This is a genomic window from Arsenicicoccus sp. UBA7492, assembly GCF_002479615.1.
Lineage (GTDB): Bacteria > Actinomycetota > Actinomycetes > Actinomycetales > Dermatophilaceae > Arsenicicoccus > Arsenicicoccus bolidensis.
In genome coordinates this window covers 1-57,168 of the sequence record NZ_DLOE01000003.1, presented here as the reverse complement: position 1 = coordinate 57,168, position 57,168 = coordinate 1, and the positions used below count along the sequence as shown (strand labels likewise).

Annotated in this window: 54 protein-coding genes and 1 pseudogene (1 of these 55 only partly in view); 35 read left to right on the top strand and 20 right to left on the bottom strand. The window is 71.0% G+C overall.

Annotated elements, in window-relative coordinates; all coding sequences use genetic code 11:
- The 11 genes from map to B4E97_RS00295 form a co-directional block, all read left to right on the top strand.
- On the top strand, positions 1-12 hold the end of the coding sequence (map, locus tag B4E97_RS00345) for a type I methionyl aminopeptidase (RefSeq protein ID WP_019286333.1). The gene continues 849 nt to the left of window position 1, outside the view; the window shows 12 of its 861 coding nt (coding positions 850-861); its start codon lies beyond the left edge, outside the window; its stop codon occupies positions 10-12.
- 260 nt (positions 13-272) lie between these two features.
- On the top strand, positions 273-494 hold the full coding sequence (gene infA / locus B4E97_RS00340) for a translation initiation factor IF-1 (RefSeq protein ID WP_006946284.1): 222 nt from the start codon (positions 273-275) through the stop codon (positions 492-494).
- A gap of 96 nt (positions 495-590) precedes the next feature.
- Entirely contained in the window at positions 591-704 is a 114-nt protein-coding gene (gene rpmJ / locus B4E97_RS00335) for a 50S ribosomal protein L36 (protein ID WP_019286332.1), read from the top strand.
- Positions 705-960: 256 nt separating this feature from the next.
- A complete protein-coding gene (gene rpsM, locus B4E97_RS00330) occupies positions 961-1,341 on the top strand; it encodes a 30S ribosomal protein S13 (RefSeq protein ID WP_037214654.1) in 381 nt (126 codons plus the stop codon).
- A gap of 117 nt (positions 1,342-1,458) precedes the next feature.
- A complete protein-coding gene (gene rpsK / locus B4E97_RS00325; RefSeq protein WP_019286330.1) occupies positions 1,459-1,863 on the top strand; it encodes a 30S ribosomal protein S11 in 405 nt (134 codons plus the stop codon).
- A 24-nt stretch (positions 1,864-1,887) separates the two neighbouring features.
- A complete protein-coding gene (gene rpsD / locus B4E97_RS00320; RefSeq protein WP_019286329.1) occupies positions 1,888-2,493 on the top strand; it encodes a 30S ribosomal protein S4 in 606 nt (201 codons plus the stop codon).
- 181 nt (positions 2,494-2,674) lie between these two features.
- Complete coding sequence (locus tag B4E97_RS00315; RefSeq protein ID WP_029211842.1) at positions 2,675-3,691, top strand: DNA-directed RNA polymerase subunit alpha; 1,017 nt, start codon at positions 2,675-2,677, stop codon at positions 3,689-3,691.
- 81 nt (positions 3,692-3,772) lie between these two features.
- On the top strand, positions 3,773-4,363 hold the full coding sequence (gene rplQ, locus B4E97_RS00310) for a 50S ribosomal protein L17 (protein ID WP_286958244.1): 591 nt from the start codon (positions 3,773-3,775) through the stop codon (positions 4,361-4,363).
- 172 nt (positions 4,364-4,535) lie between these two features.
- On the top strand, positions 4,536-5,405 hold the full coding sequence (locus B4E97_RS00305) for a tRNA pseudouridine synthase A (RefSeq protein ID WP_029211844.1): 870 nt from the start codon (positions 4,536-4,538) through the stop codon (positions 5,403-5,405).
- A gap of 168 nt (positions 5,406-5,573) precedes the next feature.
- Positions 5,574-11,372 carry a pullulanase-type alpha-1,6-glucosidase gene (gene pulA, locus B4E97_RS00300; protein WP_286958242.1) on the top strand — a complete coding sequence of 1,933 codons (5,799 nt, stop codon included), beginning with the start codon at positions 5,574-5,576 and terminating at the stop codon, positions 11,370-11,372.
- A gap of 148 nt (positions 11,373-11,520) precedes the next feature.
- Positions 11,521-12,462, top strand: coding sequence for an aldo/keto reductase (locus B4E97_RS00295; protein WP_019286322.1), 942 nt, complete (start codon positions 11,521-11,523; stop codon positions 12,460-12,462).
- On the opposite strand, the gene B4E97_RS00290 is transcribed toward B4E97_RS00295, so the two are convergent.
- Both B4E97_RS00290 and B4E97_RS00285 read right to left on the bottom strand, forming a co-directional pair.
- The gene (locus tag B4E97_RS00290) at positions 12,431-13,744 is read right to left on the bottom strand and encodes an MFS transporter (protein WP_286958241.1); all 1,314 of its coding nucleotides are present in this window, start codon (positions 13,742-13,744) and stop codon (positions 12,431-12,433) included. The two genes, B4E97_RS00295 and B4E97_RS00290, sit on opposite strands and share 32 nt — an antisense overlap.
- Before the next feature lie 136 nt (positions 13,745-13,880).
- Positions 13,881-14,480: a winged helix-turn-helix domain-containing protein gene (locus B4E97_RS00285; protein ID WP_019286319.1), complete on the bottom strand. Its 600-nt coding sequence runs from the start codon at positions 14,478-14,480 to the stop codon at positions 13,881-13,883.
- Positions 14,481-14,727: 247 nt separating this feature from the next.
- On the opposite strand from B4E97_RS00285, the gene rplM reads away from it, so the two are divergent.
- The 3 genes from rplM to glmM all read left to right on the top strand — a co-directional run bounded on the left by rplM (position 14,728) and on the right by glmM (position 17,260).
- Positions 14,728-15,171: a 50S ribosomal protein L13 gene (rplM, locus tag B4E97_RS00280; protein WP_019286318.1), complete on the top strand. Its 444-nt coding sequence runs from the start codon at positions 14,728-14,730 to the stop codon at positions 15,169-15,171.
- Positions 15,172-15,213: 42 nt separating this feature from the next.
- Positions 15,214-15,717 (top strand): 30S ribosomal protein S9, encoded by a 504-nt coding sequence (rpsI, locus tag B4E97_RS00275; RefSeq protein WP_019286317.1) that lies wholly within the window; start codon positions 15,214-15,216, stop codon positions 15,715-15,717.
- A gap of 184 nt (positions 15,718-15,901) precedes the next feature.
- Positions 15,902-17,260, top strand: a complete 1,359-nt coding sequence (glmM, locus tag B4E97_RS00270; protein WP_019286316.1) for a phosphoglucosamine mutase — start codon at positions 15,902-15,904, stop codon at positions 17,258-17,260.
- A 122-nt stretch (positions 17,261-17,382) separates the two neighbouring features.
- Here glmM and B4E97_RS00265 read toward each other — a convergent pair whose 3' ends face one another.
- Positions 17,383-17,856 (bottom strand): Lrp/AsnC family transcriptional regulator, encoded by a 474-nt coding sequence (locus B4E97_RS00265; protein WP_286958239.1) that lies wholly within the window; start codon positions 17,854-17,856, stop codon positions 17,383-17,385.
- 121 nt (positions 17,857-17,977) lie between these two features.
- Between B4E97_RS00265 and pdhA the strand changes: the two genes are divergently transcribed.
- The 5 genes from pdhA to B4E97_RS00240 all read left to right on the top strand — a co-directional run bounded on the left by pdhA (position 17,978) and on the right by B4E97_RS00240 (position 22,408).
- The gene (pdhA, locus tag B4E97_RS00260) at positions 17,978-19,213 is read left to right on the top strand and encodes a pyruvate dehydrogenase (acetyl-transferring) E1 component subunit alpha (protein ID WP_286958238.1); all 1,236 of its coding nucleotides are present in this window, start codon (positions 17,978-17,980) and stop codon (positions 19,211-19,213) included.
- Positions 19,210-20,292 carry an alpha-ketoacid dehydrogenase subunit beta gene (locus B4E97_RS00255; RefSeq protein WP_286958237.1) on the top strand — a complete coding sequence of 361 codons (1,083 nt, stop codon included), beginning with the start codon at positions 19,210-19,212 and terminating at the stop codon, positions 20,290-20,292. Before pdhA ends, B4E97_RS00255 begins: the two co-directional genes overlap by 4 nt.
- Complete coding sequence (locus B4E97_RS00250) at positions 20,289-21,707, top strand: dihydrolipoamide acetyltransferase family protein (RefSeq protein ID WP_286958236.1); 1,419 nt, start codon at positions 20,289-20,291, stop codon at positions 21,705-21,707. Before B4E97_RS00255 ends, B4E97_RS00250 begins: the two co-directional genes overlap by 4 nt.
- 163 nt (positions 21,708-21,870) lie before the next feature.
- On the top strand, positions 21,871-22,101 hold the full coding sequence (locus B4E97_RS00245) for a hypothetical protein (protein ID WP_029211850.1): 231 nt from the start codon (positions 21,871-21,873) through the stop codon (positions 22,099-22,101).
- A complete protein-coding gene (locus B4E97_RS00240; RefSeq protein WP_239263897.1) occupies positions 22,091-22,408 on the top strand; it encodes a type II toxin-antitoxin system PemK/MazF family toxin in 318 nt (105 codons plus the stop codon). Before B4E97_RS00245 ends, B4E97_RS00240 begins: the two co-directional genes overlap by 11 nt.
- Positions 22,409-22,498: 90 nt before the next feature.
- Here the strand turns inward: B4E97_RS00240 and B4E97_RS00235 are convergent, their stop codons facing one another.
- The 10 genes and pseudogenes from B4E97_RS00235 to B4E97_RS00195 all read right to left on the bottom strand — a co-directional run bounded on the left by B4E97_RS00235 (position 22,499) and on the right by B4E97_RS00195 (position 31,986).
- Positions 22,499-23,560: a hypothetical protein gene (locus B4E97_RS00235; protein ID WP_029211852.1), complete on the bottom strand. Its 1,062-nt coding sequence runs from the start codon at positions 23,558-23,560 to the stop codon at positions 22,499-22,501.
- Positions 23,557-24,564, bottom strand: coding sequence for a protein phosphatase 2C domain-containing protein (locus tag B4E97_RS00230; protein ID WP_286958234.1), 1,008 nt, complete (start codon positions 24,562-24,564; stop codon positions 23,557-23,559). Before B4E97_RS00230 ends, B4E97_RS00235 begins: the two co-directional genes overlap by 4 nt.
- Positions 24,565-24,709: 145 nt before the next feature.
- The gene (locus tag B4E97_RS00225) at positions 24,710-25,855 is read right to left on the bottom strand and encodes a vWA domain-containing protein (protein ID WP_029211854.1); all 1,146 of its coding nucleotides are present in this window, start codon (positions 25,853-25,855) and stop codon (positions 24,710-24,712) included.
- A 73-nt stretch (positions 25,856-25,928) separates the two neighbouring features.
- Positions 25,929-26,747: a hypothetical protein gene (locus B4E97_RS00220; RefSeq protein WP_286958233.1), complete on the bottom strand. Its 819-nt coding sequence runs from the start codon at positions 26,745-26,747 to the stop codon at positions 25,929-25,931.
- 150 nt (positions 26,748-26,897) lie between these two features.
- A pseudogene (locus B4E97_RS19065) lies at positions 26,898-26,960 on the bottom strand (zinc-ribbon domain-containing protein); the annotation flags it as partial.
- 13 nt (positions 26,961-26,973) lie between these two features.
- Positions 26,974-27,453, bottom strand: a complete 480-nt coding sequence (locus B4E97_RS00215; protein WP_019286304.1) for an antitoxin — start codon at positions 27,451-27,453, stop codon at positions 26,974-26,976.
- A gap of 136 nt (positions 27,454-27,589) precedes the next feature.
- Positions 27,590-28,432 carry an MOSC domain-containing protein gene (locus tag B4E97_RS00210; RefSeq protein WP_286958232.1) on the bottom strand — a complete coding sequence of 281 codons (843 nt, stop codon included), beginning with the start codon at positions 28,430-28,432 and terminating at the stop codon, positions 27,590-27,592.
- On the bottom strand, positions 28,429-29,160 hold the full coding sequence (locus tag B4E97_RS00205; protein WP_029211856.1) for a carbonic anhydrase: 732 nt from the start codon (positions 29,158-29,160) through the stop codon (positions 28,429-28,431). Before B4E97_RS00205 ends, B4E97_RS00210 begins: the two co-directional genes overlap by 4 nt.
- A complete protein-coding gene (locus B4E97_RS00200; RefSeq protein ID WP_286958231.1) occupies positions 29,157-30,887 on the bottom strand; it encodes a fumarate hydratase in 1,731 nt (576 codons plus the stop codon). Before B4E97_RS00200 ends, B4E97_RS00205 begins: the two co-directional genes overlap by 4 nt.
- 82 nt (positions 30,888-30,969) lie before the next feature.
- Positions 30,970-31,986, bottom strand: coding sequence for a LacI family DNA-binding transcriptional regulator (locus B4E97_RS00195; protein ID WP_286958230.1), 1,017 nt, complete (start codon positions 31,984-31,986; stop codon positions 30,970-30,972).
- A gap of 266 nt (positions 31,987-32,252) precedes the next feature.
- Between B4E97_RS00195 and B4E97_RS00190 the strand changes: the two genes are divergently transcribed.
- The 4 genes from B4E97_RS00190 (at position 32,253) to B4E97_RS00175 (ending at position 37,201) form a co-directional block, all read left to right on the top strand.
- Positions 32,253-33,602, top strand: a complete 1,350-nt coding sequence (locus B4E97_RS00190) for an ABC transporter substrate-binding protein (RefSeq protein WP_286958228.1) — start codon at positions 32,253-32,255, stop codon at positions 33,600-33,602.
- The gene (locus tag B4E97_RS00185) at positions 33,599-34,762 is read left to right on the top strand and encodes a carbohydrate ABC transporter permease (protein ID WP_286958227.1); all 1,164 of its coding nucleotides are present in this window, start codon (positions 33,599-33,601) and stop codon (positions 34,760-34,762) included. Before B4E97_RS00190 ends, B4E97_RS00185 begins: the two co-directional genes overlap by 4 nt.
- A 62-nt stretch (positions 34,763-34,824) precedes the next feature.
- Entirely contained in the window at positions 34,825-35,673 is an 849-nt protein-coding gene (locus B4E97_RS00180; protein WP_037214645.1) for a carbohydrate ABC transporter permease, read from the top strand.
- Between the two features lie 229 nt (positions 35,674-35,902).
- Complete coding sequence (locus B4E97_RS00175; protein WP_286958225.1) at positions 35,903-37,201, top strand: ABC transporter substrate-binding protein; 1,299 nt, start codon at positions 35,903-35,905, stop codon at positions 37,199-37,201.
- A 673-nt stretch (positions 37,202-37,874) separates the two neighbouring features.
- Here the strand turns inward: B4E97_RS00175 and B4E97_RS00170 are convergent.
- Positions 37,875-38,795 (bottom strand): carbohydrate kinase family protein, encoded by a 921-nt coding sequence (locus B4E97_RS00170; protein ID WP_019286293.1) that lies wholly within the window; start codon positions 38,793-38,795, stop codon positions 37,875-37,877.
- Between the two features lie 112 nt (positions 38,796-38,907).
- Between B4E97_RS00170 and B4E97_RS00165 the strand changes: the two genes are divergently transcribed.
- A complete protein-coding gene (locus B4E97_RS00165) occupies positions 38,908-39,489 on the top strand; it encodes a DUF4245 domain-containing protein (RefSeq protein WP_286958224.1) in 582 nt (193 codons plus the stop codon).
- A gap of 144 nt (positions 39,490-39,633) precedes the next feature.
- Positions 39,634-39,903 (top strand): exodeoxyribonuclease VII small subunit, encoded by a 270-nt coding sequence (locus B4E97_RS00160; RefSeq protein ID WP_286958223.1) that lies wholly within the window; start codon positions 39,634-39,636, stop codon positions 39,901-39,903.
- Between the two features lie 167 nt (positions 39,904-40,070).
- On the opposite strand, the gene xseA is transcribed toward B4E97_RS00160, so the two are convergent.
- From xseA to B4E97_RS00145, 3 genes are all read right to left on the bottom strand, one after another.
- Entirely contained in the window at positions 40,071-41,303 is a 1,233-nt protein-coding gene (gene xseA / locus B4E97_RS00155) for an exodeoxyribonuclease VII large subunit (protein WP_019286290.1), read from the bottom strand.
- Between the two features lie 82 nt (positions 41,304-41,385).
- Positions 41,386-41,724, bottom strand: a complete 339-nt coding sequence (locus B4E97_RS00150; protein ID WP_037214641.1) for a hypothetical protein — start codon at positions 41,722-41,724, stop codon at positions 41,386-41,388.
- On the bottom strand, positions 41,724-42,188 hold the full coding sequence (locus B4E97_RS00145) for a type II toxin-antitoxin system Phd/YefM family antitoxin (protein WP_029210258.1): 465 nt from the start codon (positions 42,186-42,188) through the stop codon (positions 41,724-41,726). The genes B4E97_RS00150 and B4E97_RS00145 overlap by 1 nt, the downstream gene beginning before the upstream one ends.
- Before the next feature lie 94 nt (positions 42,189-42,282).
- On the opposite strand from B4E97_RS00145, the gene B4E97_RS00140 reads away from it, so the two are divergent.
- From B4E97_RS00140 to alr, 10 genes are all read left to right on the top strand, one after another.
- A complete protein-coding gene (locus tag B4E97_RS00140) occupies positions 42,283-43,290 on the top strand; it encodes a 4-hydroxy-3-methylbut-2-enyl diphosphate reductase (RefSeq protein WP_239263946.1) in 1,008 nt (335 codons plus the stop codon).
- A gap of 64 nt (positions 43,291-43,354) precedes the next feature.
- Positions 43,355-43,624: a hypothetical protein gene (locus B4E97_RS00135; protein ID WP_239263948.1), complete on the top strand. Its 270-nt coding sequence runs from the start codon at positions 43,355-43,357 to the stop codon at positions 43,622-43,624.
- 571 nt (positions 43,625-44,195) lie between these two features.
- Positions 44,196-45,233: a 2,4-diaminopentanoate dehydrogenase gene (gene ord, locus B4E97_RS00130; RefSeq protein WP_286958222.1), complete on the top strand. Its 1,038-nt coding sequence runs from the start codon at positions 44,196-44,198 to the stop codon at positions 45,231-45,233.
- Between the two features lie 27 nt (positions 45,234-45,260).
- On the top strand, positions 45,261-45,551 hold the full coding sequence (gene ortA, locus B4E97_RS00125; protein ID WP_029210262.1) for a 2-amino-4-oxopentanoate thiolase subunit OrtA: 291 nt from the start codon (positions 45,261-45,263) through the stop codon (positions 45,549-45,551).
- Positions 45,548-46,993 carry a 2-amino-4-oxopentanoate thiolase subunit OrtB gene (gene ortB / locus B4E97_RS00120; protein ID WP_286958220.1) on the top strand — a complete coding sequence of 482 codons (1,446 nt, stop codon included), beginning with the start codon at positions 45,548-45,550 and terminating at the stop codon, positions 46,991-46,993. The genes ortA and ortB overlap by 4 nt, the downstream gene beginning before the upstream one ends.
- A gap of 2 nt (positions 46,994-46,995) precedes the next feature.
- Entirely contained in the window at positions 46,996-47,493 is a 498-nt protein-coding gene (gene oraS / locus B4E97_RS00115) for a D-ornithine 4,5-aminomutase subunit OraS (RefSeq protein WP_286958219.1), read from the top strand.
- A complete protein-coding gene (gene oraE, locus B4E97_RS00110) occupies positions 47,490-49,736 on the top strand; it encodes a D-ornithine 4,5-aminomutase subunit OraE (RefSeq protein WP_286958218.1) in 2,247 nt (748 codons plus the stop codon). The genes oraS and oraE overlap by 4 nt, the downstream gene beginning before the upstream one ends.
- An 84-nt stretch (positions 49,737-49,820) precedes the next feature.
- A complete protein-coding gene (locus tag B4E97_RS00105; protein WP_286958216.1) occupies positions 49,821-51,227 on the top strand; it encodes a glutamate mutase L in 1,407 nt (468 codons plus the stop codon).
- Complete coding sequence (locus tag B4E97_RS00100; RefSeq protein ID WP_286958215.1) at positions 51,224-52,345, top strand: alanine/ornithine racemase family PLP-dependent enzyme; 1,122 nt, start codon at positions 51,224-51,226, stop codon at positions 52,343-52,345. Before B4E97_RS00105 ends, B4E97_RS00100 begins: the two co-directional genes overlap by 4 nt.
- A gap of 7 nt (positions 52,346-52,352) precedes the next feature.
- Positions 52,353-53,489, top strand: coding sequence for an alanine racemase (alr, locus tag B4E97_RS00095; RefSeq protein WP_286958214.1), 1,137 nt, complete (start codon positions 52,353-52,355; stop codon positions 53,487-53,489).
- A 25-nt stretch (positions 53,490-53,514) separates the two neighbouring features.
- Here the strand turns inward: alr and B4E97_RS00090 are convergent, their stop codons facing one another.
- The 3 genes from B4E97_RS00090 to B4E97_RS00080 form a co-directional block, all read right to left on the bottom strand.
- Positions 53,515-55,488, bottom strand: coding sequence for an acyltransferase family protein (locus tag B4E97_RS00090; RefSeq protein ID WP_286958213.1), 1,974 nt, complete (start codon positions 55,486-55,488; stop codon positions 53,515-53,517).
- A gap of 46 nt (positions 55,489-55,534) precedes the next feature.
- Entirely contained in the window at positions 55,535-56,248 is a 714-nt protein-coding gene (locus B4E97_RS00085; protein ID WP_286958212.1) for an SGNH/GDSL hydrolase family protein, read from the bottom strand.
- Positions 56,249-56,464: 216 nt separating this feature from the next.
- On the bottom strand, positions 56,465-57,168 hold a 704-nt coding region (locus B4E97_RS00080), incomplete at its 5' end, for a UDP-N-acetylglucosamine 2-epimerase (RefSeq protein WP_286958211.1).

The window sequence follows — 57,168 nt, the reverse complement described above, 5'->3', positions numbered from 1 at the left end:
GACCAGCCCTGATGGCCCGCAGGCACCCCCATCCAGTGCCCCCATCCAGCGCCCCCATTCAGCGCGCCTGCACCGATTTCCCTGCGTGCGGGGGTATGGCGTAGGCTGGTGCGTCGGCTCACGAGCACTCAGACCCACCTGTCCCGGCGGCTGGTCATGGCAGGTCCAGGTCTCGTCACCACGTGCGCCGGTAGTACCCGATCAGACAGTGCCACGGCGTTCTCCGTCCTGCTCCCGGCAGGCGGCGCACGCCCCGACGGAATGTGGAGGACATGGCCAAGAAGGACGGTGTCATCGAGATCGAGGGCACGATCGTGGAGGCTCTCCCGAACGCGATGTTCCGGGTGGAGCTCACCAACGGTCACAAGGTGCTCGCTCACATCTCCGGCAAGATGCGTCAGCACTACATCCGCATCCTCCCCGAGGACCGGGTCGTCGTTGAGCTCAGCCCGTATGACCTGACCCGAGGGCGCATCGTCTTCCGCTACCGCTGACCGGCTCGTCCGGTCCGGTGGTCGGTAGGCACCACCCGATCCACCCCTGCCCGGTGCACGTCCGTGCCCCGGGCCCGATCTGAAGACAGTAGGCAGATGAAGGTTCAGCCGAGCGTCAAGAAGATCTGCGACAAGTGCAAGGTGATCCGCCGCAACGGCCGGGTCATGGTGATCTGCGAGAACGCTCGCCACAAGCAGCGTCAGGGCTGATCCACCGGTCAGCGCGGCATCCGCCGGGCCGACCCGCACGCGCAGGCTTCCGCCGAACGCGCACGAAGCATTGCCAGCAGCACCCGGCCTCAGGCCTCGACCCGTCGAGTCCTGGACGTCACCCCCGGCACGGAGGCCGGGGACCGAGACCTCGTCCGAGCGAGGCGCCCGACCTAGAGGGTGCCGAGCGACGACGGCGAGGTATGTCGGAACGGTGCTGCGCCAGACCTCCGTTCGTACCAGGAGAATGAACCACATGGCTCGTCTCGTTGGAGTCGACCTGCCGCGCGACAAGCGCGTCGAGGTCGCACTGACGTACATCTTCGGCGTGGGTCGCACCCGCGCCGAGCAGACCATCGCGGCCACGGGCGTCAACCCGGACACGCGTGTCAAGGACCTCACCGAGGAGGAGCTGGTCAAGCTCCGCGACCACCTCGAGGAGAGCTACCAGATCGAGGGTGACCTCCGTCGCGAGATCGCGTCCGACATCCGCCGCAAGGTGGAGATCGGGTCCTACGAGGGCCTGCGCCACCGTCGTGGCCTGCCCGTCCGCGGTCAGCGCACCAAGACCAACGCTCGCACCCGCAAGGGCCCGAAGCGCACGGTCGCCGGCAAGAAGAAGGCCGGAAAGAAGTAACCAACCGATGTGAACCGGACGCCCAGCCGGGGGATTGGAACCCTTGCGGCGCGGCACATCAGTCGGTCCACTTCACGCACAGTCTTCACTTACCGAGTTACAGGAGAAACCAGCCACATGCCTCCCAAGGGCCGTCAGGCTGCGGCGAAGAAGGTCCGCCGCAAGGAGAAGAAGAACGTCGCCCACGGGCACGCTCACATCAAGAGCACGTTCAACAACACGATCGTCTCGATCACCGACCCGACCGGAGCGGTGATCTCGTGGGCGTCCGCCGGCCAGGTCGGCTTCAAGGGCTCCCGCAAGTCCACCCCGTTCGCCGCGCAGATGGCCGCCGAGGCCGCTGCCCGTCGGGCGATGGACCACGGCATGCGCAAGGTCGACGTCTTCGTCAAGGGCCCGGGCTCGGGCCGCGAGACGGCGATCCGCTCGCTGACCGCCACCGGCCTCGAGGTCGGCGCCATCAGCGACGTCACGCCCACCCCCCACAACGGCGTGCGCCCGCCCAAGCGCCGTCGCGTCTGAGACACGGAAGGAGATAGCTGACTTATGGCTCGTTACACCGGACCCATGAGCAAGAAGTCCCGTCGTCTCAAGACCGACCTGGTCGGTGGCGACAAGAACTTCGAGAACCGCCCCTACCCGCCCGGCATGCACGGCCGCGGTCGCGTGCAGGAGAAGGAGTACCTCCTCCAGCTGCGCGAGAAGCAGAAGGCCCGTTACATGTACGGCGTCCTGGAGAAGCAGTTCCGCAACTACTACGAGACGGCCTCGCGTCGTCCCGGCAAGACCGGCGAGAACCTCCTCCAGATCCTCGAGTCCCGCCTGGACAACGTGGTCTACCGCGCCGGCCTGGCCCGCACCCGTCGTGCGGCTCGTCAGCTCGTCGCCCACGGCCACTTCACGGTCAACGGCGTCCGCGTGGACATCCCGTCCTACCAGGTGACGCAGTACGACATCATCGACATCCGCCCCAAGTCGGTCAACACGTTCCCGTTCGACCTGGCTCGCCAGACGTTCGGCGACCGGCCGATCCCGGCGTGGATGCAGGTCGTCCCGGGCTCCCTGCGGATCCTGATCCACCAGCTGCCCGTGCGCGAGCAGATCGACGTCCCCGTCGAGGAGCAGCTGATCGTGGAGCTCTACTCGAAGTAATCGGCATCACGACGCATGGCGGTGGGCCGGGTTGCGGCCCGGCTCGCCGCCATACGTCTGAGACCACGGTCCGTCCCGCGGACGGACCGGCCGGCCGGCTCACGGACAGAGGTGAGCGGCCGCCCCGCCAGGGGATTCATGAGACGTCATATAGCGGGCGTCCATGGGAAGGAAGAAAACCGTGCTGATCGCACAGCGTCCGGTGCTCTCGGAGGAGATGCTCTCCGAGGCCCGTTCCCGCTTCACCATCGAGCCCCTCGAGCCGGGCTTCGGCTACACCCTCGGCAACTCGCTGCGGCGCACGCTGCTGTCGAGCATCCCGGGTGCCGCCGTCACCAGCCTGCGCATCGACGGCGTCCTCCACGAGTTCTCCACCGTCCCCGGTGTCAAGGAGGACGTGACGGAGTTCATCCTCAACATCAAGGGTCTGGTCGTCTCCTCGGAGCACGACGAGCCGGTCGTGATGTACCTCCGCAAGCAGGGTCCCGGCGCCGTCACCGCCGCCGACATCACCCCGCCCGCGGGCGTCGAGGTGCACAACCCCGACCTGCACATCGCGACGCTCAACGAGAACGGCAAGCTCGAGATGGAGCTGACCGTCGAGCGTGGGCGTGGCTACGTCTCGTCGCAGCAGAACAAGTCCGGCGAGCAGGAGATCGGTCGCATCCCGGTCGACTCCATCTACTCCCCGGTGCTGGCCGTGACCTACAAGGTCGAGGCGACGCGTGTCGAGCAGCGCACGGACTTCGACCGCCTGGTGGTCGACGTCGAGACCAAGAACTCCATGGCTCCGCGCGACGCGATGGCCTCCGCCGGCAAGACGCTGGTGGAGCTCTTCGGCCTCGCCCGCGAGCTCAACGTCGAGGCCGAGGGCATCGACATGGGCCCGTCCCCGACGGACGCCGCGCTCGCCGCCGACCTGGCCCTGCCGATCGAGGACCTCGACCTGACCGTCCGGTCCTACAACTGCCTCAAGCGCGAGGGCATCCACACGGTGGGCGAGCTCGTGGGTCGCAGCGAGGCCGACCTGCTCGACATCCGCAACTTCGGTGCGAAGTCGATCGACGAGGTCAAGGCCAAGCTCGTGGGCATGGGCCTGCAGCTCAAGGACAGCCCGCCCGGGTTCGACCCGTCGGCGATCGCCGAGGCGTACGACAGCTACGAGGACGACATCGCCCTCGAGGACGAGCAGTACTGAACTACTGACCGAAAGCAGGACTGACCTCACGGCGCCACGGTCGGCGCCCCCTGCGGTCGGTCGGACTATCTAGGAGAAACCATGCCTACCCCCACCAAGGGTCCTCGTCTCGGCGGCGGTCCGGCCCACGAGCGCCTGATGCTGGCCAACCTGGCCACGTCGCTCTTCGAGCACGACAAGATCACGACCACCGAGGCCAAGGCCAAGCGCCTGCGCCCCCTGGCCGAGCGCATGATCACCTTCGCCAAGCGCGGCGACCTGCACGCTCGTCGTCGGGTGCTCACGGTCGTCCGTGACAAGGGTGTCGTGCACCGTCTGTTCGTGGAGATCGCGCCCGACATGGCCGAGCGCCAGGGCGGCTACACCCGCATCACCAAGATCGGTGCGCGCAAGGGTGACAACGCCCCCATGGCCGTGATCGAGCTCGTCCGCGAGCCCGTCGCCAAGAAGGCCACCGTCAAGGAGGCCGAGGCGGCGACCAAGCGCGCGTCCAAGGACTCCGCCAAGGCCGCCCCGGTCGAGACCGCCGAGCCGGTCGAGACCGAGACGGTCGAGCCGACCGCCACCACGGAGGCCGCCGAGGCCCCCGAGGCGCCGGTCGAGGACCAGCCCACCACCGAGGCGGCCGACGCCGCCACGGACAGCAAGACCGAGACCAAGGGCGACGCCTGACCGCTTCGCCTGACGCCTGCAGGGCCCGTCACCCCCACCCGGGGCGACGGGCCCTTCGGCATACGGCTGTCGCGAGGTGCGGTCGTCCGGGGGACGGCCCGGCTCGCTGGTCTGCCGCACGCCCGCGGCGATGGTCCGGAGCAGAGTCCCAGCCTGGCTAGGATCGACGGTCATGGACGCTCCCCTCGTGCCGACGGCCCCGGTCCGCCTGCGGGTCGACTTCGCGTATGACGGGACCGACTTCAGCGGCTGGGCGGCGCAACCGGGCCGGAGGACCGTCGAGGACACCCTGGCCACGGCGTGGCGCACGATCCTGCGCAGTGACCTGGCGCCGCGGCTCACGGTGGCCGGGCGCACGGACGCCGGGGTCCACGCGCGGGGCGCCGTCTGCCACCTGGACGTGGTGGAGGACGATCTGGCCCGGCTGCCGGGGCGGTCGGACCGTGCGCCCGTGCAGGCGGCCGTGAGCCGGCTCAACGGGGTGCTGCCCGACGACCTGGTGGTCCGCTTCGTCCGGGTGGCCCCGGACGGGTTCGACGCTCGGTTCTCGGCGCTCGAGCGACGCTATCGCTACCGGCTGCTGGACGACCCGGCCCGGCTGGACCCGCTGCGTCGGCGCGACACCACGGTGGTGCGGCGGCCGCTGGACCTGGAGCGGATGCAAGAGGCGTGCGCAGGATTGGTCGGGTTGCACGACTTCGCGGCGTTCTGCAAGCAGCGGGAGGGCGCGACGACGATCCGGACCCTGCTGGAGTACTCCTGGGTGCGGGACGAGGAAGGCGTGCTCGTGGCCACGGTGCGGGCCGATGCCTTCTGCCACTCCATGGTGCGAGCCCTGATCGGCGGCGCCGTGCCGGTGGGGGAGGGCCGACGGGACGGTGCCTGGCTGCGCGACGTGCTCGTGGGCGCGCGCCGGGACCCGGGCGTCGCCGTGATGCCGCCGCACGGGCTAAGCCTTGACGAGGTCCGCTACCCACCGGACGAGGAGCTCGCCGGACGGGCGCGGGCGGCCAGGACCCTCAGATCCCTGCCGGGTGACTGAGCGCCGGCAGGCAGCACGGTGACGCGGTTGCTGCAAGATGTGCAAGTCTTGCAGGGGTCGAGGGGCGGTATGTCGGTGGCGGGCGCCATACTGGCGACTGGACCACGACGACGTGGCCCGTCAGGTGCTCGCGGCCCCCACTGCGTGCATGAATTCCCAGGAGACATCGTGCCTCTCACGATTCGCCGCAGTGCCCGCCCGGCACTGGCCACCCTCGCCGCCCTGGCCCTCGCCGCGATCGGCCTGCCGCAGGCCCCCATCGCCGCGGCCGCCGCGGCCGCCCAGACGCGCACGGTCACCCTCGTCGGATCGCTGCAGTCCGAGCTGGGCTGCTCGGACGACTGGCAGCCCGCCTGCGAGCAGACCCGTCTCGTGGCGGAGCCGGGCACCTCGACCTACCAGCGCACCTTCGACGTGCCGGCCGGGTCCTACGAGGTCAAGACGGCGATCAACGGCACGTGGGAGGAGTCCTACGCGCTGGACGGCACCAAGGGAGGCGACAACGCCCCGCTCGTGCTCAAGGGCCCGGCGCGCCTGCAGGTGACCTACGACGACACCACGCACCGCACCGGGATCGCCCCGCTCGGCCTCGCCGGGGGCGCGACCACCGCCGACAAGGCCCTGGCCCAGGACAGCCTGCGCCCGCCGACGACGCGCGAGCGCTTCTACTTCGTCATGGCCGACCGGTTCGCCAACGGTGATCGCGGCAACGACCAGGGAGGGCTCACCGGGGGGCGGCTCGAGACCGGGCTCGACCCGTCGGACAAGGGCTTCTACCACGGCGGCGACCTGGCCGGTCTGCAGCAGCGGCTGGACTACGTCAAGGGCCTCGGGACGACCGCGATCTGGCTCACGCCGTCGTTCAAGAACCGCCCGGTCCAGGGGACCGGCGCGGACGCCAGCGCCGGCTACCACGGCTACTGGGTCACCGACTTCACCCAGATCGATCCGCACCTCGGCACCAACGCCGAGATGAAGGCCCTCGTCGCCGCAGCGCACGCCAAGGGGATGAAGGTCTACTTCGACATCATCACCAACCACACGGCCGACGTCCTGGACTACGCCCAGAAGCAGTACTCCTACGTGCCGAAGTCGGCGGTCCCCTACAGGACGGCCGCGGGCCAGGCGTTCGACGACCGGGACTACGTCAACAAGCAGTTCCCGCCCCTGTCGGCGCAGTCGTCCTTCCCCTACACCCCGACCTACCGCACCGAGGCGGACAAGACGGTGCGGGTGCCCTCCTGGCTCAACGACCCGACGATGTACCACAACCGCGGGGACTCGACCTGGGCGGGCGAGTCGACGACCTACGGCGACTTCGTGGGTCTGGACGACCTGTTCACCGAGCGGCCCGAGGTGGTCGACGGGATGGGCGACGTCTACGCCGCGTGGGTCGACCTCGGCATCGACGGCTTCCGCATCGACACGGTCAAGCACGTCAATCTCGAGTTCTGGCAGCGGTTCTCACCACGGGTCCTGGACCACGCGCGGTCGATCGGCCGCAAGGACTTCTTCATGTTCGGCGAGGTCTACGACGGCGACCCCAAGGTGACGTCCACCTACACCACGGCCGGCAAGCTCCCCGCCACGCTGGACTTCGGCTTCCAGGGCGCAGCCGTGGCTGCCGCCCAGGGCAAGGCCACGACCGGCCTGCGCGACCTGTTCGCCGGGGACGACTACTACACCGACGCCGACTCGAACGCCTACCAGCTGCCGACCTTCCTCGGCAACCACGACATGGGACGCGTCGGCATGATGCTCGCCAAGGCGGGCTACACCGGCGGCGAGCTGCTGCAGCGCACGCGGCTGGCCAACGAGATCATGTACCTCACCCGGGGACAGCCCGTCACCTACTACGGCGACGAGCAGGGCTTCGCGGGGGCCGGGGGCGACAAGGACTCGCGCCAGGACATGTTCGCCACCAAGGTCCAGCAGTATGCCGAGGAGCCCGTCATCGGCGGAGCCCCCGGGTCGCGGGATCGCTACGACAGGTCCGCACCGCTCTATCGGACGATCTCCGAGCTGTCTGCGCTGCGGCAGGCCAACCCCGCGCTCGCGGACGGTGCCCAGATCCACCGCTACGCCTCGGACGCGGCCGGCATCTACGCCTTCTCGCGCATCGACCGGGCCACCGGTCGTGAGTACGTCGTCGCCGTCAACAACAGCACCAAGGCCGCGTCCGCCTCCTTCTCGACCTACGTCAGGCAGCGGCCCTTCCTGCCCGTGCACGGCACGAGGTCGACCCTCAAGTCCGACAAGGACGGGCGGGTCACCGCGACCGTGCCCCCGCTGTCGGTGAGCGTCTGGTCCTCGACCGGGTCCATGACCCACCGGCCGGCCGCGCCCGCGGTCTACCTGACCTCTCCTGGCGCCGGCGCCACCGTCGGCGGTCGCGCGGAGATCTCGGCGGCCATCCCGGAGAACACCTTCGCCCAGGTCACCTTCGCCTACCGCCCGGTGGGGACGTCCTCGTGGACGACCCTCGGCACCGACGACAACGCCCCCTACCGGGTCTTCCACGACGTGAGCGGCCTGGCCAAGGGGACCCTGCTGGAGTACCGCGCGGTGGCCAAGGACGGCACCGGCAACGTGTCGGCGTCCTCGTCCTACGGGATCGTCGGCGAGCCGGGCACCGCCCCCACGCCGGGCGGCGGGGTCGGCCCGGTGACCCAGCCCCAGGCGGTCTCGGTCCCCGGCACGCACAACACCGAGATGGGCTGCAGCGAGGACTGGGCGCCGGCCTGCGACCAGGCGCAGCTCGCGCTGGACGCCAAGGACCAGGTCTGGAAGCGCACGTTCACCACGATCCCGGCGGGCCAGCACTCCTACAAGGCGGCGATCAACCGCGCGTGGGACGAGAACTACGGCGCCGGCGGCGTCCGGGGCGGGACCAACATCGACTACACCGCACCAGGCGGCAACGTCACCTTCTACTACGATCACGCCACGCACCACGCCACCAGTGATGCCCAGGGCCCGATCATCACGGCCCCGGGCTCCTACCAGGCCAAGCTGGGCTGCGGCGGTGACTGGGCCCCCGACTGCATGCGGCCGTGGCTCCAGGACCCCGACGGTGACGGCACCTACACCTGGTCCAGCGACCAGATACCGGCAGGTACCTACGAGTTCAAGGTGGCGCACGGGCTGTCGTGGACCGAGAGCTATGGTGCGGGCGGCGCTGCCGGAGGGTCCAACATGCCGCTCACCGTGCCGTCGGACGGCACGGTGGTCACCATCTCCTACACGATCGGCACCCACATGACGACGGTGAAGACGTCCCGGGCCGGCTCGGCCCCCGACCTCGGCACCCAGCGGGCCGTCTGGGTCGCTCCGGACCTGATGGCGTGGCCCGCCGCGGCGGTGCCACAGGGCACCGACCCCGCGCTCCTGCGGTGGCGCCTGCACTGGTCCCCGAGCGCGCGACTGGCGATGGACGCGGAGACGATCACCTCGCCCGACGGCGGCCAGGCCTCGCTCACGCGGGACCCGGCCGGGCTGCCGGCGGCCGTGCTGGCCGCCCACCCCGAGCTCGAGGGCTACCACGCCCTGCGGCTCGACCGGGCGGCGTCCCGCCAGGCCCCCGAGATCCTGCGCGGGCAGGTCGCGGTGGGCATGTACGACCACCTCGGCCGGCTCCAGGACGCCACGGGCGTGCAGATCGCACCGGTGATCGACGCGCTGTACGCGCCGCGCGCCACGGCCCGTTCCTACGGCGTGAGCTTCCGCGGCGCCACCCCCTCGTTCGCGGTGTGGGCGCCCACGGCGCAGCAGGTCACCCTCCTGTCGTGGCCCCGTGGCGCGGCGGCGGAGGCCCCCGTCAGCGCGGCGACGCGGACCCGGATGGATCGTGGGCAGGACGGAGCCTGGACGGCCACCCGGCCCGGGCTCAAGGACGCCCGCTACGCCTACGAGGTCGTCGTCTACGCGCCGACCACGCGCACGATCGAGACCAATGTCGTCACCGACCCCTACTCGGTGGCACTCACCCCCGGCTCGGCGCGGTCCGTGGCGGTGGACCTCGCCGACCCCGCCCTTGCTCCCCGGTTGTGGCGGGACACCAGGGCGCCGGCCCTGAAGCAGTCCGTCGACTCGACGATCTACGAGCTGCACGTGCGTGACTTCTCGATCGGTGACGCCTCCGTGCCGGCCGCCCACCGGGGTTCCTACCTCGCGTTCGCCGACGAGGGCGACGGCACCAAGCACCTCCGCTCGCTGGCCAAGGCGGGTCTCAACACCGTGCACCTGCTCCCGACCTTCGACATCGCGTCCATCCCCGAGGGGCGCGCCGACCAGCAGGCACCGGGATGCGACCTGGCGTCCATGGGGCCCGCGAGCGAGGGCCAGCAGGCCTGCATCACCAAGGTCGCCGACAAGGACGGCTACAACTGGGGCTACGACCCCCTGCACTGGATGGCGCCCGAGGGGTCCTACGCGTCCAGCGACGCGAGCGCCGACGGCGGCGCCCGGGTGGCGGAGTTCCGCACGATGGTCGGGGGGCTGCACCGCTCAGGCCTGCGGGTGGTCCTGGACCAGGTGTTCAACCACACCCCGGCCTCGGGGCAGGACCCCAAGTCCGTCCTTGACCGCATCGTCCCCGGCTACTACCACCGCCTCGACGCCAAGGGCGCGGTCTACACCTCCACGTGCTGCCAGAACATCGCGACCGAGCACGCCATGGCAGAGAAGGCCATGGTCGACGCCGTCGTCCTGTGGGCCCGGCACTACAAGGTCGACGGCTTCCGCTTCGACCTCATGGGTCACCACAGCCGCGAGTCGATGGTCAAGGTGCGGTCCGCGCTCGACGCCCTGACGCCGGCCCGGGACGGTGTCGACGGCCGGAGCGTCTACGTCTACGGCGAGGGCTGGAACTTCGGCGAGGTCGCCGACGACGCGCTCTTCCGCCAGGCCACGCAGGGGCAGCTCGGTGGGACGGGGATCGGGGCGTTCAACGACCGGCTCCGCGACGCCGTGCGCGGTGGCGGCCCGTTCGACGACGACCCCCGCGCCCAGGGCTTCGGCTCCGGAGTCGCGACCGACCCCAACGGGACCCCCGTCGCCGGCGGGGCCGCCGACCTGGCCAACGACACCGACCTCCTCCAGCTGGGCCTTGCCGGTCAGCTGCGGTCGTTCAGCTTCCGCTCCACGCGGGGGACGACGGTCACTGGTGAGCAGGTTGACTACAACGGTGCCAAGGCCGGCTATGCGGACCAGCCGGCCGAGTCGATCAGCTATGTCGACGCCCACGACAACGAGACGCTGTGGGACGCACTGACCATGAAGCTGCCCCGCTCGACGAGCATGGCCGACCGGGTCCGGATGAACACCCTGTCCCTGTCGACGACGGCTCTCGGTCAGTCGCCCAGCTTCTGGCACGCCGGCGCCGACCTGCTCCGCAGCAAGAGCTTCGACCGGGACAGCTACAACAGCGGCGACTGGTTCAACACCCTCTCCTGGACGGGGGCGGACAACGGCTTCGGCCACGGCCTGCCTCCCGCAGGCCCCAACAAGGCCAAGTGGGAGTTCATGCGCCCCTTGCTGGCCGACGCCTCGATCAAGCCGTCCGCAGCGGACGTGCGGACCGCGACGACGCAGGCCCAGGACCTGCTGCGCCTGCGCTTCTCCACCCCGCTGTTCCGCCTGGGCACAGCCGACCAGATCAAGGCCAAGCTGAGCTATCCGGTCAGCGGCACCACCGACGCCCGGCCGGGCGTCGTCGTGATGCGGATCGACGACACCCGCGGCACGGCCGTCGACCCGGCCCTGGACGGCGTGGTCGTGGTGTTCAACGCCACCCCCGAGGCGGTCAGCCAGCCGCTGCCGGGCCTCAAGCGCGCGGCCATGACGCTGTCGCCCGTCCAGCAGCAGGGCGCCGACGCGGTCGTCCGGCAGTCCCGCTGGGACGCCGCGACGGGCGTCGCGACCGTTCCGGCGCGCACCGTGGCGGTGTTCGTCCAGCCGGCACGCTGACCCGGCCGGGGGTCCGATCCCGTCCCTCGCGTCGGATCGGTCCACCGCGCGTGGTCGGTCCACCGCGCGTGGTCGGTCCACCGCTCCGGGTCGGGCCCGCGGTCCGGCAGCCCGTGCACCGGGCTGCCAGACCGGCGAGACTGAGCTCATGAACGAGCTGGTCTACGGATGCATGGGTCTGGGTGGCGACTGGGACGGCGAGGAGGTCACCCCCGAGGCGGTCGACGCGGCGGAGCGGGCCGTGCTGGCCGCGCTGGACGCGGGTATGACGACCTTCGACCACGCCGACATCTATCGGCGCGGCAAGGCCGAGCGGGCGTTCGGGCTGGTGCTGCGCCGACACCCCGGGCTGCGGGATCGGATCCGCCTGCAGACCAAGGTGGGGATCACGTTGCCGTCGGACGACGTGGTCGGGCACTACGACCTGTCCGCCCAGGCCATCCGCACCCGGACCCTCGCGTGCCTCGAGCGACTGGGCGTGGACCACGTCGACACCCTGCTGCTCCACCGGCCGGACCCGCTGATGGTGCCGCAGGAGGCAGCCGACGCGTTGCACGGGCTCGTCGCCGACGGCCTGGTGGGCGCCGTCGGCGTCTCCAACTTCTCGGCGGCCCAGATGCGCTCCCTGCAGCGGCACCTGGACCTGCCCATCGCCGTCAACCAGCTCGAGCTGTCCCTGCACCACCGGGGATTCGTGGAGGAGGGGATCTGCGTCAACACGGGGTCGTCCACCTCAGCGCCCTTCCCCGAGGGCACGCTCGAGCACTGCCAGGAGCACGGCGTGCAGGTCCAGGCGTGGGGGAGCCTGGCGCAGGGCCGCTACTCGGGTCGTCTGCCCGAGGACTCCGACGGCGGCGACCGGCGCACCGCCCGGCTCGTGCAGAGGCTGGCGGACGAGCTCCAGGCAACCCGGGAGGAGATCGTGCTCGGCTGGCTCATGAAGCACCCCGCCCGCATCGCGCCCGTGGTGGGCAGTACCAACCCGGGCCGCATCGCCGCCTGCGCGGGCGCCCGACGCGTGGCCGAGGAGCTGAGCCGGCAGCAGTGGTACGCCCTGCTCACCTCTGCGCGCGGGGTGGCCGTGCCCTGACGGGGTGGGTCCGTCGTCCCTCCTTCCTCGCCGCAGGGAGGTAGCCGAGCAGGCCGAGGACCGAGACGAGGCCACCGACGACCATGGCGGTCGCGATGCTCGTCCGGCCGGCCACGAGGCCCAGCACCGGTGACCAGGCAGCGGCCGCCGCGAAGAAGACCAGGGAGTTCAGCGACAGCACCGTCGCGCGGTTGGCGGAGGTGGCCTCGCGGTGCAGCAGCGCGTTGTGGGCGACGCCCGCGGCGCCGTGCAGGCCGTAGGTGAACAGGTAGGCCGCGACCAGGGCGACGGGTCCAGCGGCCAGCCCCATCACGAGCGCACCCAGACCGTTGAGCACCCGGGCGAGGATGGCCGTGCGCGCCACCCCTATGCGTCGGTGGAGCCGCCCGGCCAGGGACGAGCCCACGGCGAACACCGCCCAACCGGCCGCCGACACCGGTCCGATCCATCGACCCGCCGCGGCCGCCCCACCCAGCTGCTCGGACAGGCGCAGGCTGAGGAGCGTCTCGAAGACGACCAGCGCTGCGCACCAACCAATCTCGACGGCGACGATCCCGGCCAGCACCCGGTTGTGGACGACGAGCCGGACGCTGTCCGCGATCACGGCTGGGGTCTCGCGCAGCGAGGCGGCGACCTGACGCAGCGCCGCACGGTGAGGGGAGGGTGGATGGACCGAACCGACCATGCCCGCGACGCCTCGTGGCCGCTCGCGGAGCAGCGCCGCCGTCGCCACGAGGTGCGCCACGCAGAGGACGGCATAGAGGACCAGCGGGAGGAGCAGGGCGCTGTGGTCACGCCAGGGGTGCCAGGCCACCAGGGCGCCCGACAGGACAGAACCGCCGGCGATGGTGATCCCGAGGATGGTGCCCTGCGCGCCGAGGTCACCGGCCACCTCGGCGTCGGGGTCGGTCTCGTGGACGGCATCGACGTACCACGCCTCGAGCGGGCCGGAGTCGAGCGCGCGATAGACCCCCATCAGGGCGGCGGCCACCGCGAAGGCCCAGAAGCTGTCCGCCAGCAGGTAGGCGACGGCCGCGATGACGTTGACGACCCCGGCGACGAGCAGGAGGGGCCGGCGGCCAAGCGCATCTGCGAGGCCGGACGAGGGCAGCTCGAGCAGGATGACGGCGACGCCCTGGAAGGAGACGTAGGAGAGCGTCTCGGCGACGGTCAGGCCGCGCTCCCGGGCTACGAGCGCGAACAGGCCCACGACGAGCCCCGCCGGCGCCCACCGGGTCGCGCTGAGGGTCAGGAAGACGGTGCGGGGGGAGAGGGTGGGCATGACGGCTCCTACGCCGATTCGTCAGTTCTCGACGGGTGGGGTGTCGGGAAGTGACCGGTCGGCGGTGGTGGGGTGTCGGGACGTGAGCGGTCGGCGGTGGTGGGGTGTCGGGACGTGACCGGTCGGCGGGTGGGGGTCAGCGGCGACGAGGGGTCTTGTCGAGGTCGATCGGGTAGGCGACGTAGTAGAAGGAGACCCGCTTGGCCTCGGGGTTGCCCTGCCCGGCCGTGCGGTAGGAGTCGGCCAGCTCTGAGACCTTGTCCCGCAGCTCGGCCAGCTGGGCGTCGGTGACGACGAGCATGGTGTCGTTCATGGAGGCGGCGTCCTGCCAGGAGGCGGGCCAGCGGTGGCGGGCGTCCAGCCACGCCCCGAACTTGTCGTGGAAGTGCTGCAGCCAGTCACGCTCCAGCCACCCGAGCGCCGTGTCGGCGTCCTCGTCGTCGAGGAACTCGCTGGGGTTGACCATGGTCAGGTCGGCGGACGCGGCCCAGAGACGGCGTCGGCCCTGCCGGTCGCCCACCTCGGTCACGAGACCGACCTCCTCGAGCTTGCGGAGGTGGTATGACGTCGCGCCGCTGTTGGTGCCCATCACCTTGGCGAGCGCCGTTGCGGTCGCAGGGCCCTCGCGTCGCAGTGCCCCCACCAGCCGCGATCGCAGCGGGTGCGCGAGGACCTTGACGGCCGTGGCGGTGAGCCGGACCGATGACAGCGGGGGAGGGGGCGGCGGGATCGTCATACGTGCACAATAACTTTGCACACTCTGTTTGCACAATAGTTTTGCACAAACACCGTGGACCCCTGTCCTCCCAGGTCAGGGGCCGCATGACGGGTCCCGCGCCACCGTTTGGGGTCGCACCGGGCAGCCGGTAGACTTGAGGACTGTTGTGCCGTGTGCCCTCTGCGGGCATGCACCCCAGCGCAGGTCGCCGGGAGCTCACGGCATACCGCCGATAGACACTCATCGAACGTAAGGCAGAAACACCGTGCGTACGTACACCCCGAAGCCGGGCGAGGTCACTCGCACCTGGCACGTGATCGACGCGACCGACGTCGTGCTTGGCCGTCTGGCCGTCCAGGCCGCCACGCTCCTGCGTGGCAAGCACAAGGCGACCTTCGCCCCCCACGTGGACATGGGCGACTTCGTCATCATCATCAACGCCGAGAAGGTCGCCCTCACCGGCGCCAAGCTCGAGAAGAAGCGGGCCTACCGCCACTCCGGCTACCCGGGTGGTCTGAAGAGCCAGAGCTACGCCGAGCTGCTCGACAAGGACCCCACCCGGGCCGTCGAGAAGGCCATCCGCGGCATGCTGCCGAAGAACTCGCTGGCCCGCCAGCAGCTGACCAAGCTCAAGGTCTACACCGGCGACAAGCACCCGCACCAGGCCCAGCAGCCTGTCCCCTTCGAGATCACCCAGGTCGCGCAGTAATCCGCCTCGCGCGACGCTGCCGTAGAGATTTAAGGAAACAACGTGGCTGACACCAGCATCGACGTCGAGAACGTTCTCGACACCGACGAGCCCGAGCTCACCGAGTACACCAGCGAGTCCTCGACCGCGGTCGAGCCCGCCCGCAAGCCCTCCGCCTCCGCCCCCGGCGCGGCGACCGGTCGTCGCAAGCAGGCCATCGCCCGCGTGCGCATCGTCCCCGGCACCGGCGAGTGGAAGATCAACGGCCGCACCCTGGAGGAGTACTTCCCCAACAAGGTGCACCAGCAGATCGTCAACGAGCCCCTCAAGGTGCTCGAGCTCGACGGCGCCTACGACGTGCTCGTGCGCGTCCACGGCGGTGGCCCCTCCGGCCAGGCCGGCGCGGTCCGCCTCGGCGTGGCCCGCTCGCTCAACGGTGTCGACGAGGAGCTGAACCGTCCGACCCTCAAGAAGGCCGGCTTCCTCACCCGCGACGCCCGCGTGCCCGAGCGCAAGAAGGCCGGTCTCAAGAAGGCCCGCAAGGCTCCGCAGTACTCCAAGCGCTGATCTGATTCCGCGCCGCACCGGCCCTGCGCCATCGAACGGCGGTCGTCCCTCTCGGGGCGGCCGCCGTTCGGCGTGCCGGGGGCGATGCGGACGCCGTCGACCCCTCGCGTAGTACGGTCGAGGGCAGACCACTCTCAGCTGACCCGGGCCCGCCCTCGCGCGGCCCGACGACGAAAGGCCTCCTGTGGCTCGACTTTTCGGCACGGACGGCGTCCGCGGCCTCGCCAACCGGGACATCACCGCTGACCTGGCCCTGCACCTGTCGGTGGCGGCCGCGAGGACGCTCGGCGACAAGGGTGCCTTCGGTGGCCAGCGGTCCGTGGCGGTCGTCGGCCGCGACCCCCGCGCCTCGGGCGAGTTCCTGGGTGCGGCGGTCTGCGCGGGCCTCGCGTCGGCGGGCGTCGACGTCCTCGACGCGGGCGTGCTGCCCACCCCGGCCATCGCCTATCTCACGGCCCGCATGAACGCCTCGATCGGCGCCGTGCTGTCGGCCTCGCACAACGCGATGCCCGACAACGGCATCAAGTTCCTCGCCAAGGGCGGGCACAAGCTCTCGGACGCGCAGGAGGACGAGATCCTCGAGCGCCTGGACGCCGAGCAGCAGTCCGCGGGTGAGCGTCCGACCGGTGCCGCGGTCGGACGCATCCGGCCGTTCCCGCAGGGCGCCGACTTCTACATGGAGCACCTGCTCGAGGCGGTCCCGACCCGTCTGGACGGCCTGCACCTCGTGGTCGACGCGGCGCACGGCGCGGCCAGCCAGGTCGGTCCCGAGGTGTTCGAGCGGGCCGGTGCCACGGTCGACGTGATCGGCGCTTCCCCGGACGGCCTCAACATCAACGACGGCTACGGCTCCACCCACCTCGACCGCCTGTCCGAGGCGGTCGTCGCTCGCGGCGCCGACCTCGGCTTCGCCTGGGACGGCGACGCTGACCGGTGCCTCGCGGTCGACGCGCAGGGCACGGTCGTCGACGGCGACCAGATCATGTCGATCCTTGCGCTGGCCCTCAAGGAGCAGGGACGACTGGCGGGCGACACCCTCGTCGTGACGGTCATGAGCAACCTCGGCCTGCTGCAGGCGATGGAGCGCCAGGGCGTGGCCATCCGCCAGACCGGCGTCGGCGACCGCTACGTCCTGGAGGACATGCGGGCCAACGGCCTGTCGCTCGGTGGCGAGCAGTCGGGTCACGTGATCATGCTCGACCACGGCACCACGGGTGACGGGGTCCTGACCGCCCTCATGCTGGCGGCGCGGGTCGTCGAGTCGGGGCGCTCGCTGGCCGAGCTCGCCTCCGTCATGACCCGCCTGCCGCAGACCCTCGTCAACGTCAAGGGCGTCGACAAGGACGCCGTGGACCGCAACGACGCCGTCAAGATCGCCGTCGCCGAGGTCGAGAACGAGCTGCAGGGTTCGGGCCGGGTGCTGCTGCGCAAGTCGGGGACCGAGCCCCTCGTGCGCGTGATGGTGGAGGCGCAGACCGAGGAGCACGCCAGGCAGGCCGCGGAGCGCCTCGCCAAGGTCGTCAAGGACAACCTCTCGCTGTGACCGGGCCTGAGCGGCCCCGCCCGGCCATGGCTGTGTCGATGGCCCCCGCCGGCAGGATCCGCCTGGGTTCGACACATCGGCCTGCGGTGCCAACCCAGGCGGACGTGACTACCTGAGGTAGGTCAGGGGAAGGACAGGACCTCGCCGCGCGACTCGGCAAAGATCAGCAGGGTCCGCGTGCTGGTCACCCCGGGGATGGTCTGGATGCGGTCGAAGACCACCGACCGCAGCGCCGCGTTGTCCTGCGCCCGCACGAGCACGATGACGTCGTACTCCGCAGCCACGAGCGCCACGTGCTCGACGCACGGCACCTGGACGAGCGCGTCGCGGACCTCCCGCCAGGAGTTCTGCTCGACCGACACCAGGACGTACGCCGACGTGCCCAGCCCGGCCGCCTCGGGGTTGACGCGCACGGTGAAGCCGTCGACCACGCCCTGCTCGACCAGCCGGTCCAGCCGGGCATAGGCGGTGGCGCGCGACACGTGCAGCCGCTCGGCGATGGTGCGCAGCGACTGCCGCCCGTCGTCCACCAGGGCGCCCAGCAGCGCGCGGTCGACCTCGTCGAGCGGTGCGTTCGTCCGCGTCTCGTCAGACATGTGGCCCCCATCCGGTCGGTTGGAGAGCCGATCGTCCGGTTCTCCGCCGCCTCATTGAACCATCGGGCCGGTGGGGCGCACCATGGCGTCACCCCGCTCCACGACATACCGGAGGCTGTCGATGACGACACCCGACCACGTCGCGAGCCGCGCAGCCGCGCAGGCCGTCGACCATCCCGACCACCCGCACCGGCACGAGCCGTTCCAGGCCGGGCTGATCCCCGCTCCGGAGCCGGTGCGCTTCCTGGACGGGGAGGGCAACCGGGTGGAGCCGGTGACCGACGACTACCTCGAGCCGGACGCCGACCAGCTCGTCGAGTGCTACCGACGGATGGTGGTCGGACGGCGCTTCGACATCCAGGCGACGGCGCTCACCAAGCAGGGGCGCCTGGCCGTCTATCCCAGCTCGCGCGGCCAGGAGGCCTGCCAGGTCGGCTCGGTCCTTGCGCTGGGCGAGCAGGACTGGGTCTTCCCGACCTACCGCGACAGCGTCGCCCTGGTCAGTCGAGGGGTCGACCCGGTCGAGGTGCTCACCCTGCTCCGCGGTGACCAGCACTGCGGGTATGACGTCGCGCAGACCCACGTCGCGGCCCAGTGCACGCCGCTGTCGACGCAGCTGCTGCACGCGGCCGGGCTGGCGCACGGCGAGCAGCGACGGGGCCGCGACACGGTCGTGATGGCGTTCATCGGGGACGGGGCCACGAGCGAGGGCGACTTCCACGAGGGGCTCAACTTCGCCGCCGTGTTCAAGGTCCCCGCGGTCTTCGTGGTGCAGAACAACGGGTGGGCCATCTCGGTGCCGCTCAGCAAGCAGACCGCGGCGCCGTCGTTGGCCTACAAGGGGATCGGCTACGGCGTGGTGTGCGAGCAGGTGGACGGCAACGATGCCGTGGCCGTGCTCGCCGTCATGAACAAGGCCGTCGCCTGGGCGCGCGCGGGCAAGGGTCCGGTGCTGCTCGAGCTGCACACCACGCGGCTCGAGGCGCACACCAACGCCGACGACCACCTGCGCTACCGCTCCAAGGAGGAGCTAGCGGCGATCGCCCACGAGGACGCCGTGGCCCGCCTGGAGAAGTACCTGCGCCACCAGGGTCTGGTCGACGACGCGTTCGTCGCGGAGGCCAAGGCCGAGGGCGAGCGGCTCGCCGCGGACCTGCGCGAGCGCATGAACCTCGACCCCGAGACGCACCCCGACGACCTGTTCCGGCACGTCTACGCGACCCTCACGCCGCAGCTGCGCGAGCAGCGGGCGATGCTGCACGCCGAGCTCGACGCCGACGCCGACGCCGACGCCGACGCCGCGTCCGAGTCCGACTCGCAGGCAGCCCACGACCCGTCGACGGAGGACGTCCGATGAGCACCGTCACCTTTGCCTCCGCGCTCAACCGGGCGCTCGCGGACGCCATCGCCACCGACCCGGACGTGCTCGTCTTCGGCGAGGACGTGGGGGTGGCCGGCGGCGTCTTCCGGATCACCGACGGCCTCGCGGCGACCTATGGCGACGACCGCTGCTTCGACACCCCCCTCGCGGAGTCGGGGATCATCGGCTTCGGCGTGGGGCTGTGCATGGCGGGCTTCCGGCCCGTCGCCGAGATGCAGTTCGACGCGTTCGCCTACCCGGCGTTCGAGCAGATCACCTCGCACGTCGCCAAGATGCGCAACCGCACCCGCGGCTCCGTGACCATCCCGATGACGATCCGCATCCCGTTCGCCGGGGGCATCGGCGGGGTCGAGCACCACTGCGACTCCTCGGAGGCCTACTACGCCGCCACGCCGGGGCTCAAGGTCGTGACGCCGGCGACGGTCGAGGACGCCTACCTGCTGCTGCGGGCGGCGATCGACGACCCCGACCCCGTGGTGTTCATGGAGCCCAAGCGCCTCTACTGGTCCAAGGGCGACGTCGACCTGGACGACCTGTCGGCGCGCTGGGGGAGCGGGTCGCTGACCCACGACCAGGTCCTTGGTCGGGCCGCGGTGCGACGGTCGGCCTCCGACGTCTCGCGCGCGGCGACGATCGTGGCCTACGGCCCCACCCTGTCGGTGGCGCTGGAGTCCGCCGAGGCCGCGCGCGAGGAGGGCTGGGACGTCGAGGTCGTCGACGTGCGGTCGCTCGTGCCCTTCGACGACGAGACGGTCGTGGCCTCGGTGCGCCGCACGGGCCGTTGCCTGGTGCTGCAGGAGGCCCAGGGCTTCGCGGGCGTCGGGGCGGAGATCGCGGCCCGCGTCCAGGAGCGGGCCTTCCACTCCCTGGCCGCGCCGGTGCTGCGCGTCACGGGCTTCGACATCCCCTATCCCGCACCGAAGCTCGAGCACCTGCACCTCCCCTCGGTGGACCGCGTGCTCGACGCCCTCGCGCGGCTGCAGTGGGACGACGATCCGGACACGCACCACCTCGAGCCCGCTGCGACTGCGCCGGCGGGGGCTGGTTCCCGATGAGCCACAAGGTCTTTCACCTGCCGGACCTCGGCGAGGGCCTGACCGAGGCCGAGGTCGTCAGCTGGCTCGTCGGCCCCGGCGACACCGTCGTCGTCGACCAGCCCATCGCGGTCGTCGAGACCGCCAAGGCCCAGGTCGAGCTGCCCTGCCCGTATGCCGGCAGCGTGGTCACCCTGCACGGCGAGGCCGGGCACGTGGTCGACGTGGGTGCGCCGTTCATCACGGTGGACGTCGACGTGCCTGCGGACGGGATCACCGGCGGTGGGGCGAGCGAGGCGTCCGACGTCGCCGTCGACACCTATCGCGAGGAGGAGCGCGCCGGCTCGGGCGCCGTCCTGATCGGCTACGGCACGAGCGAGGGCTCCCGTCGGCGGCGTCGCCGCGTGGGGGCGGGTGGCCCGACGGCCCCCGCCGCCGGGTCGTCGCTGCCGTCGGCCGCGCCCGTCATGGGCGACACGGCGGGACCGGTCGTCGACGAGCACGTGCCGCCCGAGGTGTCCAGCAAGCCCGGCGCCGCCGTCCGCGTGATCTCCCCGCTGGTGCGTCAGCTCGCCGACGAGCACGGCATCGACCTGCGGACCGTCACCCCGACGGCGCCGGGTGGCATCATCCGCCGGTGCGACGTCATGGCGGTCGTCACGGCCCGCGGTGAGGGTGGCGCGCCGGGATCCCTTGCGCCGCAGTCGGAGTCGCGCGTGACGTCGACCGCGGGGTCCCCGACCCCGGATCGCCGGATCCCGCTGACCGGCATACGAGGCACGATCGCCAGCCGGCTCGCCACCTCGCGCCGCGAGATCCCCGACGCGACCACCTGGGTCGACGTGGACGCGACCGACTTCCTCGCGGTCCGCCGTCAGCTCCCCGACGCGCGGCCCGAGGCGCGGATCGGCGTCCTGGCCCTGCTGGGGCGCGTCATGGTCGCCGGACTCAGGCGCTATCCCGAGCTCAACTCGACCGTCGACACGGCGGCCAACGAGGTCGTGGTGCGCGGGGCGATCAACCTGGGCTTCGCCGCGCAGTCGCCGCGCGGTCTCGTCGTGCCCGTCGTTCACGGCGCCGGCGAGATGACCCTCGCCGAGCTGTCGACGGCGCTGCGCGAGCTCACCACCAAGGCCATGGACGGCACTCTGTCCCCGGCGGAGATGACCGGCGGGACGTTCACGCTCAACAACTACGGCGGGTATGGCGTCGACGGCTCCACCCCGATCATCAACCACCCCGAGGCGGCCATGGTCGGCGTGGGGCGGATGATCGACAAGCCGTGGGTCGTGGACGGGGCGCTCGCGGTGCGCAAGGTCGGCACGATCGGCCTGACCTTCGACCACCGGGTGTGCGACGGCGGGACCGCGGGTGGGTTCATCCGCTACGTCGCTGACTGCATCGAGCGCCCGACCACGCTGCTCCTCGACCTCTGACCGAGCCGCCCAGTCCCCCCACTCACCCCGCCTGCCCCATCCCCTGCCAGGATCGTGAGTGTTCTCTCCAAGAATCTTGGACAAAACACTCACGATCTTCGGGGGTCGAGAGGCGGGGCCGAATGGCGCGGGTCTTGGTGTCTTACGGAGGTAATATTCACGTATGACGACTGTGACCTTCCGCGCGGACGAGCAGCTGCAACGGCTGCTCGTCGAGCTGGCACGACCGGGCGAGACCCGCACCGACACTATCCGGCGAGCGCTGCAGGAAGCGTCGTCGTTCGAGCGACGAGAGCGGATGCGTCTTGAGGCCCTGGCGCTGTCCTGCGACGAGGTGGATCGCGCCGAGTCCCGCGCCGTCCTCGATGACGTGGAGGGCGCGCGTGCGTGGTGACGTCCACGAGCTGCCTGCGCCGCGAGGGGCGCGTGGGCACGAGCAGCGGGGTCGCCGCTACGCCGTCGTCGTGCAGTCGGACGACCTGCTGCTGTCCACCGTCCTGATAGCACCGACCACGACGTCGGCCCGCGCCACCTCGTTCCGCCCCGCCATCGAGCTCATGGGACGAGACATGCTGGTGCTGGTGGAGCAGACCGCCGCCGTCGACCCCGCTCGGCTGGGGCCGTGGGTGGGGCGGCTGAGTCATCATGAGCTCGTCGACGTCGACGACGCCTTGCGTCTGGTGCTGCAGCTCGACCTCTGAGTGCCCCTCAGCCCCAGGATCGTGAGTGTTTGGTCCAACTTTCTTGGACCAAACACTCACGATCTGGGGAGAGCGGATCTGGGGGTGGGGTCAGCGGATCCAGGAGCCGTCGGGGGCGCGGCGCCAGCCTCCGGCGCCAGGAGCTGGAGCCGCCTGGGGCGCCGCAGGGGCGGCAGTGGCGGCCGGTGCCGTGGGGGACGCAGCGGATGCCGCACCTGCCCCGACCGTGGTCGAGCCGGGGGTCGGAGCGACGGGCAGGCCGGCGAGCCGGGCCGCCCGCAGCCGGGCGAAGTAGTCCGCCCACTGCGCGCACGACGGGCGGTGCCCGGGCGTCTCGGACAGGGACGCGGCGAGCAGGTGCTGCCCCTCCGGGTCGAGGACGTCGGCGACCCGGCGGGTGTCGCGGGCCGTCGAGGCGTTGGTGCCGGGGGACAGGCAGCGCAGGACGAACAGCGCGTACTTGTAGACGTCGGTGTAGCTCGTCAGCTGGGTCTGCTCGGCGGCCGGCGGCTCCCAGTCGGGGGTGTTGAGCTGTGGGACGGCCGACATGGTCCCGCGCACGCGCACGGCGTCGCAGTCGACGAGCATGATCCCGGCGTCCGCGCGTCCCGGCCCGACGGAGAACAACGCGTTCTTGGCGTTGAAGTCGCCGAACACGACGTTGTTGGCGTGCAGCAGGGCGAAGACGCGGGCCAGCTCCTCGCACAGGTGCAGCCGCTGGTGCAGGTTGACCAGCGGGAAGCCGAGCTTGGCGCACCGGTTGGCCGCGAGGAAGAGGAACTGGATCTCGCGTTCCTTGCGCATGGCGGATCCGGTGATGGACCGCCCCACCTGGACGAACGAGTCCGGGATGAGCGGCATCAGCAGGCCGACGACGCGACCCTGGTCGCGCACCAACCGGATCGGCCACGCGGCGTGCGAGTCCAGCAGGTCCCGGTCGGGGGCGCTCATGCGCGAGCGCACGCCGACGATGGCCTCGAGGCCGCCGCTGGCGAGCTGGCCCGCCTTGAACTCCTTGTAGGCGAGGCGGTGGTGCACGTCGGGCAGCTGGAGCGTCAGGCACCGGTAGACCCGGCCCTGACCGCCCTCGGCGATGTACTCCAGCTGCCCGAGCTGCGACCGCTCGATGAGCTCGCCGGCCGACAGGCTCACTCGGGCACCACCAGCCAGACGCCGATCGCGCCGCGGTCGTCGTCGAAGGTCTTTCGCCCGAACGCCACCTGCGCCGCGAACTCGAGCGGGTGCGGCGGCCGCGCCCACAGCCGTGCGAGCTCGCGACCGACCTCGCCCCCGCCGGATCCCAGCGGGTCGCCGACCCCGTCGGTCATCAGCACGAGTGCCGCACCCTCGCCGAGCGTCGTCTGCACCGGCACCGGGTCGGCCTCCGGCACCAGCGGGAGGCAGGCGGTGGCGGACTCGGCGATGACGTTGCCGGCGTTCTTGACCTCGCCGAGCGCGATCCAGCCGCGCTCGTCGTCGACGATCCAGGCGCTCGTGTCACCGAGGCGCACGACCGTGACGGCGTGGGTGCCGTCGTCGCTCGGCCGGGTGGCCACGATGCCGATGACCAGCGTGGTCGCCATCCGCTTGGCGACGTCCCGCTGTGTGAGGTCCACCGTCGGCTCGGAGTCCGGCAGCGTCGCGCACACGTCGGCGAGCAGGTCCGCGAGCCGGGTGTAGATCTCGCGGTAGGGGATCTCGGCCGGCTCGTGCGTCTCGAGCATCGTGATGACCTGCGCCGCGCCCTCCTCGGTCGCCATCTTGGCGGCGAGGTGCGACCACTCCCCGGCGGAGACGCCGTCGGCCACGAGGCAGACGAGCCACTCGCCGTCGCGCGAGAGCACCGTGCAGTGGTCGTCCTGGCGGGGGTCGGCATACTGCTGGTGCGCCAGCCCCCGCGAGCTGGCCCCGCGCAGGATCAGCCGCGGTGTGCCCTCGGGGTCCGGGATGGTGGCCGCGTCGATGACGATGTCGTGCGCGTCCCGGTGCTTGAGCTCCGTCAGCGAGACCGCGTGGGAGAAGGCCCGACCCGGGTCGCCGATCGTGTAGGCCTCGAACGCGCCCGTCCGCCGGATCGGCTCCGCGGCCGGCGTGGGGACTGCCGCAGCCGGCTCGGGCTCGGCGGAAGCGCCCGCCTCAGCAGGAGCCTTCGGCATGGCGGGAGCCTCGAGGGATGTGTCCGGCTCGGCGGGAGCCTGGTCGAACGTCTCCGGCTGCGGGGGCGCTGCCGGCTGGGACGGGCTGGCCGGCGGGGCGCTCGCGGGATCCACCGGAGCGCCCTCGCCTGCGTGGCCGGTCGGCTCAGAGGAAGACATCGTCGTCCGCGGCGTAGGACTTGACGCCGTCCTCGGCCTTGGGCAGCACGATCCCGTTGCTGCCCTGGGCGAGACCCGTCGAGGACTGGATGACCGAGGTCACGAGCAGCTTGGCCATCTTGGTGACGGCGGACGCCGCGGTCTGGTCCTGGTCGGCCATGAAGAGGCGCATCGCGCGCTCCGGCGGGTTCTTGGGGTGGATGACCTCCTGCAGGATGCGGGGGTCGGCGCCCTGGAGGCCGAACGGGATGATGTTGGGGTACATCCGGTTGCCCGTGCCGGACGCCTTGTCGTACTGCGTCAGCGCGGCGAAGGCGGCCTTCCAGTCCGGCTCGGCGTCCGTCGGCGCGCCGTCGGAGAGGAAGAACACGGCCGGGCGGTGCACGGCGAAGCCGTCCGCCTTGAGCTGGTTGACGTCCCGCTCGATCTGGGTGCGCAGCAGGTCGAAGGCCGCCTTGTATGACGTCCGCCCCCGCCCCTCGAGCTGCGGCAGGGTCGTCTGCTCGAGCAGGTCGCACAGCGGCAGCACCATGCGGGCGTCGTCGCTGAAGTCCATGACCCCGAAGCGCACCTTGTCGCAGATGATCGGGTCCTTCTCGAGCGCCTGGACGAGGCTCGGGAGGATGTTGTTGGCCTCGGTGAGGGCGCCGCTCTCGACCATGGAGTGGGAGACGTCGCAGACGAGGTAGAACGGCAGGAGCTTGGCCTTGTCGTCCTGCGGCGCGGGGGTGTCGATCGAGCTCGGTACGGGCTGCGCGGGGGCGGCGGGCACGGGCGGAGCAACCGGGGCCGCGGGCGCGGGCGTGGCCGCCGGGGTCGGCGAGGGGGCGGGCGGCTCGACCGGGGCCGGGGGCTCGACGGGGGCCGGCGTGGCGATGGGCTGGGTCGGCTCGGCGGGCGTCGGGATCGGCTGGGTCGGGTCGACCGGTGCCGGGCCCTGGCCGGGGGTGGGGGGCGTGGGCTCGGTCGAGCCGGGTGCCGGGATGCCGCCCGGCTCGCTCGCCGGGGCGCCGACCGGTGCCGCGGGCATGCCGGGGGTGGTGGGTGCGGTGGGGACGCCGGGCGCGGTGGGCTCCGTGGGGACGGGCTGGGTCGGCTGCGGCTGGGTGGGGTCGGTCGGGGGCTGGGTCATCGGATCCTCCGTGGTGGGTTCATGGGTGATGGCTGATGAGTGGCGGGTGCGGACGGTGAGGCGTGAGGGCGGGTCAGCCGACGACGGCCTCGCCGCCGTAGAGGAAGACCAGCGCGCCCGTGCTGCTGACGCACTGCGCGGGCTGGTCGTCGGTGCAGAGCAGGCGGACGTTCGCGCCGCGGGCCTGGCTGTAGGCGGTGACGGTGGTGGTCGAGCCTGCTCCGCCTGCGGCGACGTACGCACGCTGCACCGCGACGGCGAAGGCGCAGGACGTGCGGTCGTTGCCGGCGGCGGTCGCGGCATACGGTCCGGTGCCGGAGCGGGCGCACTCGCGACCGGTGATCCTGGCGGCCGGGTAGGCCGCGGCCGTCGTGGGCGCGCTGGTGGCGGGGGAGGCCGACGCGGAGCCGGTGGGACCGGTGGTGCCCGAGCTCGCGCCGGACGTGCCGTCGGTCGGGGTCGGGCTCTCGCTGGGGCTCTCGGTCGGACTCTCGGTCGGGGAGGTGCTCCACGACGAGGTGGGTGAGGGCGACGCGGTGTCGTCCTGGCCGCCGGAGAGCAGGCCGAAGCCGAGCACCGCACCGGCCAGCGTCAGGAGCACCGGGATGGCCAGGACCAGCAGGATCAGGCGCAGGAGCATCCCGCCGCAGCCCGGCCCACGCCGGACCTGACGACGGTCGCCGTAGCCGCCCGGGTAGCCGGGACCGCCGCCCTGGGGCGGGAACTGCTGGGGTGGGAACTGTTGGGGCGGGTACTGCTGGCGCTGCTGACCGGGGTACCCGGCATACGGTCCCTGTTGCTGACCGGGGTAGGGCCGGCTCTGCGGGACCTGCTGCCGGGTGCGGCCACGAGGCTGGCTCGGGGGTCGCTGGCGCGTCGGTCGCTGGGGCACGGGCACGACCTGGGGGCGCGGACGCTGCTGGCGTGGGCTACCGGCAGGGGCGGCCCCGGGGCCAGGCGTCGCGCCCGTCGCCGGGCTCGATCCCTTCGGCGGGGCCGAGGGGGCAGGCGCCGCGGGCGGGGGCGTCGCCAGGACCATCTCGCCGCAGGACGGGCAGAAGGTCGCGCCCTCGGAGATCGCGGCGCCGCAGTGGGGACAGCTCATCGTCGGCTCGGCCTCAGGAGGTCCGGGTCCACTGGCCGTCCGGCCCGCGGTGCCAGCCCTCCTTGGGCTTGTCGGGAGCCGGGGTGGGAGTGGTGGAGGGGGGCGTCACCGGGGTGGAGGGCGAGGCCGGGGCGACGGGAGGGACCGACGACGACGCAGCGGACGCCGTTGGCGACGAGGTCGTGGAGGGGGCTGCGGTGCCCGGCGCGCCGGTGGCCCCCGGGGACGCGGGTCCGCCGGCGACGACGTCGACGCCCTTCTCGACCCAACCCTTGGCGGACTCGACCTGCGAGTGGTACTTGCGACCGGTCTTGTCGTCGACGGTCCGCACGAGCTTGTCCAGGGCGCTGGAGATCTTGCCGCGGTTGGCCTGGGTGGTCTGGGCGACCTGCGTGCGAGCCTGGACGGCCGCCCCCTTGGCACCCTGCAGGAAGGTGTCGAGGGCGGAGGGGCCGGGCTGCTGGGGCGGGGTGCCGGTGGGGCCGGTGGTCATCGGGTCTCCTGAGGGCGAGGTGGGCGAGGGTCTCTGACTGCTCACCTACCCCGGGCAGGGGGTGCGCAATCCCCGCCGAGCACCTCCCCGCCCCCGACATCGTGAGGGTTCGGTCCAAGAAGGTTGGACGAAACCCTCACGATCCCTGGATGGGGGTGACCTCGTCGCCGACGCGCAGCGTGCCCGTGCCCTCGGGCACCAGGTTGACGCCGAACACCAGCCGGCCGTCGATCGCGTTGTGCTCGCCAAGCGACCGCAGCGGCTCCTTGGTGCGGTCCAGCGACGTCGTGTCGTAGGTCGTCATCACGCAACGACCGCAGTGCTTGGCCATGCGGAAGGTCATCTCGCCGATCCGCACCCGGTCCCAGCCCTGCTCCTCGAGCGGCTCGCCGCCGTCGACGACCACGCTGGGCCGGAACCGGTCCATCGTCAGCTCGACCCGCGGCTCGCCGCGCCGGTCGGTGCTCTCGTCGACCCACTCCTGCAGCCGCCCCAGCGAGGGGGTGCTGGTCAGCAGCAACGGGAAGCCGTCGGAGAAGGTCACGGTGTCGCCGGGCTCGGCATACCGCTGGTCCACCGGCCGGAAGGTCGGGTCGTCGCACCACACGAGGTGCAGGCCGGTGCGGCCGAGGTAGTCCTCGAACCACGCGCTCGCCTCGGGCGACGCCTCCCGGCCACGGACGGCCGCGCCCCAGACGACGCCCTCGCGATGCTCGCCCTGGTCCGGGACGCTCACCTCGAGCGGGCCCACCGCCCCGGCCGTATGCCGAACCACCAGCGCCCCGTCGTGCGTCCGGTGCTCGGCGCGGAGCAGGAGCAGGGTGGGGGCCTCGCGGGCGCTGATCATGCGACCGTCGTCCTGCAGCAGCATCCAGCGGCGGTCGTGCCGGATGCTCCAGTGCTCGACGACGGCCTCGGGCACGGGCACGCCGCCGGCGGACTTCAACGGGTAGTAGGCCAGGTCGGTGACCCGGGTCATGCGCCGACCCCGGGCGCCGTGCCGCCGCCAGGCCCCGTGCCGACCCCGGGCGCCACCCCGACCCCCGGCGCCACGTCGATCCCGGGACGCGCGTCGCCGATGTCGCCGAGGTGGGCGATGTAGCGGACGTCCCCGTCCGCGAGGCGGTAGTTGATGCCGACGATGGCGAGCCGGCCGTCCTCGACGAGCTGCTGCAGCAGCGCCGACCGCTCGGCGAGCATGTTGACGGTGCGTCGCACGTGCCAGGCGTTGACCTCGTCGGGGGTGGCGTCGGGGCCGGCGCCGTGGGAGGAGCGGGCCTGGATCACCGAGGGCATGACCTTCTCGACCAGGTCTCGGATGTAGCCGCCGGGGATGGTGCCCGTGTCGGTCGCCTCGATCCCGGCCTTGATCGCGCCGCAGGTGTCGTGGCCCATGACGACGATGAGCGGGGTGCCGAGGACGCCGGGGCCGAACTCGACGGTGCCGAGGACGCACGGGTCGAGCACGTGGCCCGCGGTGCGGACGACGAACAGGTCGCCGAGGCCCTGGTCGAAGATCATCTCGGCGGCGACGCGGGAGTCCGAGCAGCCGAACAGCACCGCGAAGGGCCCCTGCCCGGCGGCGAGCTCGGCGCGGCGGTCGACGTCCTGGTTGGGGTGCTCGCGACGCCCCGTCACGAACCGGGCGTTGCCCTCGACCAGCTGCTGCCAGGCCTCGGCAGGGGTCAGGGTGGTCCGCTCGGTCATGCGTCGACGTCCGCGCGGGTCGTGATGGTCATGACGGTGGGCTTGGAGAACTCGGCGAAGAAGTCGTCACCCTTGTCGTCCACGACGATGAACGCCGGGAAGTCCTCGACCTCGATGCGCCACACGGCCTCCATCCCGAGCTCGGGGTACTCCAGCACCTCGACCTTCTTGATGCAGTCCTGTGCGAGGCGGGCGGCGGGGCCGCCGATGGACCCGAGGTAGAACCCGCCGTGCGCCTGGCAGGCGTCGGTGACCTGCTTGGAGCGGTTGCCCTTGGCGAGCATGACCTTGGACCCGCCCGCGGCCTGGAACTGGTCGACGTAGGAGTCCATCCGGCCGGCCGTGGTCGGGCCGAAGGACCCGGACGCCATCCCGTCGGGCGTCTTGGCGGGTCCGGCGTAGTAGACGGGGTGGTCCTTGAGGTACTGCGGCATGTCCTCGCCGGCGTCGAGGCGCTCCTTGATCTTGGCGTGCGCGATGTCGCGGGCCACGACCAGCGTGCCGGTGAGGGACAGCCGGGTCTTGACGGGGTGCTTGGTCAGCTCGGCGAGGATGTCGTCCATGGGGCGCGACAGGTCGATCTCGACGACGTCGGGACGCGCAGCCCCGTCAGCCCCAGCCCCGGCCCCGGCCCCGTCAGCCCCACCCTGCACCAGGTGCTCGTCGGTCGTGTCGGGCAGGTAGTGGCCGGGCTCCATCTCCAGTTGCTCGATGAACACGCCCTCGGCCGTGATCTTGCCGCGGCACTGGCGGTCCGCCGAGCAGGAGACGGCGATGGCGACGGGCAGCGAGGCGCCGTGGCGGGGGAGCCGGATCACGCGCACGTCGTGGCAGAAGTACTTGCCGCCGAACTGCGCGCCGATGCCCTGCTTGCGGGTGAGCTCGAGGACGCGCTCCTCCAGCTCGAGGTCGCGGAAGCCGCGGCCGGTCGCGGCGTTGCCGGTGGTGGGCATGGTGTCGAGGTACTTCGCGCTCGCGTACTTCGCCGTCTTGAGGGCGAACTCGGCGCTCGTGCCGCCGATGACGATGGCGAGGTGGTAGGGCGGGCAGGCCGCCGTGCCGAGCGAGCGGATCTTGTCGTCGAGGAACCTCATCATGGCGTCCGGGTTGAGGATCGCTTTGGTCTCCTGGAAGAGATAGGACTTGTTGGCCGAGCCGCCGCCCTTGGCCATGAAGAGGAAGGAGTACTCCGTCTCGTGCCCGCGCTCGGTGTCGGCATACAGCTCGATCTGCGCCGGCAGGTTGTTGCCGGTGTTCTTCTCCTCGAACATCGAGACCGGGGCGTTCTGGGAGTAGCGCAGGTTGAGGCGCGTGTAGGCGTTGTAGACGCCGCGGGCCAGGGGCTCCTCGTCGACGCCGTCGGTGAGGACGTGCTGTCCGCGCTCGCCCTTGACGATGGCCGTGCCGGTGTCCTGGCACATCGGGAGCACGCCGGAGGCGGAGATGTTGGCGTTCTTGAGCAGGTCGAGGGCGACGAACGTGTCGTTGTTGCTGGCCTCGGGGTCGTCGAGGATCCTGCGGAGCTGGGCCAGGTGGGCCGGTCGCAGGTAGTGCGCGATGTCGTGCATCGCGGTCTCGGACAGCAGGGTGAGCGCCTCGGGCGCGACCTTGAGGAACGTTCTGCCGTCGGGGCCCTCGACCAGCTCGACGCCCTCGGAGGTCAGCTTGCGGTAGGGGGTCTCGTCGGCGCCGTGCGGCAGTAGGGCCTCGTAGGCGAACTCGGGCATGGTCGTGCTCCTGCTCCTCGATCCAGCTGCGGTGGGCCGACCCTCGCCCTCGTCGGTGAGCGGCGGCCTGTCACCCTTCAGCCTAGGCCGGGGAGCTGCCGTATGCCGCCCCGGGTCGGGCCACGGACGCGCGGGGCACGGCGGGGCACGGCAGGAGCGTGCGCTCGGGCAGCGCCCCCACCGTCGCGTGCACCAGCGCCTCGGCCGCGAGCCGCCCCATGTCGTAGAGGGGGAGCCGCACCGTCGTCAGCTGCGGCGTCAGCTGCTGGATCACCGGCTCGTGGTCGTCGTAGCCGACGACGGACAGGTCGTCGGGGATCCGCAGCCCCGCCTCCGCGGCCGCGAGGTAGACGCCGAGGGCGATCCGGTCGTTGCCGCACACGATCGCGGACGGCCGATCGGGACCGGCGAGCAGCTCGCGCGCCAGGGCGTAGCCCGAGTCGACGTAGTAGAAGCCTTCGCGCACCACGACGTCGCCGGTGCTCGTCGGGACGCCCAGCTCCTCCAGCTCGGCCAGGAAGCCGTCGATCCGCAGGGGGGTCGACCAGGCGCCTGCGTGACCGCTGAGGTAGGCGATGCGGCGGTGGCCCTGCTCGGCCACGAGCCGGGCGGCCTCGCGCCCGCCGAACTCCTCGTCGGGGAGGAAGCACGGCCCGCGCCCGGCCGGGTCGAAGCAGTTGGCGAGGACCCAGGGCAGGTTCGGCATACGGTCCGGCAGCTCGATCCCTCGGGTGCCCGAGCAGGTGATGACCAGGCCGTCGACCTGGCGGTCGGCGAGCTCCTCGATCGCCGACTGCATGCCGTGGGGCCGGCGCCCGGTGTGCGTCACGAGCAGCACCGTGCTCTCGCTCCAGGCGAGGTCGTGCGCGCCGTTGACGGTCTCGCCCGAGAAGGCCTCCATCGCCGGCTCGTCCACCACCACGCCGATGGTGCCGCTGCGCTTGCGGCGCAGCCCCTGCGCCGTGCGGTTGGGGCGGTAATCGAGGTCGTTGACGGCCTGCAGGACCCGCGCCCGGGTGGCGGCGCTGATCGTCTGCTTGGAGTCGGGGTTGAGCACGAAGGAGACCGTCGTCGCGGACACCCCGGCCCGACGTCCCACGTCGGCCAGGGTCGGTCGTCGGCCACCCCTGCGTAGCTCCATAGCGGGCAACGTTAACCATGTTGATCGTTCAGCACATCGTTCGAGCGGGCGATGTCACAGGTTCGTTGCATTGCGTTCAGCCCGTTGACGGGGGGAGCGCGCGCAACCACTATGGGGTCACTAAAACGTCAAAGGCCGCTCGCAGCGTCGCGTGCACCCGGAGCCCCAGGCTCCCGGGTCCCGGCTCGGCACACGGCCCGGGACCTAGGGATGAGGAAGTCCAAATGCGTGTGCGCAAGCTCTCCACGGCGGCGCTCCTGTGCGGCGTCGTCGCGATGTCGACGAGTGCATGTCTGCAGAACCCCCAAGGCGGTGCGGGTGGCGAGGGCGGTGGCCTCTCCGGCACCGTCGACGGGGGGACGGCGGACGGCGACAAGACCGTCACGATCCTCGGTGCCTTCGGTGGCGACGAGGAGAAGTTCTTCGTCCAGTCGCTGCAGAAGTTCCAGCAGGAGACCGGTATCAAGATCCAGTACACCGCCGACCAGGACTTCACGACCACGATCAAGTCCAAGGTCAGCTCGGGCGACTCCCCGGACATCGGCCTGTTCCCCCAGCCGGGCGGTCTGCTGGAGATGGCGGGCCAGGGCAAGATCCAGCCCATCGACACCTATCTGGACTACGACAAGCTGGACAGCACGCTGGTGTCCGGCTTCATGGACTCCTCGCGCTACAAGGGTCGGGTCTACGGCGCCCCCATGCGCATGGCGGTCAAGTCGATCGTCTGGTACCCCAAGGCCGCCTACGACAAGGGCGGCTACGACAAGGCACCCAAGACCATCCAGGAGCTCTACCAGGTCGCCGGCAAGATCAAGGGCTCCGGCGTCGCGCCCTGGTGCGTGGCGTGGAACTCCGACCAGGCGACCGGCTGGGTCGGCACCGACTGGCTCGAGGAGTACATGCTGCGTATGTACGGCCCCGAGGTCTACGACCAGTGGACCTCGCACGAGATCCCGTTCAACGACCCCCGCGTCGTCAAGGCCCTCGACGAGATGGCCAAGATCCTCAAGGCCCCCGGCAGCGTCTACGGCGGCACGCAGGCCATCCTCAACACCAAGTTCGGCGAGGCGATGACCCCGGCCTTCACCAACCCGCCCAAGTGCATGCTGCACCGCCAGGGCAACTTCGCCACGACGTTCTACCCCAAGAACGTCCAGTCCGACCTCGACAACCAGGTCGGCACCTACCCCTTCCCGCCCTACCAGGGTGGGTATGACGGAAAGCCGATCCTCGGCGGCGGCGACCTCGCGGCGCTGTTCAACGGCAACGACCCCGACGCCAAGAAGGTCATGGAGTTCCTCGCCGGCGACAAGTTCGGCGCCGAGTGGGCCAAGGCCGGCGGCTGGCTCAGCCCGCACAAGACCTTCGACATGAAGAACTACCCGAACGAGACGACGCGCAACGTGGCCAGGATGGCGACCGAGGCCGACATCTTCCGCTTCGACGGGTCGGACCTCATGCCCAAGGAGGTCGGCTCCGGCAGCTTCTGGACCGGCATGGTCTCCTGGGTCAACGGCAGCAAGACCTCGCAGCAGGCCGCTGACGAGATCGAGAAGAGCTGGCCGAAGTCATGAGCACCGCCGTCACCGAACGCCCGGCGGGGCACAGCGCCTCGCCGCACAGCGCTCCCAAGGTCGACGACGGCCGGCTGAAGCCGGGCCGCCTCGTCCTCGGATTCCTGGGCATGGTCGTCGTGGTCTGGCTCATCGCCAACCTCTTCCTGGCCTTCGCCTACTACCCGCAGTGGTTCCTCAGCAGCAAGATCATCATCGGTCTGCTGGCCCTCGTGGCCGGGGTGGGTGGCGCCGCCATCCTCTTCTACTTCCTCAACATGTTCGTCGAGGCCCTGCCGCGCCGGCTGTCGGAGGGGCTCATCCCCTACGCCTTCCTGCTGCCGGGCTTCGGCCTGATGTCCCTGATGCTGCTGTACCCGACGGTCCAGACCTTCGTGTACTCCTTCGCCAACCAGGACAGCACCGCGTGGGTCGGCCTGCAGAACTACCGCGACGTCATCGCCGACCAGGAGTTCCGCACGTCGATCTTCAACAACTTCCTGTGGCTGCTGATCGTCCCCGCGACGACGGTGGCGCTCGGCGTGATCGTGGCCGTGCTCGCCGACAAGCTCTCGCCGCAGGGGGAGAAGATCGCGAAGTCGGCGATCTTCCTGCCCATGGCGATCAGCTTCGTGGGCGCCTCGGCCATCTGGTACCTCGTCTACGCGTGGAACGCCGCGGGCTCCGCGCAGACCGGTCTGCTCAACGCCGTGGTCACCGCCTTCGGCGGCACCCCGCAGACCTGGCTGCAGATCTCCAGCGGTCGCCTCAACTCGCTGCTGCTGATGGTCATCCTGATCTGGCTGCAGGTGGGCTTCGCGATGGTGCTGCTGGGCTCGGCCATCAAGGGCGTCCCGGACGACACCCTCGAGGCGGCCCGCATCGATGGCGCCAGCGAGTGGCAGATCTTCTGGAAGGTGATCATCCCGCAGATCTGGGGCACGATCCTGTCGGTCTTCATCACGACCGTGATCCTCGTCCTCAAGGTCTTCGACATCGTCTACGTCCTCACCAACGGTCGTGACAAGACCAACGTGATCGCGAACCTCTTCTTCAACGAGATGTTCGCCAACAGCGACTCCGGCAAGGCCTCGGCGATCGTCGTGATCCTGCTCGCGCTGATCATCCCCGTCCTCATCTACCAGGTGAAGATGTTCCGTGAGCAGGAGGCCAACCGATGAGCACGAGCACCATGGCGGCTCGCACGACCGAGCCCCAGCAGGTGACCCGCGCCAAGGGCACCATGAAGGACGGTCGCCGCCGCAGCATCGTCTCGATCGTCACCCTGACGATCCTCGGCCTGATGTGGTGCCTGCCGACCCTGGGCCTGCTCGTCACGTCCTTCCGGACCCGTGACGACGCCGCCACCTCCGGCTGGTGGACGGCGCTGCTCAACCCGTTCGGGCAGGGCTGGACGCTGTCGAACTACTCGACCGTCTTCACCCAGGCCGACATGGGCAACGCCTTCATCAACTCCCTGGTGGTGGCGATCCCCGCGACGATCATCCCGATCATGTTCGCGGCGTTCGCGTCCTACGCGTTCACGTTCATGGACTTCCCGGGCAAGGACGTCCTGTTCATCATCATCGTGGCGGTCCTCGTGGTCCCGATCCAGGTGGCCTTCCAGCCGCTGCTCGACCTGCTCGGGCCCCGCGGCCTGGGTATCTCGGGGCAGTACATCGCGGTCTGGTTGCTGCACACCGGGTTCGGCATGCCGCTCGCGATCTACACGCTGCGCAACTACATGAGCACCCTGCCGCGCTCCATCGTGGAGTCCGCCAAGATCGACGGCTGCGGTCACTTCCAGACCTTCTGGAAGCTCGTGGCGCCCATGTCGATGCCGGCCATCGCGGCGTTCGCCACCCTGCAGTTCCTGTGGGTGTGGAACGACCTGCTGATCGCCAAGCTGTTCCTGAAGTCCGAGAACACCACGGTGATCGTCAAGCTCCAGGGTCTGCTCGGCACCCAGGGCCAGGGCCAGGAGCTGCTCACCGCCGGCGCGTTCATCTCGATGGTCGTGCCGATGCTCGTGTTCGTCCTGCTGCAGCGCTTCCTGGTGCGCGGCATGACGTCGGGCGCGGTCAAGGGCTGAGCCGGAGCGTATGCCGGGGCCACGGCCACGCGGCGGTTCCGGCATACGGCCGGTTCAGGGCTCGCATCCTCTCGGGGGTGCGGGCCCTGCGCCTTGTCTGCTGTGCGGTGCCGGCTCGTCGGGTGCCGGCTCGTCGGCTGCCGACTCGGCCGGTGCTGGCCTGTCAGGCGGGGCCTTGTCGGCGCGCGCGAGTAGGGTCGGTCGCGACGGGACGAGGAAGGAGCTGACCATGCGGGCGCGTGGTGTTGCCGGGGTGCTGGCGCTGCTGCTCGGCCTCGTGGTCGCAGGCTGCTCCGACGGGTCCTCGGTCGAGACCGTGCGGGGCGGCTCGAGCATCGAGATCATGTACGCCTTCTCGGGGAGCCAGGCCACGGGCTTCCAGGAGGCGGTCGACGCCTGGGCCGCGCGGCACGACGTGCAGGTGAGCTACTCCGCCAGCGACGACCTGACGACCGACCTGCGCGCGCGCGTGGCCGCGGGCAACCCGCCCGACCTGGCGATGGTGCCCCAGCCCGGGCTGGCCCTGGAGCTCGCGCACGAGCGAGCCGTCGAGCCGCTCGATGACGTGCTGCCCGTCAGTCGCGTCGCCTCCGGCATGGTGCCGGGCATGGTCGAGCCCCTGCAAGAGGGTGGCCGGACCTATGGCATCCCCGTGGCGATGAACGTCAAGTCCCTCCTGTGGTACGACCGGCACGCCCTGCACGCCGTCGACATCGACCCGCCGCAGACGATGGACGACCTCGCGGCGGCCGGCGACCGGCTGCGCGAGCGGGGCAGCACGCCCTGGTGCCTCGGGATCGAGGACGGGGCCAACAGCGGCTGGGCCGCGACCGACTGGGTCGAGGAGCTCGTGCTCAAGGGCGCCGGCCCCGAGGTCTACGACCAGTGGGTGACCGGGCAGGTCCCGTTCTCCGACGACCGGATCAAGGCGGCCTTCGCCACGTATGTCGAGGTCCTGCGGCACGACGGCGTCGAGGGTGGTGGACCGGCCGCGGCCCGTCGGGACGTCCGCCAGGCGGCCGACGGCCTGTTCGCCGAGCCGCAGCGGTGCGCCCTGCTCAAGCAGGGCAGCTATGTCACCCAGCAGGGCTTCCTGCCCGAGCGGGTGCGCAAGGCCATCGACCAGACCACCTCGGTCGTGGCCTTCCCCTCGGGCGACAACGACGCGATCGAGGTCGGCGGCGACAGCGCGGTGCTCCTGCGCGGGCACGACCCGGCGGCGCGCGACCTGGTCCGCTACGTGGGCTCGGACCCGCGCTTCGGGGCGGACTGGGCGGGCTCGGAGGACCGCGGATTCATCTCTCCTCGTGAGGACTTCGACCTCGAGCGCTACGCCAGCACCACGACGCGCAAGATCGCGTCGGCGGCCTACCAGGCGCAGACCGTGCGCTTCGACGCGAGCGACCAGATGCCCCCGGCCCTGGGGTCGGAGGCCTTCGCCCACGGCATGGTCGGGCTGACCGCCGGCACGGTCACGGTGGACCAGCTCGTGGCGCAGCTGGACGCCGCGAGGGCCAAGAAGGGCTGACGGACCGCAGGCCGACGCAACGGCCGCCAGCGCGGCGCCGGACCGGGTGCCGGTCTCCTCCACAGAGCCGCTGACCTCGGAGCCACTGGCCCACGAGGACGTCTTGACGCTGCGGGCCGACCCGAACTGAGCTCCCGGCTCACGAATGGTCGCCTGTGGCGCCTGGAACCCCCTCCGGGCGACGCGAAGTGAGCTCCCGGCTCACGAATGGTCGCCTGTGGCGCCTGGAACCCCCTCCGGGCGACCCGAAGTGAGCTCCCGGCTCACGAACGGTCGTCCGTGGGGGCTGGGACCCCCTGCGGGCGACGCGAAGTGAGCTCCCGGCTCACGAATGGTCGCCTGTGCCGCTTAGAAACCCCTGCGGGCGACCCGAAGTGAGCTCCCGGCTCACGATCGGTCGTCTGTGCCGCCTGAAACCCCCTCCGGACGACCGGAACTGAACTCCGGCTCACGACGGTCGCCTGTGGCGCCTGGAGCCCTCTCCGGGCGACCCGAAGTGAGCTCCCAGCTCACGAACGGTCGTCTGTGCCGCCTGGGACTCCCTTCGGACGACCGGAACTGAGCTGCCAGCTCACGAACGGTCGTCTGTGCCGCCCGAAACCCCCTCCGGACGACCGGAACTGAGCTCCCGGCTCACGATCGGTCGCGCGGGAGGCGGGCGTGGCGGGCTGGGTCAGAGCTCCGCGCGGGTGGGCGGGTTGGCGCCGGCGCGCGAGACGGTGATGGCGCCGCACGCCACCGCCCGCTCGATCGCGGGGCGTACGTCCTGCAGCGAGGCCGTGCGGAGCCGGTCGCGTGCCTCGACCGAGCCGACGAGCCCGGCGTCGAGCAGCCCCGAGATCAGGCCTGACATGAACGAGTCGCCGGCCCCCACGGTGTCGATGACGGTGGTGCGGGTGGCCTCGGCGACGAGGCGCTCACCGGTGCGGGGCAGCAGCACCAGCGCGCCCTGTCCGCCGCGCGTGACGATGACGAGCTCAGGCCCGAGGCGGCCCCACAGCTCCATGATCTGGTCGGGCGTCGCCTCGGGATAGAGCCACTCGACGTCCTCGTCGCTGGCCTTGACCACGTCCGAGAGGCCGACCAGCTGCTCGATGCGCTGGCGGACCTCCTCGGGGGTGCCCATGATCGTGGGCCGGGCGTTGGGGTCGTAGGACACGGTGCCCGTCGCCCGCGCGCGCAGCGCCGCGTCGACCACCGCTGAACCGCCCGGCTCGAGGGTCGCCGCGATCGAGCCGGTGTGCAGGTGCCCGACCGGCTCCTCGTCGAGCGCACCCGCGACGTCCCACAACAGCTCGAAGTCGTAGGTCGCGCCACCGGCCGGGTCCAGCGTCGCCTTGGCCGTCGAGGTCGACTCCGCCTGGTCGGACCCGTCCGTCAGCGTCAGCAGCCGCTCCTGCACCAGGTGGGCACGCACCATCTCGCCATACGTGTCCCGCCCGAACTGCGTGGCGAACTGGACGGGATGTCCCAGCCGCGCGAGGCCGATGGCGACGTTGGCCGGGCTGCCGCCCGGGTGCTCGTCGACGGCTCCGCCCTGGCGGTGGACGATGTCGACGAGGGACTCTCCGACGACGAGCAGGCGGTCGGTCATGCGGGTGACTCCTCGGGGCGGCGGTGGCTCGGGCCCCTCAGTATCCCCCGGTCGTCGTGGACCCGCCTGGCGTGGTTGGCTCTTGACCCGTCTCATCGGGGACGATGGGCCCATGAGCACCAGCGCCTCCGCGGACCTCTCGAGCGACCAGCAGCGTCCGCCCCGGCGCAACCCGCACGCGATGGGCACCTTCACCTCGATGGTGCTGTCGACGGTGGTGGTGACGGCGGTGGTGCTGGCATTCTTCGCGCTCGTGGCGCGTCCCGACACCGTGGCCCGGCCCAGCGTCGACGTGCCTGCCGTCGTGACCGAGGCGCGCCGCAGCACCGGCTGGCAGCTCTCGCAGGTCGACGGCCTGGGGGAGGGCTGGGTCGCCAACTCTGCGCGGCTCGAGCCCGAGGCGGACGGCCTGCGGACGTGGCACGTGGGGTACGTCAAGGACCAGGAGTACGTCGCCCTCGACCAGACCGCCAAGGCCACCGACGGCTGGATCACGGCGCAGACCAAGGGACGCACCCCTGCCGGGGCCATGACGGTGGGCGGGGTTCCGGTCGACAGCTACACGGACCCGCGCAGCGGTGACTGCACCCTGGTGCGGCGCGGTGGCGACGCTCTGACCAGCGTGATCGAGACGACGGGCACCTGCGCCGAGGCCGCGGCCCAGGCGCAGAAGCTGTCGCCCGCCCTGCGCTGACCTCGCGTCGGCCCGACCCCGACCCCGACCCGGCCACCGGGGTGGCCCGCCGACTGGTCAGCTACGGACGGGGTGACCCGCCGACTGGTCAGTTTCGGACGTGACCTCTTCTGACCGATCGGCCCGCGCGCCTAGGGTGGGTCCATGGCCGACCTGAAGCCCCCGAGCACCGAGCGTCCGATCGAGGACCTGACCTACGAGCAGGCCCGCGACGAGCTGGTGACCATCGTGTCTCAGCTCGAGGCGGGGCAGCTGCCGCTCGAGGACAGCCTGCGTCTGTGGGAGCGGGGCGAGGCGCTGGCCGCGCACTGCTCCACGTGGCTCGACCAGGCGGAGGCCCGGCTCACCGGCGATGCCACCGCCTCGGCTCCCGGCGCCAATGCCGACGCCGACGCGCAGGACGACGAGGCCTGACGCCGTCCCGACCACTGCTCCTCTCCCAAGATCGTGAGTGTTTGGTCCAAAGAAGGTGGACGAAACACTCACGATCATCGTGCAGGGGTGGCGGGGGAGGTCGGTCGGGAAGTGACCAGTCGGCGGGGGAGGTCGGTCGGGAAGTGACCAGTCGGTGGGGGACAGGGTCAGCCGAGGACGCGGACGCCGAAGTCGCCCGTCGCCACCCGCACCCGCAGCAGCTCCTCGGGCTCGACGTCGTCGCGGTCGGTGACGACCGACCCGTCGCGGTGCTGCACCACGGCATAGCCGCGCTCGAGCGTCCCCAGCGGTGACAGCGCCCGCAGCCGTCCGGCCAGCCCGTCGAGGCGCGCCTGGTCGCGGTGGATCCCCGCCTCGATGCGCCGCGTGACCCGGTCGAGCAGCGCCCCGATCTCGGTGCGCCGTTGGTCGACCAGCGTCACAGGCCGCGCCATCACCGGCCGAGACCGTATGGCGGACAGGCCGCGCCGCTCCCGATCGACATACAGCTGCAGCGCGCGCTCGATCCGCCCGCGGGCGACCGCCACGACCTCCTGCTGCTCGGCCAGGTCGGGCACGACGCGCTTGCCGGCGTCGGTCGGGGTGGAGGCACGCCAGTCGGCGACGTGGTCGAGCAGGGGCGCGTCCTCGTGGTGGCCGATGGCGCTGACGACCGGGGTGAAGCAGTCGGAGACGCACCGCACGAGCGCCTCGTTGCTGAACGGCAGCAGGTCCTCGACCGAGCCGCCGCCGCGGGCGATGACGATGACGTCGACCTCGCGGTGGGCGTCGAGCTCGCGCACGGCCGCGCTGACCTCGGCGACGGCGTTGACGCCCTGCACCGCCACCTGGCGGACCTCGAACTGCGTTGCGGGCCAACGCCGCAGGGCGTTCTGCACGACGTCGTGCTCGGCCTGCGAGGCGCGCCCGCAGATCAGTCCGACCCGGCGTGGCAGGAACGGCAGCGGTCGCTTGCGGGCCGGGTCGAACAGCCCCTCGGCGCGCATGACCGACTTGAGGTGCTCGAGGCGGGCCAGCAGCTCGCCGACGCCGACGGCGCGGACCTGGCGCCCCTCGAGCTGCAGCGTCCCGCGCTTGGTCCAGAACGTCGGACGCGCCTGGACGACGACCCGGGCCCCGCTGGACAGCGGCGTCGGCATACGGTCGATCGCCTGTCCCGGCAGGGTGACGGTGAGGGACATGTCCACGTCCGGGTCGCGCAGCGTCAGGAAGGCGAGGCCGGCCCCGGGTCGCCGGTTGAGCTGGACGACCTGCCCCTCGACCCACAGCCCGGACATCTTGTCGACGTAGTCCGCGATCTTCATCGACAGGACCCGCACCGGCCACGGCTGCTCCGCGGTGGTCTGGTTGGCGCGTTCGGGCAGGTCGGGGCCGGGCATGCCCCTGAGCGTATGACGCCCCGCCGTCACCCGGGGTGACGCCTCGAGGGATGGTGGGCGTGTCGGGGTCAGCGGCGGCGCGCTACTTGGTCTCGTTCGGGTGACGCGTGTGGCAGCGGACGAGAACCACCGTGCGGCCGTCGACGTAGAACCAGAGACGGGCCCCGCCGGACAGCTTGTGCTGCCACTGCTCGTGGACCCGCCCGCCGCGCGTAACGGTGGCGAGGACATCTCGTAGCGGGTGATTCCCAGCCTGCCGCTCAAGGGGCGTCCGGGTGAGGAAGTCCCAGGCGTCGGCGAGGGCATTGCCCTGGGTGGCCCGCAGGTCCGCCCACCCCTTCTCGGTCTCGCTGCTTCCAAAGACGATGGTGAACTCGCCGCTCTTGATGGGCCTGTGGGCGACACCTCCTCGCTTGGCCATCATGCGAGGCGCGGGTCGGGGACGGGCACGGGGTCGTCATACCACCCGATGTCCTCGACTCGGGTGTACCCGGCCGCCATGGCCTCGGCCGTGGCATGCCACTCGTGCAGCTCCACCAAGAAGGGTCCGAAGTCGCGGACCGCGGCGCATGCGCGGGCCGTGGCCACGATAGACCGGGCGAACTCGGTGCGCCCGCCATCCGACAGGAACGCCATCCAGGGGAGACGGGACTGGAGCCGCTCGACGAAGGGCACGTCGTCCGGGCCGAGCGAAGCGGCGATGAGGTCCGCCGCGAGGTTGAGGACCGTGAACTGACGCTCGTGGTCGCTCTTGCGCGTGAGGACGAGGCTCTCCCCGTCGCGGCGCGTGATCTCGACTGGCCCCTCCTCAGCGGCCCGGAACACGTCAGCGCTGTGACGGGACAGGTCCGAGGACGGCACGACGCGGGAGGTGGTAGGAGGCATGCGCACCATTCTATTCTGAATGTGTTCAGAAGCGAACCCGGATTGCTCCAGCGCGGTGCAGGGCCGGCCCAGTCTGCTCGCCTAGACTTGGTGGGTGACTGACTCGCAGACTGACCACAAGCGCGTCCTGCTGGCCGCCCCGCGCGGCTACTGCGCCGGCGTCGACCGCGCCGTCGTGACGGTGGAGAAGGCCCTGGAGCTCTACGGCCCGCCCGTCTACGTGCGCAAGCAGATCGTCCACAACAAGCATGTCGTCTCCACGCTCGAGAAGCGCGGCGCGATCTTCGTCGACGAGACCGACGAGGTGCCCGAGGGCGCCACCGTGGTGTTCAGCGCCCACGGCGTCGCGCCGGTCGTGCACGAGGAGGCGTCCCGGCTGCAGCTCAAGACCATCGACGCGACCTGCCCCCTGGTGACCAAGGTCCACCGCGAGGCCGTGCGGTTCGCGGGCGACGACTTCGACATCCTCCTGATCGGCCACGAGGGGCACGAGGAGGTCGTGGGCACGAGCGGCGAGGCGCCCGAGCACATCACGATCGTCGACAACCCCGACGCCGTGGAGCACGTGACCGTGCGCGACCCCGACAAGGTCGTGTGGCTCTCGCAGACCACACTCTCCGTCGACGAAACGATGGAGACGGTGCGCCGCCTGCGCGAGAAGTTCCCCAACCTGCAGGACCCGCCGAGCGACGACATCTGCTACGCCACGCAGAACCGCCAGCTCGCCGTCAAGCAGATGGCCCCCGACACCGACCTGATGCTGGTCGTCGGCTCGCGCAACTCCTCCAACTCGGTGCGCCTCGTCGAGGTGGCCGTGGAGCACGGCGCGCACGCGGGCTACCTCGTGGACTACGCCGACGAGATCGACGAGGCCTGGCTCGAGGGCGTGACGACGGTGGGCGTGACCAGCGGCGCGAGCGTGCCCGAGGTGCTGGTGCGCGACGTGCTGGACTGGCTGGCGGCGCGTGGCTACGCGGACGTCGCGCCGGTGGTGGCGGCCGAGGAGTCGCTGCTCTTCGCCCTGCCGATGGAGATCCGCAAGGAGCTCAAGGCACGCGGCCAGTCCGACAAGATGCGCCACGACGCCGGATCGCTGCACTGACCCGTGCGTCTGCTGTGGACGGTGAGGTTGGGACGCCTGACTCAGGTGCCGCCGGGGAGGCGTCGTGGCGCGTGACCTGTGGAGCGACCCCGCGACCGTGCGCAACGGCTGGATCCTGACGACGGTCGTCGTGGGCGTCGGCCTGGTGTGCGATGCGCTGGGCGCGGTGTTCCTGCGGGACTGGCTGATGCTGATCAGCGTCGCCATCGCCGTGGCCTTCGTATGGCGCAGCGTCCGGCTGCACGACGGCATCGCCATGCTCAACAACGGGCTCGGGCTCGTCCTCGCCCTCCTCGCGGCGGGCTATGTCCTGCTGGCGGCGCTCGCCACCTGACCCCTGTCTCGAGCTCCGCTCCCCGTCTGGTGCTGCACCCCCCGTCTGGGGCTGCAGCACCAGACGGGAGATGGACGCCGAGACGGCGGATGGCGGCCGAGACAGTGGACGACGGGCGACACGGCGACGGCGGTCGGGCGGCGGGCTTCGGCATACGGCGGGCGCGGGGTGAGGCGCTGCGATGCCTGGGATTGCGGAAACCTGGGCACGCCTGACGGTGCCCAGGTTTCCGCGATGGCGAGCGGGCAGGATCCGCCTGGGTTCGACACATCGGCCTGCGGTGCGAAGTCGGGCGGATGTGACTACCTCAGGTGGTCACATCCGCCTGGCGTGCTAACCCCGGCCGATGTGACTACCTGAGGTAGACATGCGGGGGGATGCATGGCGCCGGGGGCGGATGAGCGCAACCACGCAAAAGGGTCTGCATAGCCCCTCAACCAGGGACAACGTCCGGCCATACCCCGTCTCGGCGGGACGATTTCTCGTGTGTATCCTCGCGAGCGAGACGTTAGCGGTGACGTGGGCCACGCCATCTGGCCCGGCCCGCCGGCGCGCGCGACGAGGAGCAGCGATGCGGCAGATCAGGGTCGTCCAGTGGGGTCTCGGAGCCATGGGCAGCGGCATGGCCAGGCTCATGGCCGCCAAGAGCGGCCTGCAGCTGGTGGGCGGGATCGACAGCCGCCCCGACTACGTCGGCCAGGACCTCGGCACGGTGCTCGGCATCGACCCGCTCGGCGTGACCGTCACCGACGACCCGAGCAGCGTGCTGGACAAGGAGCAGGTCGACTGCGTCGTCATCGCGACGACCTCCTGGATCGCGGAGCAGATCGACGACCTGCGCACGATCCTGCGTGCGGGCATCAACTGCGTCTCCATCGCCGAGGAGATGGCGTCGCCCGAGGCGCAGAGCCCCGAGCTCGCGCGTGAGCTGGACGAGCTGGCCAAGGCGGGCGGCGTCTCGATCATCGGCACCGGCGTCAACCCGGGCCTGTCCATGGACCTGCTCGTCGTGGCGCTGACGGCCGGCTGCCACGAGGTCACCAGCATCGAGGCGTCCCGCGTCAATGACCTGTCGCCATACGGCCCGACGGTCATGCGCACCCAGGGCGTCGGCCTGTCCGAGGAGGAGTTCCGCCGGGGCGTCGAGGACGGCAGCGTCGACGGGCACATCGGCTTCCCCGAGTCGGCGCGGATGATCTCGGACGCGCTCGGCCTCGGCGTCGACCGCATCGAGCAGCGCCGCGAGCCGATCATCTCCACCGTCCGCCGCGAGACGCCGCACGTGGTGGTCGAGCCCGGCATGGTGGCGGGCTGCAAGCAGACGCTCCTCGGCTACCGCGGCGACGAGGTCGTCCTAACGCTGGTCCACCCGCAGCAGGTGCTGCCGGAGCTCGAGGGGCAGGGGACCGGCGACTACATCACCATCGAGGGCACCCCGCGGATCCAGATGCAGATCACCCCGGAGTATGCCGGGGGCACGGCCACCAAGGGCATCGCGGTCAACTGCGTCCCGCGGATCGTGGAGGCCTCGCCGGGCCTCAAGAGCATGCTCGACATCCCCGTCCCGGCCGCCCTCATGGGCGACTCCGCCTACGCGCGCCGCGTCTGACGTGGTTGAGCGCCAGGGAGGTTCGTGATGAGTGACGTCGTCGCCGCGGGCGCGTGGGTCGAGATCGAGCGCGTCCTGCTGGAGCCGGAGCAGCGGTCGCCGCAGCTGCCGGAGGAGACCCGCAGCACCCCTTACGTCCTGCGGATGTCGGGCTTCCTGGACGCCGAGGCGCGCCTGGGCGACGCGGTCACGATCACGAGCCTTATCGGGCACCAGCACGCGGGGACGTTGCGGCTGGTCAACCCGTCCTACGAGCACAGCTTCGGCACCACCGTGCCGGAACTGCTCCACATCGGCCTCGGCGAGGAGTGGCGATGACCGCCGTGACCCGCAGCAGCAGCGGCGCCGCCCGCGACATGAGCTATGCCGCCGTCATGGGCCGCAAGGTCGAGATCATGCGCGGCGCGCTCGGGATCGACTACGACACCTACGAGCTCACGCCGCTGGCCTTCGACTACGACCGGATGATGGCCGACACGGGCTACACGATCGAGCGGATCGCCGAGATCCAGGCCGAGACCAAGGTGGGTCGCACCCCGCTGCACGAGCTGTGCAACCTCACCGATGCCGTGCGCCGAATCTCGAAGCCGGGCAAGGGCGCTCGCATCCTGCTCAAGGACGAAGCGGCCAACGCGTCCGGGTCCTTCAAGGCGCGGCGCGCGTCGATCTCCTGCTACGAGGCCAGGACTCGCGGCTACGCGGGCGTCGCGACCGCCACCAGCGGCAACTACGGCGCGGCCGTGGCGTCCCAGGCGGCGATGCGGCGGCTGCGCTGCATCGTGCTGCAGGAGGTCTTCGACTCCCACGGCGTCGGGCAGCCCGAGATCGTCGAGAAGTCCCGCGCCTGCGAGGCGTACGGCGCTGAGGTGCAACGACTCTCGGTCGGACCCGAGCTCTTCTACCAGATGCTCGTGACGCTCGAGACGACCGGCTTCTTCAACGCCTCGCTCTACACCCCCTTCGGGATCCGCGGGGTCGAGACCCTGGGCGCCGAGATCGGTCGCGAGGTGCAGGAGCGGTATGGCGCCCCGCCCACCGCCGTCGTGGTCACCCAGGCCGGCGGCGGCAACCTCACGGGCACGGCCCGCGGGCTGCGCGAGGTCGGTTGCGAGACAAGCACGGTCGTGGCCTGCTCGGTGGATCTCGGTGGGCTGCACATGGCCTCGGACGTCGACTTCAACCGCAAGTCGTTCACGACCGGGCACACGGGCTTCGGGGTGCCGTTCGCGACCTGGCCGGACCGGACCGACGTGCCGCGCAACGCCGCTCGCAGCCTGCGCTACATGGACGACTACCAGCTGGTGACGCAGGGCGAGGTCTTCTACGTCACGGAGCTGCTCACCAAGCTCGAGGGTCTGGAGCGCGGCCCGGCGGGCAACACCAGCCTGACCGCGGCGGTCGCCCTGGCTGCGCAGCTCGGCGAGGACGAGACCGTGGTCGTGCAGGAGACGGAGTACACGGGCGCCGGGAAGCACCACAACCGGCAGCTGTCCTTCGCCCGCGAGCGCGGCATCGAGATCAGCGCCGGAGACCCTGCGGGCAACGTGCCGGGGCAGCGGATCGTCATACCGGACAACCTGACTCAGGTGCAGGGCAGGGCGCAGGACCTGGACCGGCTGCGCCGCTCCTATCTCAAGAACGCCGCCAAGGTCCTCGACCCCGCGGCGTGGACCGACACGGACGTCGACTATGTCGCGGCTGAGACCAACAGCACGCGCGAGTGGGTCCTCGCGAACGTCCCCACCACGGAAGGCAGCTGACGATGGACACCCAGCCCCACCAGCCCGATGGCAGCAGCGGCGGCACCCCCAGTGGCACCGGCAGTGACGTCGCCGGCGGCGAGATCGACCGGCGCACACGGCAGTTCGAGGAGCGCCGGGTCGCGCTGGACGCGCTCAGCGACGAGCAGCTCAAGGCGCGCTTCTGGGAGCTGAGCCACCAGATGATGGAGCCCGTCGTCGAGCTCGCCCGCACGCACACGAGCCCCTCCATCGAGCGAAGCATCCTGCTGCGCATGGGGATCGACTCGGTCAGCAGCCACGGCGTGGTCGACCGGATCCACGACCGCGGCCTGCTCGGCAAGGGCGCCGGGCACGTCGTGCTCAAGGTCGCGCACCAGCTCGGGGTCGACGTGCGGGCCGCGGCCGCCGCGATCGCCGCCGACGACACCGTGCTGGACGGCCTGTTCACGCCGACCTCAGCCGCGCCGACCTCAGCCGCGTCGACCCCCGCCACCACGACCGAGGGAGCCCGGCGATGACGCAGCAGGCGCAGCCGATCGGGCCGCTCGACGAGAACGTCAAGCTCGACATCGAGAACATCCTGTCCGACCTGGAGTCCTACCGTCCCCGCCGCAAGGGCTGGGTGTGGCGCGAGGCGCCGGCCGAGGGCGTGGACATGGGGCCGTTCCACTTCCGCGACATGGCGACGCCGCTGGCCAAGAGCCTGGGGCTGCCGGCGAGCAAGTACTTCGGCGGGATCGACCCGCAGCCGAAGTGCGTGGTGACGACGGAGATCGCGAGCGGCCGGTTCGAGGACGACATCCGCCGGATGCGGATGGCCGCGTGGCACGGCGCCGACCACCTCATGGTGATCCGCACGACGGGCCAGTCGCACATCGACGGGCTGCTCGAGGGCACGCCCGAGGGGATCGGCGGAGTTCCCATCACCCGCAAGCAGATCCGCGCCTCGCGCAAGGCGTGCGACCTGATCGAGGACGAGGTCGGGCGGCCGATCAACTTCCACTCCTACGTGTCCGGCGTCGCCGGGCCCGAGGTGGCCGTGCTGTTCGCCGAGGAGGGCATCAACGGCGCCCACCAGGACCCGCAGTACAACGTGCTCTACCGCAACGTGAACATGTATCGCTCCTTCGTCGACGCGGCCGAGGCCAAGCGGGTCATGAGCGGGGCCGGCATCTTCCAGATCGACGGTGCGCACAACGCCAACGCCACCGCCAAGGCCGGCTGGCTGGTCATGCCGGAGCTCATGGTGCAGCACGGCATCAACAGCGCGTTCTCGGTGATGGTGGGCATGCCCAAGGAGCTCATCGGGCTGTCGACGGTGCCGCCCAACAGCCCGCCCGCCCCCAAGCTCTGGTACGACCTGCCCTACGCCGTGGCGCTGCGAGACGTGTTCTCCGACTTCAAGATGCGGGCGCAGCAGAACACGCGCTACATCGAGGCGGACATCGAGGAGGCCGTCCGCACCCACACCATCGACACGCTCATCTCGATGCTCACCCGGGCCGACATACAGTCGACGATCACGCCCGACGAGGGCCGCAACGTGCCCTGGCACTACAACAACATCCGCGGCCTGCAGACGGTCAAGCAGACGTGGAGCGGCCTGGACGGGATCAACGAGCTGCTCGGCCTCAAGCACGACGGGCCGCTCGGCGAGATGGTCCGAGACCTCAAGGTGCGGGCCGTGGCCTTCCTCGAGGAGGCGATCGACCAGGGCGGCTACTTCGCCGCGGTGGAGAAGGGCTTCTTCGTCGACTCCGCGAAGTACCCGGAGCGCAACGGCGACGGCATCGCCCGGGACGGCCAGGGCGGCGTCGGCGCGGGCTCCATCGTGGAGCGCGACCCCGACTACTTCGCTCCGGTGTCCTGCCACTTCGGCGACAACCACATCCCGGAGTTCGTGCACGAGCTGGTCGGTCGGCGGGTCGAGCGCCCCGAGGACGCCATCGGCGGGGACACCCTCACCGACCGCGACAAGATCGTCTACATCGACGAGCTCGACCCCGAGGACTCGGCCGACGCCCGGCTGGAGGCGACCAAGCCCTACCGCAGCGGCGGGATGATCAAGCCCGAGGCCGAGTGGGCGGGCGACGGGACGGTGCTGATCCAGCTCTTCGTGCCCGAGAACGTCGACATCGCCGACGTCTACGCCGTGGAGATGGCCAAGCAGATGGGCCTGGTCGACCCCGAGGTCGTCAACCTCCAGCCCATGCACCCCTCGGAGGGCACCTTCGTCGAGATCAAGGGCAAGGTCGGCTTCGCCATCGACCGGTCCACGCTCAAGGTCCCGGAGAAGGAGGTCGTGCTCCCCGAGGAGGAGCTGCGCGAGGCCGCCGGCGCGGTGGGGCTGCGGGTCGTCGCGGGCACCGTCGGCGAGGACGAGCACAGCGTCGGGCTGCGCGAGATCCTCGACATCAAGCACGGCGGCATCGAGAAGTACGGCGTCAAGTACGACTACCTCGGCACGTCGGTGCCGCTCGGCAAGATCGTCGACGCCGCCATCGAGACCGGCGCCCACGCCATCCTCATCAGCACGATCATCAGCCACAACGACGTGCACCGGACGATGATGCGCAAGCTGCACGAGCTGTGCCAGGAGAAGGGGATCCGCGACCGCGTCGTGCTGATCGCCGGCGGCACGCAGGTCAACCGCGAGATGGCGGCCGAGACCCGGCTCGACGCGACCTTCGGCCGCGGCACCAAGGGCATCCACGTCGTCAACGCCATGGTCAAGACGCTGCGGGCGCGCGGCCAGGTCTGAAAGACCCGCCGGGGGTAAAGGCATCAGCCTGGCGAACGAAGGCCGGTCGATGCCTTTACCGCCGGTAGGTGGAAGGAGAAGTGGATGGGCAGCGTCGACATCCTCACGATCGAGGTCGGCAGCACGATCACCAAGGTCAACGGCTTCCGTCGGGTCGAGGACCGGCTCGAGCACGTGGCGCAGGGCTTCGCGCCGACGTCGGTCGGTGACGGCGACGTGGGCCATGGCGTCGACGCCGCCATCGCCGCCCTCGAGGCGGACGCGGGGGTGTCGGTGGCCGGGCTCCCGACATACGTCTCGTCCTCCGCCGCAGGCGGGCTGCGTATGACGGTGCACGGGCTCACCGTCTCGATGACCTCCCGGGCCGCGCGCGAGGCATCCCTCGGCGCCGGCGCCATCGTCAGGCTCGTCACGGCGGGGCCGCTGGACGAGGACGACGTCGACGAGGTGCGCGAGATCGCGCCCAACATCGTGCTGCTCGCGGGTGGGGTCGACCACGGTGAGAAGCAAGTCGTGGTCGCCAACGCCCGGGCCCTGGCCCCCGTCGCGTCCGAGCTCGGCGTGCCGGTGATCTATGCCGGCAACGTGGCGGCGCGGCGGGCGGTGGCGCGCGCGTTCGAGGAGCACGGGGTCGAGCTGATGGTGGCCGACAACGTCTTTCCCGACGTCGACGTGCTCGACGTGGAGCCGCTGCGGGTGCTCATCCACGAGGTGTTCAACCGGCACATCACGCGGGCGCCGGGGATGGCGCGGTTCGCCGAGCTGACCGACCACGGGATCCTGCCGACGCCGGGCGCGGTGCTCAAGGGCGCCGAGCTGTTCGCCGAGGAGCTGGGCGACGTCCTGGTCGTCGACGTGGGCGGGGCCACCACCGACATCCACTCCGTCACCGAGGGGTCGCTTGAGTATGCCGCCAAGGTCATCGACCCGGAGCCGCACGCCAAGCGGACCGTCGAGGGCGACCTGGGCGTCTATGTCAACGCCCGCAACGTCGTCGAGGCCTATGGCGACGAGTCCTGGGCGGCGCGGCTGGACGACCTCGAGGCGATGCCGGCCGACGAGCGGGGGCGCGAGCTGACCCGCTGGCTGTGCGCGCGCGCCGTCGAGGTGGGGGTGCGGCGGCACGCGGGGACGCTCGCCGACCTCTACACCCCCACGGGCAAGAAGCAGATCGTCCGCGGCAAGGACCTCACCGCCGTGCGCTGGGTCGTCGCCACGGGTGGCGCGCTGACGCGGGTCGAGGGGTCGTCCGAGGCGCTGCGGGCCGTGTGCACGGGCGTGGGGACGCACCTGCTGCCGGAGCCGTCGGCGCGGGTGCTGGTGGACCGGGACTACCTGTTCTCGGCGCTGGGGACGATCGCGACGGAGCTGCCGGACGAGGTGCGGGCGACCTTCCGCGCCTGGGTGACCGGCATGGATGTGGCGGCCGGTGGGGACGAGGTGGCTGGCGTGGACGGGGCGCCTGGGCCGGACGAGCGTGACCGGCCGTGAGCGGCCACCCGACGCCGCGCGTCGAGCTCTATCCCGACCGCATCACCTACAACGCGCTGTCGGTCGTCGAGCTGGCGCACGACCACGGCGCGACCGTTGCGGGCGTCGCCAAGGTCACCTGCGCCCACCCCGCCGTCGTGGACGCGATGGTCGCGGGCGGCGTCGACCTGATCGCCGACTCCCGCATCGACAACCTGCGCCAGACGCGGGAGCGGGGGATCGAGCTGCCGCTCATGCTGCTGCGCATCTCGGAGCGCTCGCGGGCGGCCGAGATCGTGGAGTTCGCCGACATCTCGCTCAACTCCTCGCTGCAGACGATGGACGTGCTCTCGCAGGCGGCGGTGGCGGCGGGCAAGCGGCACCAGGTGATCCTCATGGTCGACGTGGGGGACCTGCGCGAGGGCGTGTGGCCGGACCGGGCGGTGGACGTGGCGTTCGGCGCGGCGCAGCTGCCGGGGATCGAGGTGGTGGGGCTGGGCTGCAACCTCGCGTGCTTCGGGGGCGTGGTGCCGAGCGAGGAGAACATGTCGCTGCTCGTCGACGTCCGCGAGGCCTGCCGCGCCGCGACCGGCCTGGAGCTGCCGATGCTGTCGGGCGGCAACAGCGCCTCGCTGCCGTTCCTGGCGTCGGGGCACATGCCGGCCGAGATCGACAACTTCCGGATGGGGGAGTCGATCGTGCTGGGGCGCAACGTCTTCGACCGTTCCCCGTGGCCGGGGACGCGGCAGGACACCGTGCGTCTCGTGGTCGAGGTGGTCGAGCTGGAGCGCAAGCCGTCGGTGCCGATCGGCAAGCGCGGGCAGAACGCCTTCGGGGAGGAGCCCGCCTTCGAGGACCGCGGGACGCGGCTGCGCGCCATCGTCAACCTCGGCCGCCAGGACGTCGTGATCGACGGGCTCGACCCGCTGGACCCCAACATCTCGATCCTCGGCGCGAGCAGCGACCACATGATCCTCGACGTCGAGGACGCCGCGGACGCGGGCTCGCTGCGGGTGGGGGACGAGATCGCGTTCTACCCTGACTACGCCGCGCTGCTCGCCCTCTCCACCAGCCCGTACGTCGACAAGGTGGTCATCGGTGGACCCAGGGCCTACCCGTCCGCCTGGCGTGTGGGATAACGGACCCATGCTGTACGCGACGCACGCCGAGGTGGACCTGTCCGCGATCCGCGCCAACATCAAGGGGATCCGGGAGCAGGTGGGGGACCGGACGATCCTCGTGGCGGTCAAGGCCGATGCGTACGGCCATGGGGCCGTGGCGGTCTCGCGGATGATCCAGGCCACCGGTGTCGCCGACTGGCTGGGGATCGCGACCGTCCCGGAGGCGCTCGAGCTGCGGGCGGCCGGCATCACGATGCCGATCCTCAAGCTGTCGCACTGCTTCCCCGGCGCCGAGATGGAGGCGGCGATCGCTGCCGACGTCGTCACGGCCTGCCCGTCCCGCGAGTGCGCGGACGCGCTCCAGGCGGCGGCCGAGCAGGTCGGGCGGCCCGCCCGGGTGCACCTCAAGGTCGACACCGGTATGGCGCGCATCGGGGTGCCGGCAGGCGAGGCGGCGGCGCTCGCGGCATACGTCGAGGGGCTCGAATCCGTCAGCCTGGAGGGCATCTTCACCCACATGCCGGTGGCGGACACGGCCTCCCAGGACGCGTTCACCGAGGACCAGGTCGCCCTCTTCGCCCGGACCGTCGAGGAGGTGCAGGCCGCCCTCGACCGACGCCTCGAGCACGTGCACGCCGCGAACTCCGGTGGCGTGCTGGGGCACTCGTCGTCGTGGCTGACGCTGGTGCGGCCGGGGATCATGGTCTACGGCTACTACCCGGACGCGTCGACGCCGCGAACCATCGCGCTGCGCCAGGCGATCCGCTGGGTCACCCGCGTCAGCTTCGTCAAGCGGGTGCCGGCCGGGACGACCGTCGGCTACGGCCGCACGTGGTCCGCTGACCAGGACCGGTGGGTCGCGACGATGCCCGTCGGCTACGCGGACGGCTACAACCGGCTGCTGTCCAACCGGGGGCGCGTGCTCGTCGGCGGGCAGAGCCACCCCATCGCGGGGCGGGTGTGCATGGACCAGACGATGATCGACGTCGGTCCCGCGTCCGGGCCCTGCCCCGTGTCCGTCGGCGACGAGGTGGTGCTGCTGGGTCGGTCCGGCGAGGAGGTCATCACCACGGACGAGATGGCCGAGCTGCTCGGCACCATCACCTACGAGGTGACCTGCGACATCGCCAGGCGCGTCGAGCGGACCTATCGCGACGCCTGAGCAGGCCCGTCGGGCCTGACCCGTGTCAGTCCCGACGGGAAGCAAGCGCGCGATCGATGACAGCGTCTGCGACCTTCACCCGCATCTGCGGGTCGGAGAAGTGGGTGCCGTCGGAGCGGACCGTCACTCCGGTCCCGTTTCGGTCGTCGCACGGGGTGGCGTCGTCGCGACAGTAGACATCGTCGATGTCCACAACTCGGACGCGCGTGCTGGCCGCGGCGGTGGCACGCAGGATGCCGTTCCACCTCGCGCGGTAGTGGTCCTCCTCGACCATCCGGCGAAGGAACGGGTTGCAGGTCTGAGGAGTGCATCTGCTGGAGATCCCCACACCCGGCCGGTCGGTCGCGACGAAGACCAGGGTGGCGCCCCCCTGCGTGAGCTGGCTGACGCGCAGCTGCAGCTGGCGTTGCTGCGCGGCCCAGAACTCCGGTTGCTCAGGAGTGAGCAGCCGGCCTTGGTGGATACTGTCCGCCGTCTCGTAGCGGGACCACCAGATGACCGTGCCGGGGCGGTGCGCCACCAGTGCCTCGCCGACGCGGTCAGGGAGATCGTCCTGGCACGGCCCGCCCCGCTTGTCGCTCGGCGAGACCTTGTTGACGACTCCGAGGGGTGAGCAGCCTCCCGCGGTCGCGCTGAACAGGGTGAGGCCCCGCCGCTCGGCGGCGTCGGACAGCTCGGGTAGCAGCCGGTGGGGGACAGAGTCGCCCAGGACCAGGGTCGCCTCAGCGCCCCGGGATCCGGGCAGGGTGACCACGCTGTTGACGGCCGAGGAGGTGGGCGTTCCGCCGACGACGGAGGCGGCCAGGGCCAGGCCGGCCGTGGTGGCCAGGCCGGCCAGCAGCACTCGCCCTGGTCTCCATCGTGGGCCCAATCTCCTTGCGCGTAATGGCTTTTCGACAAGATGGTAGGAGATGGACGCGAGGAGCGTGGAGGACGTCAGGATCGTTGCGGTCCGGACGGGGGACCTCGATCCCTCATCGGCAAGGATGAGCGTGACGGGCCAGTGCCAGAGGTAGATGCCGTAGGAGATGCGTCCCAGATAGACGGGTGCGGCCCAGGACAAGGCGGAGGACAGCAGCGGTACCCGAGCCAGGGCCAGCGTGGTGACGAGGACCGCACACAGCCCCACGAAGGCCAGGGCGCCCCCGTGGTAGTACAAGGTGCTGGCGCCCTTGGGCCCGGCGAGCCACGGGGTGAGCAGCGCTAGGGCCACGACGGCAACCCACCCGAGTGGTGGTGCCGCCCGCCTCGCCCAGGTTGCGCCTCGGTCCTGAGCCACCGCGACCGCCAGCAGTGCGCCGGCCATAGGCTCGAAGACCTTGGTATCCGTGCCCATGTAGGCCCGGTCATAGAGGTGCCATCGCCCATAGCGCAGGAGCATCGCCGCCGATACTGCCGCGACTGCAGCCGTCACGACCAGGAGCGTCGCGCGGGCGAGACGGGGGTTGCGTCTCCCCACGGCAGCCCACACGCCGGCCACCGCCAGGGGCCAGACCAGGTAGAACTGCTCCTCGACGCCCAGCGACCACATGTGGAGCAACGGTGACGGCACGGCCTGCTGATCGAAGTAGCTGCTGGTCTCGATGAAGCGCCAGTTCCCCAGATAGAGCGCGGTCCACCAGGCATCGCCTCCGAGTGTCTCCCGCCGGTATGCCGGTGCCACCGTGCTCGCCCAGATCAGGACAGCGGCGATCACCAGTGCGGATGCGGGAAGGAGACGGCGGATACGGCGCGCCCAGAACGTGACCAGAGATGCCCCTGTGCCACCGAGGTGAGCGCGGAGCAGCCCGTCAGTGATGAGGAAGCCGGAGAGGACGAAGAACAGGTCGACACCGAGAAAGCCCCAGTCCAAGCCAGGCACCCGTGCGTGGAACAGCACCACCATCAGGACGGCCACTGCGCGAACGCCGTCCAGGGCGGGTGAATGCCAGTTGTGCGTCGGGTGGCCCCGCGTTGGCTGGGGGCGCTCCGCGTGATCGGTTGCCGCCGCCGTCGTCACCTCTGCGGGAGCCTGTGCATGGACCAACACGGCTGTGCGTTCCCGGTCAGCGAGTGCTGGTGGCGATGGCCGGGGAGGGGCTCGCGCCTGTCGTGGCGCCTGCCCTGCTCCCGACAACGCCCGCTGAAGCGGCCGGCTGAGCCGTCAATGCGCGGTGCACCGTGACAGCCCACAGGCGGGCGCCGGCGTCGGTGACTCCGTCCGCATCCTCGAGGGACCCAGGGTCCTGCGACTCGGCAAAGGCAGCAGCGACGTCGATGGTCGGGACACCAAGCTTGGTGGCCCACGCACTGACCGCTGCGATCGCCGGTTGCTGGGTCGGGGAGGCGGCGGGCTGCCTGACCACGGCGAGCTGTGCCTGCGGATACGCCTTCAGGATGGCTGACCGGGTGGCCGAGAGCTGTTCCCCGACCGCACCCGCTTGTGTCGTGCGACCCACGCTGAGAACGACGATGTCGGGACGCTGGGGGAGCAGCTGCTTGACCTGTTCTTCCGCCACCGCGGCGAAGGGGGCGGCAGTGGAAGCGTTCCACACCTGCAGGTGTGGCTCCTTGTGTCCGTAGCGAACGGGGGCGCGATACGACCCTGTCCCTGTCTGACTCATGCGTTGGACGTGAGTCAGCCTGGATCGTCCGAACTCTTCGCCGAGCACGTTGACCCAGGCGCCGAGCTGATTGCTCGTCGAGTCGCCGATGACGGCGAGGGTCGACGGGCGATCGCTGGGAAGGTGGGGGACAGGCGTGGGCGTCGGTCGGATCACGGCTGGACTCGTAGCCGGGGAGGCGGGGGCGCTGCCGGTCCGCGCCGCGACGGGGGGAGCAGTGGGGGCCGGCTCCGCGACGCTCGACGTGGCGTCTGCGAACGATGGAGACCATCCACTGAGTGCGACGCCGGAAACGGCGAGCGCAGCGGCGACGACGGCACCAATGGCGAGGTTGCCTCCAACCGTGCGATTCATGGGGATAGTGTGCCTTACTCAGTGTGATCTCTGAGCACCAGGAGTAATGCGACGCAGGGTCGACCACCCCACTCGCCGCTCCGACAAGGCGGTGACTACCTGCTGTGCGGCCCGGCCATCTCCGTACGGGGTGCCGCGGAGGCTTACGGGTCGCGGTCGAGCCACGACGTCGGCGAGGCCGTCTATCTCGGGGTGCAGCACGTTCCATCCGCCTTTCAGCGTCTCCACCCACTCGGTCTCGGTCCGCAAGGTGGTGCACGGGGTGCCCAGCAGGAATGCTTCCTTCTGGAGGCCACCGGAGTCCGTGAGGACGCAGTGGGCGGCCATGACGAGGCGCACCATCTGGAGATAACCGAGAGGGCTGGTCACGTGCAGGTCAGGGTGCGACTCCAGCGGGATGCCAAACTCCTGGCACTTGGCGCGGAGCCGCGGGTGGGCTAGCAGAACGACAGGCATACCGACGTCGGCGATCGCGTGCACGATAGCCGTCAGTCTGGCCGGGAAATCGGTGTTCTCGGCGCGGTGGATCGTCGCGAGCGCCCACGGGGCGCCCGGGTCGACTCCAGGGGGCAGGGACGGCTCGTCATCACTGACCTTGTCGCGAGTCCGGAGGCAGACGTCGGTCATCACGTCGCCCACCAGGAGGGTGCGCTCGCGCAGGCCCTCCTGTGCCAGATGGTCCACGGCGACCTTGGTCGGGGCTAGAGCGTGTCTCTTAAAGT

Coding starts and splice junctions, on each gene's coding strand:
- B4E97_RS00175 (WP_286958225.1), top strand. CDS start 35,903: ATGCGGGCGCGTGGTGTTGCCGGGGTGCTGGCGCTGCTGCTCGGCCTC.
- B4E97_RS00160 (WP_286958223.1), top strand. CDS start 39,634: ATGGCCGACCTGAAGCCCCCGAGCACCGAGCGTCCGATCGAGGACCTG.
- ortB (WP_286958220.1), top strand. CDS start 45,548: ATGACCGCCGTGACCCGCAGCAGCAGCGGCGCCGCCCGCGACATGAGC.
- B4E97_RS00305 (WP_029211844.1), top strand. CDS start 4,536: ATGGACGCTCCCCTCGTGCCGACGGCCCCGGTCCGCCTGCGGGTCGAC.
- B4E97_RS00255 (WP_286958237.1), top strand. CDS start 19,210: ATGAGCACCGTCACCTTTGCCTCCGCGCTCAACCGGGCGCTCGCGGAC.
- B4E97_RS00225 (WP_029211854.1), bottom strand. CDS start 25,855: ATGACCCAGCCCCCGACCGACCCCACCCAGCCGCAGCCGACCCAGCCC.
- rpsM (WP_037214654.1), top strand. CDS start 961: ATGGCTCGTCTCGTTGGAGTCGACCTGCCGCGCGACAAGCGCGTCGAG.
- pdhA (WP_286958238.1), top strand. CDS start 17,978: ATGACGACACCCGACCACGTCGCGAGCCGCGCAGCCGCGCAGGCCGTC.
- B4E97_RS00105 (WP_286958216.1), top strand. CDS start 49,821: ATGGGCAGCGTCGACATCCTCACGATCGAGGTCGGCAGCACGATCACC.
- oraS (WP_286958219.1), top strand. CDS start 46,996: ATGGACACCCAGCCCCACCAGCCCGATGGCAGCAGCGGCGGCACCCCC.
- B4E97_RS00200 (WP_286958231.1), bottom strand. CDS start 30,887: ATGCCCGAGTTCGCCTACGAGGCCCTACTGCCGCACGGCGCCGACGAG.
- B4E97_RS00250 (WP_286958236.1), top strand. CDS start 20,289: ATGAGCCACAAGGTCTTTCACCTGCCGGACCTCGGCGAGGGCCTGACC.
- B4E97_RS00205 (WP_029211856.1), bottom strand. CDS start 29,160: ATGACCGAGCGGACCACCCTGACCCCTGCCGAGGCCTGGCAGCAGCTG.
- rpmJ (WP_019286332.1), top strand. CDS start 591: ATGAAGGTTCAGCCGAGCGTCAAGAAGATCTGCGACAAGTGCAAGGTG.
- rpsD (WP_019286329.1), top strand. CDS start 1,888: ATGGCTCGTTACACCGGACCCATGAGCAAGAAGTCCCGTCGTCTCAAG.
- ord (WP_286958222.1), top strand. CDS start 44,196: ATGCGGCAGATCAGGGTCGTCCAGTGGGGTCTCGGAGCCATGGGCAGC.
- infA (WP_006946284.1), top strand. CDS start 273: ATGGCCAAGAAGGACGGTGTCATCGAGATCGAGGGCACGATCGTGGAG.
- B4E97_RS00210 (WP_286958232.1), bottom strand. CDS start 28,432: ATGACCCGGGTCACCGACCTGGCCTACTACCCGTTGAAGTCCGCCGGC.
- B4E97_RS00285 (WP_019286319.1), bottom strand. CDS start 14,480: ATGACGATCCCGCCGCCCCCTCCCCCGCTGTCATCGGTCCGGCTCACC.
- B4E97_RS00190 (WP_286958228.1), top strand. CDS start 32,253: ATGCGTGTGCGCAAGCTCTCCACGGCGGCGCTCCTGTGCGGCGTCGTC.
- B4E97_RS00185 (WP_286958227.1), top strand. CDS start 33,599: ATGAGCACCGCCGTCACCGAACGCCCGGCGGGGCACAGCGCCTCGCCG.
- oraE (WP_286958218.1), top strand. CDS start 47,490: ATGACGCAGCAGGCGCAGCCGATCGGGCCGCTCGACGAGAACGTCAAG.
- B4E97_RS00165 (WP_286958224.1), top strand. CDS start 38,908: ATGAGCACCAGCGCCTCCGCGGACCTCTCGAGCGACCAGCAGCGTCCG.
- B4E97_RS00245 (WP_029211850.1), top strand. CDS start 21,871: ATGACGACTGTGACCTTCCGCGCGGACGAGCAGCTGCAACGGCTGCTC.
- rpsK (WP_019286330.1), top strand. CDS start 1,459: ATGCCTCCCAAGGGCCGTCAGGCTGCGGCGAAGAAGGTCCGCCGCAAG.
- xseA (WP_019286290.1), bottom strand. CDS start 41,303: ATGCCCGGCCCCGACCTGCCCGAACGCGCCAACCAGACCACCGCGGAG.
- B4E97_RS00180 (WP_037214645.1), top strand. CDS start 34,825: ATGAAGGACGGTCGCCGCCGCAGCATCGTCTCGATCGTCACCCTGACG.
- B4E97_RS00170 (WP_019286293.1), bottom strand. CDS start 38,795: ATGACCGACCGCCTGCTCGTCGTCGGAGAGTCCCTCGTCGACATCGTC.
- rplQ (WP_286958244.1), top strand. CDS start 3,773: ATGCCTACCCCCACCAAGGGTCCTCGTCTCGGCGGCGGTCCGGCCCAC.
- B4E97_RS00150 (WP_037214641.1), bottom strand. CDS start 41,724: ATGGCCAAGCGAGGAGGTGTCGCCCACAGGCCCATCAAGAGCGGCGAG.
- alr (WP_286958214.1), top strand. CDS start 52,353: ATGCTGTACGCGACGCACGCCGAGGTGGACCTGTCCGCGATCCGCGCC.
- B4E97_RS00295 (WP_019286322.1), top strand. CDS start 11,521: ATGAACGAGCTGGTCTACGGATGCATGGGTCTGGGTGGCGACTGGGAC.
- B4E97_RS00215 (WP_019286304.1), bottom strand. CDS start 27,453: ATGACCACCGGCCCCACCGGCACCCCGCCCCAGCAGCCCGGCCCCTCC.
- B4E97_RS00230 (WP_286958234.1), bottom strand. CDS start 24,564: ATGCCGAAGGCTCCTGCTGAGGCGGGCGCTTCCGCCGAGCCCGAGCCG.
- B4E97_RS00290 (WP_286958241.1), bottom strand. CDS start 13,744: ATGCCCACCCTCTCCCCCCGCACCGTCTTCCTGACCCTCAGCGCGACC.
- B4E97_RS00265 (WP_286958239.1), bottom strand. CDS start 17,856: ATGTCTGACGAGACGCGGACGAACGCACCGCTCGACGAGGTCGACCGC.
- ortA (WP_029210262.1), top strand. CDS start 45,261: ATGAGTGACGTCGTCGCCGCGGGCGCGTGGGTCGAGATCGAGCGCGTC.
- B4E97_RS00145 (WP_029210258.1), bottom strand. CDS start 42,188: ATGCCTCCTACCACCTCCCGCGTCGTGCCGTCCTCGGACCTGTCCCGT.